Here is a 57,671-nt window from a genome sequence, read left to right as displayed (position 1 = left end):
GATCGAGCAATCAATGGCCTAAAAAGAAATAAAGAACGATTAGGTGCTAAGCAGTATGATGAATTGATGAATTTATTAACAGCAAATATGCTGACATTTAATCGCCTTATCCAAACGATGGTTCAGAAAGCTGATGATGTAGATTTCTTTGATAAATTGCTCCGGGATCATATCCTTTCCAATATGAGAAAGGATCGTCAGGAGGAAAGCGAATTTGCTAACACAATAAAGAGTATTCGTCAGGAGATTAATCAATATCTGCCTATTAATCAACTAGAATCTGCACTTTCGACGAATGATCCAATCATTGATGCGGCAAATTACAGTCTTGAAGGTGATGGAAAGAGGTTAAGGCCAATCGTGACCTGGATGATGGGAGTCAGGGAGTATGGGCTGGATTCTACAGCGATTGTGCCGCTTCTTAAATCCCTGGAATATATGCATACTGCATCTCTTATTCTCGATGATCTGCCATCTCAGGATAATGCGCCTATTCGAAGAGGCCGTGCTACCTTGCATACGGTCCATAATACAGGAATAGCAGAAATAACTTCAGTATATCTTATTCAGAATGCTATGAAGGAACAAGCGTCACTGAAACAATTTGATGCTGCGTCTGTTCTACAGTTAATTCGATATTCATCCCAGGTAGCTATGGATATGTGCAGAGGGCAGGCGATGGACTTGGAATCGAAAGGGAAAATGCTGACTTTAGAGGAATTAAACACTCTTTCCTTCTACAAAACAGGAATCGCATTTGAGGCATCACTCATTATGCCTGCGATTCTTGCTCAAGTAAGGGAATCCGAGATAGAGAAGTTAAAAAAATTCGCCCATCATGCCGGAATCGCATTTCAAATTAAAGATGACTTGCTTGATCTGGAGGGGGATGACCTTTTACTTGGAAAACCTGTCGGACAGGACAAAGAAAATAATAATTCTACGTTTGTATCAGTCCTCGGCAGGGAGGGTGCTCGTAAAGTAATGTGGGATCATTACTGCTATGCTATGGAAGCTATTGTACAGATTTCACCAAAGAGTTCATTTTTAAAGCACTTATTGAATTATATGGTGAACAGACAACGCTAAAGTGATTGTCTGTTCGCTGCCTTATAGTAAAAAACATCCAGAACATAAAAATGCCCCCGGTTGTAAAACCAGGGGCATTTTATTATTTTTATTTAACGCCTCTCATATATTTTTGGATGGTTGGTGAGATGAAGTAAATAATAATTGAACATAGAATTGCGAATCCACCGATTAATCCAAAATACAGGAGTTCCGTTTCCGTACTATAAAGTTTTACAAGCTGTGCATTTATGGCCTGTGCAACAGCACTTGCGAGGAACCATAGGCTCATCGTTTGAGCGGAGAATGCAGCAGGTGCCAATTTAGTTGTAGCAGATAAACCAACAGGAGATAGACAAAGCTCTCCAAGTGTGACGATTAGGTAGCTCAATATGAGCCAATAAGGACTAACAAGTGAGTCACCGCCACTTAGGTATCCTGGTACAAGCATCACAATAAATGATAGACCCGCTAATAGCAAGCCAATTGAAAATTTTCTGGAAGTTGAAGGCTGTCTATCCCCAAGCTTCATCCATAACCAAGCTGCAACTGGTGCAAAGATGATTACGAAGAGGGCAGGCATTGCCTGTAGCACACCAGGTGCGATTTTAAAACCTAACAAAGTTAAATTAGTTCTCTCTAAAGCATAAATATTCAGTAAATTAGAGCCTTGCTCATAAATAGCCCAGAATATAACTGCTGACAGGAATAATGGAATATAGGCAAGTAATCTTGACTGTTCTTCTGCAGTTGTTTTAGAGCTTTTGTACATCCATACAAAGTAAACGACTGGTATGATAACTGCCAAAATCGTTACGAGTAAAACAAATCGATCAATGGTTAACCAACCGATTGAAATCAGGGCATAGAAAAGGACAATTAATAGAGCGATTGTCACCCCAAAATAAAGAGCAAATTTCTTTTTGCCTTCAGGGCTTAATGGATTAGGTGGCTGTGTTCCAATGGTACCCAAATTTTTCTTTTTCGTAATAACAAATACGATTAATCCAAGAAACATACCTACAGCAGCAGCTGAAAAACCTGCATGGTAGCTATCGTAATGTCCGCGTAATCCTTCTACAACAAATGGAGCTATAAAAGCACCTAAATTAATTCCCATATAGAATATACTGAATCCGGAATCCCTGCGATTGTCGGCCTTTGTATATAAGTCACCAACAACACTGGAAATGTTCGGTTTTAGCAATCCGGTACCAATGATAATTAAGAACATACTGGCAAAAAAGGCTTCAGCCCCGAGCGGCAATGCGAGAACAACATGGCCCAGCATAATAAAAACTCCACCGTAGAATACGGTTCTGCTTGTCCCAAGTAAACGGTCCGCAACCCATCCACCGATAATACCTGATAGATAGACTAAAGATCCATAAATGGCAGCAATGGACATGGCTGTGGTTTGATCAAAGCCCAGTCCGCCCTGGCTAACTTCAGCGTATAAGTAGAGGACCAGGATGGCGCGCATTCCATAATAAGAAAAACGTTCCCAAAACTCAGTGAAAAATAATGTGAAAAGTCCTTTAGGGTGTCCGAAAAAACCTGTGTTCGGAATGCCTGGAACACCCGACTGTTTGTTTAATTTAACCAAAAATTCTCTCTCCTTTAGCATGATGTAGTACAATATACCATTTTATTTTAGATTAACTAAAAAATCAAAATTGAGAGACTATAATTTTGCTAATTTAATAGAAATATGTCGAAAACTGTAGATTACAGTGGAAATTAAAGGGGAATCAAAAAATAAATAGAAAATGCCCCCAAAGTTATGCTAACTTTAGGGGCATTCTTCTAGGCTTCTATTTGATTTTTTAGTCTTACATATTCTTCATCAGTGAATACTCGTGATTTCGTAATGAAATGACGATCTTCTATACTATCAAGTGAAAAGGCTGCTCCTCTTCCATCAGTAGCATCCAGGATTAATTGAGTATGTTTCCAGTACTCATATTGCATCTTATGGATATAAAACGGCGTTCCTCCAATGGAACCGAGGTATACATCAGAATCCCCCGTTTTAAAATCACCTTCCTTATAACACATGGGAGCAGATCCATCACAGCAGCCTCCGGATTGGTAAAACATAATAGAGCCGTGAGTCCTTTTTAATGAATCTATTAATTGAAGTGCCTCTTTGGTTGCTACGACACGTTCTACCATTTTTAGAGTCGACACTCCTTTTTTAGAAGAAACCTTGAGCATTTTTATCATAGCTTACTAACAAACATTTTGTTTGTTGGTAATGATCCAACATCATAGCATGGTTTTCACGGCCGATCCCGGATAATTTGTAACCGCCGAAAGCAGCACCAGCTGGATATTGATGATAGGTGTTTGTCCATACGCGACCAGCTTGAATCGCACGGCCGGCACGGTAAGCAAGATCTCCACTGCGGGACCATACACCGGCACCTAATCCGTACAAGGTATCATTTGCAATTTCCATTGCTTCGTCAAAATCTTTGAAAGTCGTTACACTAAGAACTGGGCCAAAGATTTCTTCCTGGAATATACGCATTTTGTTATGACCTTTGAAAACAGTTGGTTTAATATAGTTACCATTTTTAAGACCTTCACCAAGGTCATTTTCTTCTCCGCCAATTAAGCATTCAGCACCTTCTTCTTTGCCGAGTTTAATGTAGGATAAGATTTTTTCTTTCTGTTCATTAGAAGCCTGCGCACCCATCATAACTTCTGTATCTAGTGGGTTGCCAATCTTAATCGCTTTCACACGCTCTAATGCACGTTCCATAAATTTATCATAGATTGATTCCTGGATTAATGCACGGGAAGGGCATGTGCAAATTTCACCGGAGTTTAGAGCAAACATCACTAAGCCTTCGATTGCTTTATTTAAAAATTCATCATCTTTATCTAATACATCTTCAAAGAATACGTTAGGTGATTTACCGCCAAGCTCCAATGTAACAGGAATAATGTTTTCAGTAGCATATTGCATTATTTGGCGTCCCACTGCTGTAGAGCCAGTAAAGGCAATCTTCGCAATACGTGGATTTGTTGCAAGTGGTTTCCCTACCTCAATACCAAAACCATTTACGACGTTCAGAACACCCGCTGGGAGTATATCCTGAATTAACTCAACAAGAACCATAATGGATGCAGGAGTTTGTTCAGCTGGTTTTAATACGATGCAGTTACCCGCTGCCAATGCCGGGGCAATCTTCCAGACAGCCATTAGAATTGGGAAATTCCAAGGAATAATTTGACCAACAACTCCAAGCGGTTCTTGGAAGTGGTAAGCTACTGTATCATTATCTAATTGTGTAGTTCTTCCTTCTTGTGTACGAATGGCACTTGCGAAATAACGGAAGTGATCAATTGCCAAAGGAACATCAGCATTCAATGTTTCACGTACTGCTTTCCCATTATCCCAAGTCTCAGCTACTGCGAGCATTTCCAGGTTTTCTTCTAAACGATCTGCAATTTTATTTAAAATACGTGCACGTTCAGCAGTAGAAGTTTTCCCCCAAGCTTCTTTTGCTGCATGTGCTGCATCTAATGCTAATTCAATATCTTCAGCAGAAGAACGAGCAGCCTTTGTAAAAACTTCTCCAGTTACCGGAGATTTATTTTCAAAGTATTGACCTTTAACAGGTGCAACCCATTTTCCGCCAATAAAGTTATCGTATTTCTCTTTGAAATGCACAACTGCGCCTTCTGTATTTGGATTTGCATAAATCATGTTGATATCTCCCCTATGTTCGTATTGAAAACTCTTAAATATAAAGTTTTGATGCCACTTTGGAATAAAAATACACCAGTAAAGCGTTTTCTATACTATTATTTGTCTAATTTGATAAAATTTCAAATAATATGACTATGAATATAAGAGAAGAGAAAATTTTATTTTGGGGTAGGATGTTAGAATACATTTATTACAATCTTTCTTCCGAAAACGTCCTATCCTAGTATCAGTGCTAAAATAGTCTGTAGAATCTTCTCTTTGATGAGAAAAATAAGGAGGTAAAATACAATGGATATTGCGGTTATTGGATCGAATAATGTCGATCTTATTTCCTATATTGATAGAATGCCAGAACAGGGAGAAACGCTTGAGGCACCTAGCTTTTCAATGGGGTGCGGAGGAAAAGGGGCCAACCAGGCCGTGGCAGCTGCAAAACTGGGCTCAAAGGTAATGATGGTTACGAAGGTAGGCGATGATATTTTTGCCGATAACACCATCCAAAATCTTGAACGCTATGGAATTGATACAGAATTTACAAATAAGGTTCCCGGAAGCTCCAGTGGGGTTGCACCAATCTTCGTAGATCCAGATTCTCATAATCGCATTTTAATCATTAAAGGTGCAAATAAATATCTTTTACCAGAGGATGTAGATAAAGCAGCAGATAAGCTTAAGACATGCTCTTTAATTGTGCTTCAATTGGAAATTTCCCTTGAAACCGTTTATCGGGCGATAGAATTTGGAAACGAGCACGGGATTCCTGTTATCTTGAATCCAGCGCCTGCTGCGAAAAATTTAGATTTTAACTATGTATGTAAATGTGACTTTTTCGTTCCAAATGAAAGTGAACTGGAAATCTTGACCGGAATGCCTGTTTCAACGGTTGAGCAAATTAAAGCTGCAGCAGCCAGTCTGGTAGATAAAGGAGTTACAAATGTCATTGTAACGATGGGAAGCCGTGGAGTAATGTGGGTAACCAAAAGCGGTGCTCATACGGTAGATTCATTTAAGGTAGAAGCTGTTGATACGACTGGTGCAGGAGATGCGTTTATTGGCTGTTTTGCTCATTATTATGTACAGAATAAGGATGTATTACAATCGATTAATATGGCAACCGCCTTTGCAGCATTAAGTGTCACAAAACGAGGCACTCAAAATTCTTACCCAAGTGTCGAAGAAGTTAGCCTATTTTTAAATAAATAAATGTCATAAGCAAGTTTTTTATTGTAGTTTGATAAATGAGAGGAAGATTTCCTTTATAGAGATAAAAAGTTAATACATCATTATATTAAAGCACCTATTAGTTCGAATTGTATTTTTATGATTATAAAAATATAGAAAATTCCTCAATTTGTGTTGATTTTACGAGTTTACACATTTATACTAAGTATGTGAAATGTTGAGCAAGTTAAATATACATACGGAGGATTGATTGGAATGAAAGCTGCTGTAGTGAGTGCAAAGAACCCTGGCAAAGTGGAATTAGTTGAAAAGGAACTGCCAAAGTTAAAACCCGGTCAAGCTTTAGTTGATGTAGAATATTGCGGAGTGTGTCATACAGACTTGCACGTAGCAAAAGGCGATTTCGGCGCAGTTCCGGGAAGAATACCTGGACATGAAGGAATCGGCATTGTGAAAGAAATTGCAGACGATGTTACCAGTTTAAAGATAGGAGATCGTGTCAGCATTGCCTGGTTCTTTAAGGGATGCGGAACTTGCGAGTACTGTGTGACAGGAAATGAAACCTTCTGCCGCAGCGTACAAAATGCCGGTTTCACGGTTGATGGAGCAATGGCTGAACAATGTATCGTAGAAGCGGACTATGCAGTTAAAGTACCTGAAGGACTAGATCCAGCTCAAGCAAGCAGTATTACTTGCGCAGGTGTAACTTGCTACAAAGCAATCAAAGTTTCTGATATTAAACCTGGTCAATGGATTGCTATCTATGGCTGTGGTGGATTAGGTAACCTTGCGATCCAATATGCGAAAAATGTATTTAACGCAAAGGTAATTGCAGTGGATATTAATGATGATAAATTGGCATTGTCCAAAGAAGTAGGAGCAGACCTTGTATGTAATCCATTAACAGATGGAGATGCAGGTGAGTGGATTCAGGAGAAAGTTGGAGGAGCTCATGCTGCAGTTGTTACAGCTGTTTCCAAAGTTGCCTTTAACCAGGCTGTTAACTCTGTTCGTGCCACGGCTAAAGTTGTTGCAGTAGGGTTACCTCCTGAAACAATGGATTTGGCTATCGTGAAAACCGTATTGGATGGTATTCAAATCGTTGGTTCCTTAGTTGGTACACGTAAGGATTTAGAAGAAGCCTTCCAATTTGGAGCAGAGGGCAAAGTAGTGCCAATCGTTGAAACAAGATGCTTGCATGAAGTAAATGATATTTTTGAAGAAATGGAAGCGGGTAAAATCCAGGGCCGTATGGTCATCGATATGCACAAACACGAATAATTCCAATCAATATCCTTATAAAATAAACCTCAAGCAGTCTTGCATTCAATTATGGATGTAAGGCTGTTTTTTTGTACCTTTTTAGATATTTGGGAGCTTAGTACATTAAAATCATGGTTACTTTAGCAGGATTATTTTCCTAAAAAACAAAGGCGATGTGAAGCTGGTTGATGTACTGTAGAAATATATATAAATCTAAGTATGTGTTCAGTATCCTAAATAAATATAAAAAACTTCCAATATTTGAAACCTTTTTAGGGAAATTCATCACTAATAGACAGAAGGGGGCGAGAAAGTGGATTACAAGGAAGAGCAGAGGCTGGTCAAGAAAGCTATAAAGGGGAATAAAAAGAGCTTTGAACGATTAGTTAAGCAGCATTATGAAAGAATATATCGAACGGCTTATATATATGTTAACAATCAGGAGGATGCATTGGATGTGGTTCAGGATGCAACATATCAGGCCTTTATCTCAATTCATTCTTTGAAACATCCTGAGTACTTCATGACTTGGCTCACGAAAATTATCATTCGCTGTGCTGGACAAGTGGTCAAAAAGAGAGGAACTGTTATACCTTTCTCGGATGAAATATTAATAGGTATGATTCCGCAATCGGAGAAAAAGAAAGAAGTTGATTGTGGAGAATTAATGGATGCTTTGGTCCAAATTAAAGAGAATTATCGGACAAGCATTCTTTTGTTTTATTATCATGATTATTCTATTAAAACAATCAGCACTATTATGCAAATACCTGAAGGAACCGTTAAAACCAATTTAAGCAGAGGGAAAGAGGCACTAAAAAAAATCTTAAATGAGGAGGGATTCGACCATGGAAGAAAAGGATTTAAAGAAGGCATTTAACCAAATACCAGTACCTAAAGAAAGTGTGTTTAAGGCCATTGATGATGGGTTAAAGCAGGGACATGAAAAAAAGAGACCACAGACGATGAAAAGAAAATTTCTATACGGGGGAGTGGCTTCTATAGCAATTCTATCTTTGACAATCAGTTCAGGATTTATCCATCCTACGATGAACAAAGTACTCGCAAAAACTCCTTTAGTAGGTCAAATATTTAAAGATTTTGATGATCCACTTGGCATAGAATTAGCAAAACAAAACCTGGTTACCGAATTAAATGAGACCAGTACTAAAAAGGGAATTAATGTAACTCTGACTAATGCGTATTTTGATGGATATATTGTTTCGATTACGGGACATGTAGATGGCAATCTAAGAGAGCAAAATCCAGGAGAGAGCGATGAGTTAAGTATGGATGGAAATTTCGAGAATTATGAAGGGGATGCTGATCCCTGGCTTAATGGGCAATCAACTGCTTTTAAGAAAAAAGGAGATGGGTTTGATTTTCAAATGACTTTAAATTATCCATATGAGGAATTAAAGGAGAATTTTAATTTGCCAATCATGATCCATAGCATTAATGGGACTAAAGGAGAATGGAATTTCTCGGTTCCGATTAAACAAAAAAAGAATAAAGCTATCGCATTAGATTACACAAAAAACTATCCGAATGAAAATGTCCAAATTAAAGTTAATGAATTGCTTTATGGAAGCATTACATCGACTATTATGTTTGAAACAAAAACAGAGTATGAGAATGATGATATATTTTTAGGGAAGGCAACTGACAATAAGGGGAATCGGTTGGATATTGGAAATCCTGTAAAAGTTAATAAGAAAACAAATGGTAAAGTACGTGAATTTCGAACGATAGGGAATTTAGATCCAGATGCTAAATCCATCACTTTCTATCCACATTTAAGTCTATCAGAACCTTCAGCAGAAAAAAAACTAGCGGCAGGTACCTCCTTTACATTGAATAGTCAACGTTCTGATAAGTCGATCCGAGTTAATGGTATCAAACATGAAAAGGATCAATTGATTGTTGACTATAATTTATATGGATTTCCTAAGAGTCTTAAGGGAGAAAAATATGAGAATTTGCTCGATACTTTAGGGTATGTGTTTAATATAATTGATCAAAGGTTTGTGGATACAGACGAGGATTATACACCATATATAGATCGTAACCATGTTAAAGTCCTTGATAAAGATACAATGCATTTTCAATCAGTATTTGATTTAAGTGGAGAAGTTGTATATGAGGGGGATATCATTCAAAAAATCAACAATTTTGATATGGATCATGCTATTATGCAGTTTGATTTTTATCCATTTTTAGAGAGAGTTGAGCTTGATCCTTTCACAGTGAATATACCGCAGAATAAGGAGGAAATCGAGAATCATAAATAAAAATCGTTTTGAAACTATATTGGCTAAGTTCGGTATCGCTGGACTAAGTTTTCATTTAATACAGAAATGCTATGGATAAAAAATGCACTCCAATTGTTAAGTGTGATCTAACAACTGGAGTGCATTATTATTTTTAGTTTTGCTCTATTATCATAATCTCTTCTTTTTATGATAGTTATATATGATAATCAATAAGACAAACCATAATGGTGTAAGCAGCATTGCTAAGCGTGTTTCCGCAGCAATGAGCATTACAATGAGTATGAAAGCAAACATACCTAGGATTACATAATTTATAGTTGGTGTTAATGGAGCTTTGAATGTAGATTTAGCTCTTAAATCAGGTCTCGTTTTTACATATTTGATATGCGAGATTAAAATAATGCTCCATACCCAAATGAAACAGATGGCGCTGATTGTTGTAACGATTGTAAAGGCCTGCTCTGGTATCAGCTTGCTAAGCAGTGCTCCGACAGAAACTACAATAGTAGAAGTTACTAACGCATTGCTCGGTACATGATGTTTATTTAATTTGCCAAATTTTTTTGGTGCTTCATTATGATTGCTTAAGTTGTACATAATCCGGCTGGTTGAGAATAAACCGCTGTTTGCAGCAGAGGCTGCGGATGTTAATACAACAAAGTTGATAATACCTGCCGCCATTGGGATACCGATTAAGGCGAAGACACCTACAAATGGGCTGCTTGTTGCACTTAATTGATCCCAAGGATTGATGCATAAAATAACAAATAAGGCACCTACATAAAACAGCAAAATCCGTACCGGTATTTTGTTGATAGCAGATGGAATGTTTTTGCGCGGATTAGCTGTTTCAGCAGCAGATACACCAATAAGTTCTACTCCAACGAAGGAGAAGACAACCATTTGCAGTGATAGTAAGAACCCGGATATTCCATTCGGGAACATGCCGCCATGATTCCAAAGGTTAGAAACAGAAACAGTTCCGCTATCTGTTTCAAATCCAATCACAAGCAGTACGATTCCTACGACAATAAGTGCAACAATAGTGACGACTTTAATAATGGCAAACCAGAATTCTAACTCACCAAATAGTTTGACGGTTAATAGATTTAATCCTAATAGAATGACTAAACAAATGATAGCAGGCACCCACTGCGGGATATCAAACCAGTATTGTGTATATAAACCAACAGCAATAATATCGGCCATGGCCGTCATAATCCAGCAGAACCAATACGTCCAGCCAGTCACAAATCCAGCCCATGGACCCAAATAATCAGCTGCAAAATCGATAAATGATGTATGATTTGTATTGGATAAAAGTAATTCACCCAATGCTCTCATAACAAAAAATAGAGCTACTCCGATAATCAGATAAGAAAATAGGATGGATGGACCGGCTAAATGAATGGATTTGCCGGAGCCTAAAAATAAGCCGGTTCCAATTGTGCCCCCAATTGCAATTAATTGTACATGACGATTTTTTAAATCCCTTTTTAACTCTTGCTTAGCCAAGTTGCATGCCCCCGTTTAATCTTAGATGTCTAAAACAGGCACCTAGTAAAATAGATATTTATCATTTTTCTCGCTTTATTTAGATACTATGTCTCACCTCACTATTGATATTGGACAATAAAAAAAGAGATTGGTTGTCTCCAATCTCTAAAAGGGCAAGAATAACAAAAATCGTTACCATTCTGTCCTTTTGCCTGAGATTGTGAATCCTTCGGCGCTGTATAAATACAGTCTCTCCAGAAGCTGCTCCCGCCATAGTTTTATCCACAGCGATCAAAGCGTGCTATATTAAATTATCAATTCTCAGAGTATGTTAATTTATTAACATAATTCTGAAAAAATGTTATGAAAAAAATGCTATCACTAAATTATTATGTTGTCAAACTAAGTACATGTAATTAAATGATTTGTTGAAGCATATGGAAGAGCCCAAGATTTACTTGATATAAATATAACCCATATGCTTTTGAAATGATTAACAGCAAGGGAACATTACGATATTACCTTCACAACTATTGATATAGCTTTATCAAGCGGTGAACTAGAATTAGGTGGTGTGGTATCTGAAATACTTGCTTTTGAACAATCAATTAATGATACTAAACAAGCTTCAGTTCTGATAAACAATTACTATAAGTATTAAATAGTAAAGAAAGGTACTAGGTCTCTCTCTTTTTTGTTTACTATTTTAAACATCTTGAGGATCATTCCTTTAGAAATATAAGCATGGCAATGAGGTTAAGTGGAAGGCCAGAATCGAAAGCTCTCTTTTTCATGTTTATTTTAATAGTAGCGCAATTCTTTCTGAAAAAAGACCAAATCCAAAATGGATTTGGTCTTTAATCTACTTTATTAAAAGGCAAATTGAAATTTAGAGTTCATCCGCTATCCCCAGCAGGATAATACCGAAGATAACAACTGCGATGATCATGTATTGTTTTTTAGTCAGTTTCTCTTTTAGGAAGATTCGTGACAGGATAATTGAAAAGATACTGTAAGAAGCAATCAATGGTGCTGCAATAATTGCATAGCCTGATGCCATGGCAAATACGTAGAAAAATTGACCAATCGTTTCCAAAATAGCTGCTATCCCTTTATCGCGCTCTTTAAATACATGGAAGGATTCCTTCTTAATAAAGCGAAGATAGATAAAACATACGGCAGCGCATAGGAAAAAGGTATATTCATACGCAAGCAAAGCTGAATTTTCGCTGATTAAATTCAATTCATCCAGATAGATGGCATCCGCAAATGTAGCAAGTCCATCAATAATGCAATATAAAATTGGGAAGATAATAGCCAAGAAACCAATTTGGTATTTTTTATCGATATGCTCAGAATTCAGTCGACGAGCTTCATCTTCTGCTCTTTTTTCCAGAACGGCTATCCCCACAATCCCAAGAGTGATGATGATAATCCCAAGTACTTCAATGATACTTAGCTCATGAGTGAAAAAGATGAAGAGCAGAATGCTTGTTACGACACCTGAGGAATTCTGTATTGGTGAGGCGATAGACAATTCAATATAGCGCAAACCAATATACCCAAATGCCATGGAAAGGATGTATAAAGAAGATACTGGTAAATAATGAATCATCTCCATTGGGTTGAACTGTATATCTTTTATAATCATATAGGCTGTTGCATGAATTCCCATGACAAGACCAACCATGATGATAATTTTAATATGGCTGTACTTGTCATTGCTGTCTGATCCCTTTTTATAAAATAGGTCAGCACCACCCCATGCTAAAGCTGTTAGTAGTGAAAAAATAAACCACATAACGATTCTCCTTGTTGAAGTTTAATAAGCTTTCTGAACCCCGTATAACAAGACATACAAAATCGTTTACTCAAGTGAGAATACGTTACTGCTGCTATTGCTAAACGGAGAGCAGAGCTATGAATAAAAATGAATATTAATAGAGTCACAGAGTCAAGAATATAATTTCCTTGTAAACTGTGTCAAGGGATTTAAAGGATGAAACTATAATAGAAGTGTGCATTTAATATAACAATAGTAATGAAAGGGCTATCTTTTTGTTTTTCTTAATTTTTCAAATATAATAGCAGGAGAATTAACAAATATAGAAGAGGATGGAAAGTTCGCTAAACAGGGGAGTTGGCCATGTTAGATTTAGTCCCAATTATGCTTGAAAAGGTAGGCATTATTGTCATTGTAGCGTTTTTAATTTCTAAAATGAATTCCTTTCGCCAAATCATTCACCCAGACCATAATCTAAATGAGCAGTTGAAATTATTTCTATTATTCGGCATGTTTGGGGTTATTAGTAATTATACTGGAATAGAAGTTTATCTTTCTATGGTTGAGGAGAATAGATGGCTTTCAGCTATTGGAGAAGATAGTGCCATTGCTAATACAAGAGTGATGGGTGTTGTGATAGGTGGATTATTGGGAGGTCCCGTTGTTGGAGGAGGAGCTGGCCTGATAGCCGGTATACACCGGTATACATTGGGAGGGTTTACTGCCTTTTCCTGCGCCTTTTCTACCATCCTGGCCGGAATATTGGCAGGGTATATAGGCAACAGAAGAAAAAGGAGCGGGGGTCAGATAACGCCATTGTTTGCTGCAGGTATCGGGATGTCCCTCGAAGCTCTGCAAATGGTGATCATCCTAGCTACTGCCAAACCTCTTGAGCATGCATGGAGCCTCGTGCAGTTTATCGGTTTGCCGATGATCACCATGAATGGATTCGGAACACTGTTGTTCATGCTGATCGTTCAGTCTATAAAGCGTGATGGAGAGATAGCACGTGCGAATCAAACCAATCAGGCATTTTTAATTGCGGACCAGACTCTGCCACATTTTCGTCAGGGCTTGAACACCCAATCATGCAAAGAAATATCGAAAATTATGCTTAATTTAACCGATGCGGATGCTGTCTCTATCACGGATGAACATTTGGTTCTCGCTCATTTGGGGGCAGCCTCTGATCATCATAAACCTAGCGTAAAGCCGAGTACTGGGCTGACTAAGAAAGTACTTGAATCAGGATATGTATCAATAGCTAAATCGAAGGAGGAAATCGAGTGCAGGCATAAGGACTGTCCGCTCGTAGCTGCCATCGTTCTCCCTTTAAAAGTGAATGGGGAAATCTCAGGAACCTTAAAATTGTATTATACAAAGCCGGATAAATTAGACAGAGTTCAGCAGCAGTTAGCAGAGGGGCTGGCTAATTTATTTTCCACTCAGCTTGAGCTGGCGGAAGCGGAACGGCAGGCTAAGCTTTTAAAGGACGCTGAGATAAAAGCCTTGCAGGCTCAGATTCATCCACACTTCTTATTTAATAGTCTAAATACGATATCTGCCCTATGCCGGACTGATCCTGATAAAGCTCGTAAACTACTATTAGAATTAAGTTTATTTTTTCGAGGCAATTTACAGGGAGCCAGACAGTTGCAGATTCCGTTAGAAAAAGAGCTGGAAAATGTAAAAGCTTATTTATCTTTAGAGCAAACGCGTTTTCCTCACAAATATGAAGTTAATTTTGATATAGAGAAAGGATTAGAAAATGTATTGATTCCCCCATTTTTATTGCAGCCTTTGGTAGAGAATGCGATTCATTATGCATTTCCACAAAGAAAACAGGTTGGGAAAATTAATATACAAGTGTGCTCAAATGGCAATTATATGAGAATGATTGTTGCGGATAATGGTCAGGGGATTGTGGAAGAAAGATTGAAAAATCTGAGCAGGCAGGTTGTACCGTCAGCCGGTGGAAATGGTACAGCCATTTTTAATATTAGTGAACGCTTAAAAGGTATCTATAATAACCAAGCCCATTTTAAGGTTGATAGCAAGGTGGGTGAGGGCACCACTGTTAATATCTTAATCCCGCTGGAAAGTAAAGGAGGTGACGAGCAGGATGCTGCGAGCCTATGTAGTGGATGATGAACCATTAGCCAGGGACGAGTTGAAATATTTACTGGCACGAAGCAAAGAAGTGGATGTCTTGGGTGAGAGTGATTGTATAGAAGATGCATTACGTGATATTCCACTGTTAAAGCCGGATATTGTTTTCTTAGATATTGAATTAGCGGGAGAGAACGGATTACATTTAGCCGCTAAACTAGAAGGGTTAAACCCAGTTCCAGCAATCGTTTTTGCCACTGCCTATGACGAGTATGCTCTTCAGGCTTTTGACGTGAATGCGGTAGATTATCTTTTGAAGCCCTTCAGTGAAGAACGTATTCACAAAACGCTGGACAAAGTTAAAAAGCTTCATTTACACACAAAGGAGCCTGAAAAAGTGGATACCAGTAATCTCCAATGTAAGGGAAAAATAGCTGTTATGACAGAAGAAAAAATTATATTGCTTACATGCAATGATATCGTATTCTTAGAATCATACGAAGGAAAGTGTAAAATCCAGGCTGTTAATCATCTTTATAAAGTAAGTGAGGCACTGATTGGATTGGAAAAAAAACTGCCCAAAACACAGTTCTTTCGGGTACATCGAAGCTATCTTGTGAATATTGATCATATCGTGGAGATATTACCATGGTTTAATTCAACCTATAACTTACGTATGTCGGATGGTTCCGAGGTTCCGGTCAGTCGAACCTATGTAAAGGAGCTGAAACAATTAGTAGGAATATAGGATTGATTTGCTATTCAGTAGTTGTAAGTTGTAATTCATCCCATTTATTTTGCGGTTCATTTTGAAAATGAGGTGTAAGAGTTTTCATTTGATACTATGAGAGTATAATACGTATGCAAAAAAGGGGGAACATTGAAATGAATGCGATTACAATTGTTATTGGCTCGATTTGTATCCTTTTAATAGCCTATCGTTTGTACGGGACATTTATGGCGGCTAAGGTGTTGAAATTATCTAATGATAAACCAACACCAGCTGAAAAGCTTGAGGATGGTCAAGACTATGTGCCAACAAATAAATGGGTAGTATTTGGACACCATTTCGCAGCCATTGCTGCTGCAGGCCCATTGGTTGGGCCGATTCTGGCAGCTCAGTTTGGTTATTTACCCGGACTGATTTGGCTATTGGTTGGGGCAGTAATTGGAGGAGCAGTTCATGATACAGTTGTGCTCTTTGCCTCTATGCGCCGCGACGGTAAATCATTATCCGAGGTAGCAAAAGAAGAACTTGGACCTGTAGCAGGATTCTGTACAGGATTGGCCATGCTATTCATTATTACCATTACGATGGCAGGTTTGTCATTGGTTGTACTTGGAGCACTTGAAAGAAACCCATGGGGTACATTTGCGGTAGGAATTACAATTCCGATTGCGATGTTAGTGGGAATCTATCATAAAAAGACAGGGAATTTAAAAGTCCCGACGACCGTTGGATTTATCTTAATTATGCTAGCAATTTTCTTTGGTCCACAAATTCAGGGAACATGGTTAGGCGATTTCCTAACGCTTGAAAAGAGCACTCTTGCTATTATTTTACCAGTCTATGCCTTTTTCGCTGCTGCACTTCCTGTTTGGTTATTGCTTGCACCACGTGATTATTTAAGTACATTTATGAAAATAGGCGTTTTCGCAGCACTTATTATTGGTGTATTTATCGTTAACCCTTCAGTTGAGTTTCCTGCTATTATTCCAGATTTCATTAACGGTGGAGGTCCCATTGTGGCGGGCCCAGTATGGCCGTTTATTTCAATTACAATTGCCTGCGGTGCCATTTCAGGCTTCCATGCTTTTGTTGGATCAGGTACGACTCCGAAAATGGTCAGCCGTTGGAGTGATATTAAAGGCATAGCCTTTGGTGCGATGCTAGTAGAATGTTTAGTGGCTATTATGGCATTGATTGCTGCAGTTGCTCTTCAGCCTGGTGATTATTTTGCGATTAACTCATCACCTGAGGTCTATTCAACATTGGGAATGGAAACAGTCCATTTAGATAGATTGGAAGAAGCAGTAGATATGGACCTTGAGGGAAGAACAGGTGGAGCCGTAACACTTGCTGTCGGTATGACAGAAATCTTTACCAGTGTACCATTCTTCCAACACTTGGCCTCCTATTTCTATCAATTCGTAATTCTGTTTGAGGCGGTATTTATTTTAACAGCGATTGATTCAGGAACCAGGGTTGCCAGATATCTCATCCAGGACTTCTTTGGAGACTTTATTAAACCTTTGAAACGAACAGATTCTCTTGGAGCTAACATTTTTGCCAGTGCATTAGCCTGCTTTATTTGGGGATATCTATTATTCTCTGGAGATATCAGCTCCGTCTGGGCACTGTTTGGAGTATCCAACCAGTTGATGGCGTCAATCGGATTGATTGTTGGAGCTACCGTTGTCTTGAAAATTGCAGAGAAACGCTGGTATATGCTGACATGCTTAGTCCCATTGGCGTATCTATATGTTACGGTTAATGTAGGTGGATTCTGGATGATTAAGAATGTCTATCTGAATCCGGATGCAGGTGGATATAATGTATTGAACGGTGTTCTATCCATTATCATGCTTGCGTTAGGTGTCGTGATTATGGTGGCTTCCATCATGAAATGGATTAAGCTATCCAAACAGCCGCAAGCCCAATTGGTTATACAGTCTGAGAAAGAACTGACGAAAACGATGTAAATAATAAACAGGTAAAGGGTCCGAATAACTGGTCTCTTTACCTGTTTTTTTATGCTCAAATGAATTTTAATGAAGCTTAACGGAGAGGGATTTTAAGAAGGGAAGGCCCGATAATGTAAGAATCAGTTTTTCCTTTTTTCGTACATTTTTATGAATATAAAATAATACTTGATCGGATGTAATTTGATAATAATGATTCAGAGTTTTAGGTTTACCAGGCAATGCTACAAGTTCCTGAACACCGGGTCCACAGCAGGCTTTAACATCTAAGTTTTTAATGATTACTTGATTCCCTTTGGATGCAATCCACTTTTTTGATTCATCGTCCATTACAATAATCATTTTGGTGCCTCCTTCAAGTGAGGTATGTTCTTAACTATAATGGATGGGATTTTAGTTTCCTATAAAAATGCATTATAATAGAGTGATATAAGCTTTTTATAGATTGTTGAAGAGAATACAACAGAATGGGATTGGTGGAGCCAATTTTTATATACACATATGCATGCAGTTCAGAGGAAGAACCTTTATGCAAAATGGAATTCAGGGCGTTGTTTGATATGAATCCTGATGATTTTGTTTTTAAAAGTACAAGAAAAGTCGATCCAAGCCGAAGTCCCTTTATTAGGGAAAGAATAGAAGTCCTGACCGAAGGGGATAGTTTGGAGGCCCTTTATCACAAGGCAGGCAAACTTTCCTTCCCGGATCAGACATTCAAAACAATCTTTGTGAAAACGAATGATCTAGAGGATAAAGTTAGCTTTAGTCAACGAAGAAAGATTGAACGGGAAATCGGATTAAAAATCCAGGGTGAAGCTGATTTGGAGAAGCCGGATATCGTTCTTGGCATCATTACTTGCGGCGGTAAATGGTATGTAGGTATTTATGAAAAAAATGAAGCGGTCTGGTTGCATCATCAAAAGAAACCACGAGAGTATTCGACAGCTCTCAGTACTAGAATGGCAAGAGCAGTTGCTAATATCGCGGTTCCCAACCCTGTTGGTGTGAAAGCGATTGACCCATGCTGTGGAATTGGGAATGTACTGGTGGAAGCCTTGTCAATGGGGATTACGATATGTGGACGTGATATCAAGCCATTGCCAGCTATTGGTGCCAGAGAAAATGTAGCTCATTTTGGATATAGCTGTGATATTGCAATAGGGGCAATTGAGGAAGTTACCGACCATTATGATGCAGCTATCATTGATTTACCCTATAATTTATGCCATACAGCGAGCCCGCAAGAACAATTATCAATTTTAACGCATGCAAATCGCATTGCAGACAGAATTGTTGTTGTTACCGGGGAACGAATTGATGACATGATTAAGGAAGCTGGCTTAACTATACAGGATCGATGTGAAGCGAAGAAGATTGGGTTTACAAGAGAGATTTTGTTATGTTATTAGATTAATAAATAAAAATGAGGGTGGCATGATTTTTGCCACCCTCTTATTCTATATACTTTTAAACATCTACACGCTTAACGAAGAAAGAAACTACCAATCCGATTATGGAGGCAATCAAAGCAAATAGAAAGGCGTTTTGCACACCGGCTGTCAAAGCTTCAGAGGCAGCAAGCGGATTATTGGGATCAGCTGTAGCCAAATAGCTTGCCTGGCCAGCTGACATGATGCTAACAGCAACTGCTGTCCCAATCGCCCCTGCAATTTGCTGAAGTGTATTCATGACAGCAGCTCCATCAGGGTAATACTGTCTTGGCAACTGGTTTAACCCATTTGTTTGCGAAGGCATCATAATCATGGCAACCCCAATCAACATGCATGTGTGCAAGATGATAACCGTTAATTGGGTAGTTTCAGTTGTTATATTAGTAAATAAGTAGGTAAATATTGTTGTTAATATAAAACCGGGAATAACCAAGTATTTTGGCCCGAAGGTATCAAATAATTTCCCCGTAATTGGTGACATAATTCCATTCACAATACCGCCAGGCAATAAGACAAGGCCGGCTGCAAAAGCTGACAATAACATTCCGCCCTTTAAGTACATAGGCAATAGAATGGATGAGGATAAGATGATCATCATACCCAGGAATACCATTAAAAGTCCAATAGAGAACATAGGGAACTTAAATACGCGTAAATTAAGCATTGGCTGTTCCATTTTAAACTGGCGGAAAGAGAATAGGATAAGGCTGAGTGCCCCAACAATAATCGGTAAAAGAACAGCTGGGTCGCTCCATGAGCCAGCACCCTCCCCGGCACTGCTGAAACCAAAGACGATTCCTCCAAAACCAATGGATGAAAGAATAATAGACAGAATATCTATTTTTGGTTTTGTGATGGTTGATACATTTTGCATATAGATGAGACCATATACGAATGTAAAAATAAGCAAAGGTAAGCATAGCCAGAAAATCGATTGCCAGCCCAGACTGTCTACGATTAATCCTGATAGGGTTGGACCGACAGCAGGTGCAAACATAATGACAAGCCCCATCATCCCCATAATTGTTCCGCGTCTATGAGGTGGGTATATAACCATAATAACATTTGTCATTAACGGTAGTAATAGACCTGTTCCTATAGCCTGAATGACACGTGCTAGAAGGAGTATTTCAAAATTAGGTGCCAAAGCTCCTACTAATGTTCCTACAATAGAAAAAATGAGAGAGGCACTGAATAATTGTTTGGTAGTAAACCATTGAAGAAGCAATGCTGTTACAGGCACAAGAATACCAAGTACAAGTAAGTAACCGGTTGTTAACCATTGAACGACATGTGGTTCAATGCGAAAGTCCTCCATAATATTGGTGAATGCCATATTTAAGGCAGTTTCACTAAAGAGTCCGATAAAAGCACCAATCATTATAGCAATCACGATTGGAAGTGGCTTAATCTGCTTATTTTCTAAGTTTGTAGCATGATTATTACTCAAATAATATTCCCCTTTCATTATGTATAATTACTAGACCAGTCTATATAATATGCTGATTAAGGATATACATTTATGGTTGCTCATTTCTTTAATATATCGGGCAGACATTTAGAGATGTTTAGTAAAGGCTGTCCATTTAAATTGGTTAGCGAACGGGTGATGGCTCCTTCGATCATTGAATTAACCAATAGACTTAAACGGTACGCTTTTTCTGGTTCAAAGCCATCTTGAAGCATTTTATCATAATAAAGTGTTTCCCAACCTTCAAATGCTGCCTTGCACGCTTTGCGTAAAGGTTCGCTCATTAAGGAAGTTTCCGCTGCCAATAATCCAATTGGTAAACCTTCAAAAAGGTCATTTTTATTGAAATGTTGAGCGATTTTTTCAATATGATATTGGAATGCCTCTAAGGCATGATCATACTGATTCATGGCCAGCTTAATATCATTTTCAATTTGAACGGCCATTTTATTGACTGCTTCTACGGCCAGTTGTTCTTTACCATCAGGGAAGTGATAATATAAAGACCCTTTAGGGGCACCGCTTTCCTTCAGAATTTGATTTAAGCCTGTTGCATGATATCCCTGTATGTTGAAAAGGCGAGTAGCAGCCTCTAAAATTTTTTGACGCGAGTCCATTTTTGCACTCACATGAAATCCCTCTTTTCAAGTATAATGACTGGTCTATATAAATGAGTGACTGTTTCATTCTATAAGATGGCTGTATTTTATGTCAATCATTCGTTGCAGGTATATTTTTTCGAGAATAGGTGGATCAGAAAGGAGGGCGGTTATAAATTGCTTCCAATGAAAAGGGATGAGTGGAGGGGTTATAATAGAAATAGAGGCTGAGACATAACTTATAAACGCTCCTGAAAAGACGAACGATATAATATGTCGACTTTGTTACTTATTAAAGAGTTAAGTTGGAAGAAATCGTTTCATTGCGCTACAGCCACTCGCTTTCCGCGGGGAGGAAGCTGAGCCTCCTCGGCTGCGCCTGTGGGGTCTCAGCCTTTCCTCTATTTCCCGCAGGAGTCGGTGGCTTCCGCTCCATTCCACTAAGTTTAATAATGGCATACGGAAGTAACCAATCTATTGAAAATAAATAAAAATCCGAACTATTAGGCACCTAATAGTTCGGATATATCATTGATTTAAATAATTATGTCCTAGCCCCACCATCATTTTAAGCAGCTAACAGCTGTTTCTTGATTAATATTTCTCGATCGGCAGCATAAACAGGGCGATAGCCGTTTGTAAGTAGGTTTTTAATATAGATTTTATTATAGATAAAGGCGAAAACGCCGCTTGTTAGCAATGCGCCTAATCCAAATAGAAAAAGATTGATTGTGATGGATATACCAAGCATAATAATCGCCCAATTATAGTCTTTGCGAAATAAAGCAGGGAATATTCCAAAAAAGAGAGTAGTCCAACTGAAGCCAAGCTTGACCTCTTTTATAATGCCATCCTTGTTTATTAGAGATATTTTCATACAATCACTCCTGGTTCATATAGTTCCATCATAAAAGAATTTTTAAAATGAATACATGGTAGTTTATAGAAGCATGTGTATGGTATGCAGGTAATTTGAGTAATAGAGAAATATCTATTATATAGGATTAAGGGCCGAACAGAATGAGGGGAATGGTAGGTATAGGAGCTCTTACTTTGGCAAACTCATAATAAGAAAAACGGACAGCGACTAGAACTCGCTGTCCGTTTCGTATAGCTGTATCGATTTTTACCAATCCCAAAGCAAGACGAACATGGAACCGAAGATGGTAACTAGGGCTACAAATAATGCATAAAGGATATTGGTATAGAGTGTTCTTCTTTCCTTGGATTCATTAATATGCATGAACAGGAATATCTGCAAACTTGCTTGTAAGCCAGCTGTGATAAGCAAAATAGCCATTTTAAATCCAAATGATATCTCCAGGAAAAGAACTAATAATGCTGCCACTGTTAGAGCGATGGATGATAAAAATCCTATGATATGCTCTTTAGGGAATAACTTAGCCATTTTACATCAGTCCTTTCAGGTAGACGAAGCTGAAGATGAAAATCCAAACAACGTCCAGGAAGTGCCAGTACAGTGAAAAAATAAATGCTTTATTAGCAGTAAGGTGATTAATTCCGCGTCTGCTCACTTGAATCAGAATAGCGATTCCCCATAGAATTCCTCCGGTTACGTGGGCTCCGTGTGTTCCAAGCAATGTAAGTAATGCAGAAGTGAAGCCGCTTGTTTGGATGGAAGCTCCTTCGTGTACATAATGGAAGAACTCATAAATTTCAATGCCTAGGAAGGCTAATCCAAGGACAAGCGTAATCGAGAACATAACCATCATTGCTTTTTTCATGCCCATCCGCATAGCGTGAATCGCGATCCCAATCGTAAAACTACTTGCCAAAAGAATAAAGGTTTCAGCTAAAACCCCACCAAGAGCGAAGATATCGCGCCCGGAAGGCCCATCACCTGTACGATTTTCCAGTACAAAGTAGACAGTAAACAGTGTAGCGAATAATACGATCTCTGCTCCAAGGAAAATCCAGAAGCCCAGTATCTTAAGCTGATTTTGTTCAGTACTATATTCCAATGGTTGAGAGGCATCTAATTTCATTCTGTCTCACCTCGCAATTTTCTTTCTTCTTCTTCAATTTCTTTCACAGATATATGGAACCCATGATCATCATTGAAGGAACGTACAAACATCAAATAGATAATTGGAACCGCAGCGATAATGGCTGGAATCCACATACTAAATACCATAAAGAATCCCCAGAAGAAGAAGGCCACTGCCATTAGAAACGGTTTAAAGTCACTGCTAGGCATGTGTATTTCTTCGATTTTTCGTGTGAACAGATTATGTGTACCTTTTTTGTGATCCCACCAGGAATCTACAGAATCCACTTCAGGAGTAATGGCAAAGTTATAGGCTGGAACAGGTGTTTTTGTTGCCCATTCCAATGTACGGCCACCCCATGGATCTGAGTCTCCTTTTAGTCTTGGAGCATAACGGAAGCTCCAGTAGAAGCTATAAACGAGAACGATGAATCCAATTGCTAAACCTACAGCACCTAATGATGCGATAAGGTTCAATGGTCCATACCCAGTTTCTTCAGAGTACGTATACATTCTGCGGTTCATCCCTTTAAGTCCCAATGCGAATAGAGGCAGGAATGTGACATTGAATGAAATAGAAATAATCCAGAATGCGATTTTTCCTAATTTCTCGTCTAATTTGAATCCAAAGATTTTAGGGAACCAGAAATACATACCCGCCAGTACCCCAAACACTGTACCCGGTATTAAAACATAGTGGAAATGGGCTACCAAGAACATTGTATTATGATATTGATAATCCGCACTTGCCATCGCTAGCATAACCCCTGTGACTCCACCAAAGGTGAAGATTGGTATGAATGCCAGGGCATACAGCATTGGCGTGGTAATTTCAATTTTTCCTTTATACATCGTAAGGAGCCAGTTAAATATCTTAACTCCTGTAGGTACAGCGATTAACATCGTAGTAATCGAGAAGAAGCTGTTTGCCATGGCACCTTGACCCATCGTATAGAAATGGTGAACCCATACAGTAAAGGATAGGGCAGAGATGGCAAGCATACTGAATACCATTGATTTGTATCCATACAGATTTTTTCTTGCGAATGTTGAAATAACCTCACTGAATATACCAAAGGCAGGAAGAATAACGATATATACTTCAGGATGGCCCCATACCCAGAACAGGTTAGCCCAAAGCATATCCATTCCGCCATCTTGCATAGTGAAAAATTGTGTACCAAACAAACGGTCAAACATCATTAAGGCAAGAGCTACTGTTAAAACAGGGAAAGCAAAAACGATAATGATGCTAGTGATTAAAATAGACCATGTGAACATTGGCATTTTCCATAGAGTCATACCAGGTGCTCTCATTTTTAAAATTGTAACGATAAAATTAACACCCGTTAGCAGCGTCCCAATACCGGCAATCTGAATCGCAATACTGTAGTAGTTATTCCCCACAGTAGGGCTGAATTCTATACCTGCAAGCGGGAAGTAGGCTGACCATCCGGCATCCGGTGATCCACCAATAACGAACGAGATATTAAATAGCATTGCTCCGGCAAAGAATAACCAGAAGCTGATAGCATTTAAATAAGGGAAAGCAACGTCACGCGCCCCAATTTGAAGAGGCACAACAATATTCATTAATCCAATGATAAATGGCATTGCCATAAATAAAATCATAACCACGCCATGCGTTGTAAAGATTTCGTTATAATGCTGTGCATCAAGCAGTCCGTTTTCAGGCTTAGCCAACTGGCCACGCATTAATAAACCATCAACACCGCCGCGGAATAACATAACTAAAGCACAGAGAATATACATAACCCCAATACGTTTATGATCAACAGTGGTAAGCCATTCATCTTTAAGCCAACGCCATTTCTTAAAATAAGTCAGGCCGATAACGATAGCCATCGATACGGCAACAATACTTACCATTGCGCCATAGATTAACGGGCCACCATGTACTATAAATTTATCCCAATCCAAGGTTGTAACTCCTTTCTTATGAAAGCTTTAATTTTAATGATTTGAATGATCTTCGTGCTCGGAATTACCTTTTTCTGTATCTTCATCAAACGTGTTGTCTGCTTCATCGCTCTCGTTTGATGGAGATGGGTCAGAACCATGATGATGTCCTTCCGGTGGAGGGCTGAAATCCAAGTGAGTAGAAGAATATGATTGTCTGCCGACGTGTGCTGTATCAAGCAGTTTTTCAAATTTTTCTTCTGTTAACTTACCTTCATTTGCTTTCACATCATTAACCCATTCCTCGAAATCATCTGGAGTCATAGACAGTGCTTCAAAATCCATATGAGCGTAGCCTTCACCACTGAAGTTTGCATTTCTTCCCATCATGGAAGCTGGTGCTTCAGCTACAAAGTTTAATTTTGTTACCATGTCACTCATGGCGTATTTCTGACCGCCAAGCTGCGGAATCCAGAAGCTTGTAATTGGTCCGTAAGAATATAGACGGAATTCTACAACTCTATTAGTTGGAATGTTTACATAGTTAACCGTTTCAATACCTTGCTCTGGATAACTGAAATGCCATTTCCAGTTTGAAGAAGCTGCGTAGATAACCAATGGTTTTTGATCTTCATAGCCTTTTGGCTTTCCTTCTACTTCAAATGTAGTTTTAACTGTGACTACAGCTAAAACGGCTACAATAATAATTGGTATGACTGTCCATGTTATTTCAAGCGCTTTGCTGCCTTCCATATGTGGAGGCTCGTAATCTTTTGGAGCTTTGGATGCTCGGTATTTATATAAAATAACGATAAAAAGTACATATACTACAAGCACAACAGCTGCCATTAAAGCCATTGAGAAAAGAATGGCATTGGATTGTGTTTTTGCAACAGGACCATTTGTGTCGAATACTACCCAGTCACATCCCGCTAACATAAGAATAGACGCCATCATGGAACCCAAAAGTGCCCATTTTTTATTCATATTTTTCCCCTTCCTAATGTAATAAGTAAATTTAAGCTATGTAAGGGAAATTCATGTAAATCTGCACACCTTGATAGTTATAATTTCCCTTGCTTGCTGCTATTTAGGCATAATTCTTCCTTTTTCCATAGCCCCTGATTTTCAATATAATAACTGAATTTAAAAATTACAAATATATGAAACTAAAAGAAGACATGGAAATCTTTAATTTTGACAAAGTTGTGAACAAATTAACAATTAATTATATTCTTAGAATTTATTGTAAAATCGGCACTTTAAAGTAGCATTTTTATGTGAATACTAGGATGTGAAATCTGCAAACGACTATTATATAGAAAAAGGCTTTCGATCAGTATCAAAAAGGCTTAAACTTATGAATAATCTAGATAAGTGAAACGGAGTTATACAATGAAAGAAAAAGATTATGATGAGTTATTACATATAAAAACAGTCGGTAATCAAAATGGATTTTATAATTCTTTGCATTATCACCGGTATGAACCGACTCCATATTGGATTTTAGAAAGATTATTGGATGAGTATGACATTAATAGTGATGATCATGTTGTCGATTTTGGATGCGGAAAGGGGAGACTGAATTTCTTTCTTCATCACAAAACAGGCGCATATGTAAATGGGATAGAAATGAATGAACAATTTATTAATGAAGCTGAGGAAAATCTCAAGAACTATACTTACAAGGGGAAAGAGCGAATTCAATTTCACTGTTGTCTGGCAGAGGAGTTTGAGATTCGACCAACTGATAATAGGTTTTATTTCTTTAATCCTTTTACAATACAAATTTTCCGCCAGGTTCTAACGAACATCCTGTTATCCGTTGAAGAAACATATCGTGAGGTACACCTGATATTATATTATCCGTCTGAGGATTATATATATTTTCTTGAAAATCAATCCGTGTTTGAACTACACAAAGAGATTGTTCTAAATGAAACGAATCCGTTTGAGAGAATACTGATCTATCGGCTAGCTTATTAAATAGAAAAAGGCGTTCCAATTGGAATGCCTTTTTTCGTATAGGATATCAGAAGGTGTATGGAGGAGTGGTAGATTCAGTAATATAAACAACCAATTTGTAGCTCAGTAGGGCAACAGCCGGATACTTATCATTAAGTTGAACCTGGCTTTTTTTCGTCAAATGGTTCTACATGAACATGGACATGATATACTCCATGATCCTTCATTAAATCTTTTTCTACAAGAGTTGCAATATCATGGGCTTCTTTAATATTTAACGTGTTGTCTACCAAAATAATGATATCGATGACTTCATTATTTCCATAATTTCGTCCCATAATTTTTTTAATCCCTTTAACCCCTTCTATTTGGTCAATGGAATTTTGATAGAGTTTAATCTTAGATTCATCAAAGCCATCTGATAAGTAATGGGATGCTTCTCGAAATATATCCCAGGCAGTTTTGCAAATCAGTAACCCTACAAGTATGGCAGTAATTGTATCGAGGAAAGGCATATTTAGTTGGGAGCCGAATATACCAATTGCTGCTCCAATACTGACATACGCATCAGAAATATTGTCTTTGGCAGCCGCTTTAACGGAATGGCTGTTGATTCTTTTTGCTAGCTTTATATTATAGCGATAGACGAAGTACATGACGAGGGCAGAAAAAATCGCCGTGTATGCTGCTGTTATATCAGGTATATTTTTTTCCTTGCTTAAAATGGATTGGAATCCATCAGTTAGAACTTGGATACCTACTGTCATCATGATAAAAGAAGATAGGAGAGAGGCAATCGATTCACTTTTCCAGTGCCCATATGCATGATCGCTATCGGGAGGCCGTTGGGAAACTTTTAAACCTATTAATACAGCTACTGAGGCAATGATGTCAGTTATATTGTTAAGTCCATCTGCACGTAATGCTTCAGATTCACTTATATATCCAACAATCAGTTTTAATATGGAAAGAAATAAGTATGCAACAATACTTAGGATTGCTCCGCGTTCACCTAATTTAAGGTCCCTGTATTTTTGTTTCTCCAAAAAGGTCACCTCAAGTTCTTTATTGAATTCATCATTACTTATTAGTATAGAATAAATTCATAAAAAAAGAGCATCCAATTAATTAATCATTTGGAATAGTCTTATTTTTTTATTTCCCAATTAATTCACGCTGGTGCAATTCATTTAGGTTTTTTGATTTTCACTGACATTTTCAACCTATGAGGTAATTTAACTGTTTTTAATAATGATTCGACAACAACAAAAATGGCGTGATAAAGCAATTGAGGATTTTAAGCAAGGTCTAACAGGAATATTGACTAACCATCCAGTAATACAATAGATTGGAATTAGGAGACTACACCCAAGATACAGCATCCTGATGATAAATCCAATATCGGGGGTAATAAGGCGTATGAATCCATTTATGAAAGCCGCTGTTGAAGAAGCGTATGAAGGAATTAAACAAGGGCATGGCGGACCTTTCGGAGCTGTCATTGTCAAGGATGGGAAAATCATTGGAAAGGGCCATAATATGGTGGTTAAGGAGCTTGATCCAACCATGCATGGAGAAATAGTTGCGATTAAGGAAGCATGCCATCATGAAAATCATTTTGACCTATCCGGAGCAGAGCTTTATACAACGGCAGAGCCTTGTCCTATGTGCTTAGGGGCCATTCTTTGGGCAGGCATCACGACTGTTTATTATGGTTGTGATCGATTGGATACAGATAAAATAGGGTTTAGAGATGATGTCTTTTATAAAATGATTGACGGGAAGCTTTCATATGATTTACAGCGAGTTGATCATGAAGAATGTAAGGAATTATTCAAGGCCTATCAAGCAATCGAGAATAGAGTTATATATTAATAGCTAGACTAACTGATTAGGAAACTGAATAATTTTTTTAATCCAGGCTAGATGTTACCCTGCTATACATAACGACTAAGTCAGAAGAACAGAGATGGAGAAAACAATTCGTTTTCTCCATCTTTTTTACACAAGTACTATTTAAATTCCCCATACCATAACCTGCGATACCGGGTATACTCAACATTATTTAAAAATAACTGCAATGCTTGTAACATACCTGTAGTATCAGTAAAGAATCCTCAATTATTAAATACCTGTCAATAATGATTTTATAGGATAAAAGTGGGGATATTACAAAAAGAGGGACTTGATTTTCAGAATGTGGAAAAAAGAGAGATTTAAGCAGGACAGTTGATATATCAATATATTAAGTTAGGTGTACGCTATGTGCGAGGGATGTCTATTATCCTATCTCTAGTTGTCTGGTAGTTTATGGTTCAAATGTTACAAAAAACTCATGTTACGATGTCTTTGTCGATTAAACAAACATCATGACAGGAGGAGATTTACCGATGAAACGTAAACTTATCGTTACAGTTGCTGCAGCGGCGACGCTTTCCTTTACAGCTATGACAGGTGCGGAGGCAGCCTGTGTTACTTCTAAACCAAATACAACGACTTCATATAAAGTAATTGTTGGTGGAGGAATTATTAAATTACCAAGTGGATCTATTCAAATTCCGACTATCAATAAACCAAGTCAGGATACTAATTCCGGTTCAAATGATACAGTAGAACAAAATAAGCCAACTACAGATACTCCGACATTTGAAGAAGATAATTCAGATTCCAGTAATACAGAATCAAGCGATTATGAAGTAAGTGCATACGAGCAGGAAGTCCTTGATCTTACCAATGCGGAACGTGCTAAACAAGGATTAAAACCGCTAACCTTGGATACAGAGCTTAGCAAGGTGGCACGTATAAAATCAGAGGATATGCAAAAGAATAATTATTTCAGTCATACAAGCCCAACTTACGGATCTCCATTTGATATGATGAAACAATTTGGCATTTCTTATAGAGCGGCAGCTGAAAATATTGCTATGGGTCAACGCACACCAGAAGAAGTAGTAAATGCGTGGATGAATAGCGACGGTCATAGAAAAAATATCTTAAGCTCCAGCTATACACATATCGGAATTGGTTATGTGGAGAACGGCAACTACTGGACACAAATGTTTATTGGCAAATAAGAGAGTACTATAAATATAGATTTTATATAGACTGTCCCAAAAGGAAGTGAAAACTTATCTTTGGGACATTTTTTTTATTAAATTAATGTATCCAAGCTAGAAAGTTTTTTCGTGTGTTTTTTTCCTGGCAGCATAGTATGTTATACTGTGATTCAATATTCTGATATAACAATTTATGGATAAGGAAGGGAAGCTATGAAGTAGCTGATCATATCAAAAACATTGATATTTATCTTTGTTATCCTTTTTGTGACAGGCTTTGAGGCTGTGTTTGGGAAACATAATGTTTTGATTGGGGTCACGACTGTGGTGGCTCTGCTCATGTATTTAGAGAGGGATTTTACTGTATCCCCATGGAAGAGCTTAATGCTGATTTTGGCAGTCAATTTGTCCCAAGGAATATTTGGTCAACTGGCCTTGATCAATCCCTGGGTAGGACTTTTAGTAAACTTTATCGCTATGTTTATTGTAGGATACTTTTTCACATCTAACATAAAAGGACCTATCCATATTGCGGTTGGTTTGCAATATTTATTCATTTTGACCGATCCAGTTCCGTTGGAGGAATTCCCATTGAGACTACTATCTCTAGTTGCAGGGGCTTTGATTATCATGATGGTACAATGGGTATTTAATAGAAGGAAATTATCTAAAAGGGGCAATCATTATTTCTTGCAGGTATGTAGCCATTTGCAAGAAAAGTTAAATCGGATTCGAGATAACCAGCCTGATCAAGAGTTGGATTCCGTCATTCTGTCAGATATCAACGAGTTCAGGAAGGTGATTTATTTTCGGAAAGTCAAGGGTTACTATCTGACTCACGAAGGCAGAGTTCGTTTAAAGATTTCGGTCTGTCTTGAAAAGCTGCATTTGATGTTAAACCGCAAAACTGCAAGTGACTACCCAGAGGATGTCTTGGATGCTCTGAATTTTGAATTGAGACAGATGAGGGATTACGTCAATAAAGGGTCAAGCTTATCTGATGATTCATTGAATGGTCTAAATAAAGCGCTTAACAAATATGAATCCGCATACATAGCCGAAATCATTAGTACGTTGAAATTATTGCGTGAATTATTGAGGTACCTTCATACTAGTGAATCATCTGAACTGAACAAGGTTGAGGGTGTGGTAGAGATTCCTAAAGGCTACCGGAATACCTATCAATTTTTAAAGGACATTAATCGACATTCAGCTCGTTTCACATACGCACTGCGATTGGGTATCACTATTGCAGCTGTTGCTTTAATCGTTGATTATTTTAACATCAATGAAGGACGCTGGATTTTATTTACTATATTTTCTGTGACGCAACCCTATTATGAGACAGCTAAATATCGCTTCAAGGAACGCGTGATCGGCACTTTAATGGGAGCGGCTATCTTTGTACTATTATTTAGTATCTTTCATGAACCTACTATACGCTCCTTCTTGGTCTTTCTGGTTGGGTATTTGAAATGGCTATGCGGTGAAGTATAGAAATGTCGTATTGACTGTCACGATATCTGCTCTTGGAACAGCTGCTCTCACGGGCGACCCGACGCTCCTGTCACTGAGAAGAGTTATGCTTGTTCTGATAGGTATAGGTATTGGTATGCTTGCAAATCGTTTATTACTTCCACATACGCTGGAAAAGGGTACAAGAGATTTGATGAAAAGCTACAAACAAGTATCCAAGGAATTGCAGCGTGAAGTCTCCGCTTATTTAAACCAAAGAAATAATGCACATACAATCAATCATTTATTTGCCGTTTCCGCTTTAATGGAGGAAAGAATATTTTTAAATAATCAAATGCTGCAGCTTGAAGAAATGGAAAACTTTCTATCATCTCAGCGCCGTTTGAATCATGCCATTTATGATGTGTTCTTGCGGATGCAAAGGGAGGATGTAGATGTCCATCTGATGAGAGAAATATTCGTAAAGCTCGATTCGATTCTGGCTTTAGAAGGCGATTGTGTAAATGAGCAGGCTGGTCAATTATATGACAGACTTCAGCTTTCCAATTCCCTGGAAGAATACGTGTTGTTAAAGGACGCACTGCGAATATTTAAAGGATTTAGAAAGCAGGCTTGTTTCAAATAAAGCTTCTATATTAAATGTTAAGGTGCTAAAAAAATGGACATATGAAAGGGTATACATGCTCAACTTTTCTTGTTTAAATTGCTGAGGAACAAGAAGAAGCATGAGATGTATGCTCTTAAATGGTAGAGAAAAAGCTCTACTCTAACTAATGAAAAATAATTGAAAGATAAGCTTCACATAATTCATTTTATGAGGTGGGAGAGATGGACAAACAATGGTGGAAAGAAAGTGTCGTGTACCAGGTTTATTGGAGAAGCTTTTATGATAGTGATGGGGATGGGTATGGAGACTTAAGAGGGGTAACGAGGAAGCTGGATTATATAAAAGAATTGGGTGCAGATGTAATCTGGCTCAATCCTTTTTATCTTTCTCCTGATAAAGATAATGGATATGATATTTCCGACTATTATTCCATTATGCCGAAAGCGGGCAGTATGGAGGATTTCGAGGAATTAATGAAGGAAGCTCAAAAACGAAACTTAAAAATTATTATGGATTTAGTCGTAAACCATACCTCAAATGAACATAGTTGGTTTAAAGAATCGAGTTCCAGTAAAGATAATCCAAAAAGAGACTGGTATATTTGGAGAGATGGAGACCAGGAGAATCCTCCAAATAATTGGCGTTCTTACTTTTCACCGTCTGCATGGGAATATGATCAACGGACTGGTCAGTATTATTTTCATTCATTCGCAGCTGAACAGCCTGATTTAAATTGGGAGAATGAGGAAGTCCGTAAAGAAATATATCGCATCCTGCATTTTTGGTTAAAGAAAGGGATTAATGGATTTAGACTGGATGCAATTGCTCTGCTTGCGAAGCCGGAGGATTTTTCGGATGCAGACGATCCATATGATATTCGTTATTTGGCCAACCATCCTAAAGTTCATGATTATTTGCAGGAAATGAATGAACAGGTATTCCGTCATTATGATGTGTTGACCGTAGGGGAGGTAGCCTTCGTATCACCTGAGCAAGGACTATTATATGTGGATAAAAACCGTCATGAACTGAATAGCTTGTTTCATTTTGAAGTTTGTGATGAAATGCCAACCTGGGACTTAACGAAGTTTAAAGAGATTCAGGCCAGGTGGTATGAAGGTTTACATGGGAGAGGCTGGAACTCACAATTTATTAATAATCATGATCATACAAGAGTGGTAACCAGATACGGTAATGATAAAGAGTATCGTGTTCAATCAGCCAAACTATTTGCTGCGATGCTGCATTCCTTGCCGGGCATGCCTTATATTTATCAAGGCGAGGAAATAGGAATGACAGGGATTCGCCTTTCTTCTATTGACGAATATAACGATATTGCAATGAAAAATCAGTATGCTGAGTTGGTGTCAAAGGGAGCGGATCCGAATACGGTTCTTAGAGATTTGCAGCCATTAAGCAGAGACAATAGCCGTACACCGATGCAATGGACTAATGAAGAACATGCTGGATTTACAACAGGTACACCGTGGATTCAGGTTAATCCAAACTATAAATCAATTAATGTGAGCAATGAATTGCGTAATCCAGAATCCATCTTTTATTTTTATCAAAAATTGATCAAGCTCCGTAAACAGCACAAGGTCTTCGTATATGGGGATTATCAGGAATTATTTAAAGGACACCCTCATCTTTATGGATACAAAAGAAGCTACGCTGATGAGACGATTTACTTTGTCTCTAATGTTCAGCCCAACCCTATAAAAATTGAGCTGAACAATGAAATGGATATGCAGGGGACATCTATCCTGATTTCTAACTATAATGAAACGACAAGTAAAAAATTAAATGCCTATGAAGCACGTATTTATTTTAAAAAAGCCTAGTCGGATAATCGAAAGAAGAAGAGGGCGTTGATTTCAACGGCAACAATGTAGAGTAAAAAAGACGATAAATAAAATTAAGGTTCCGAATGGTTCAGAAGGTCGTTCGGAAAGTAAAAAATGTAGTTCCGAACCATTCAGAGGGGAGCTCCGAGAATCAAAAAGAAGATAAAGATGATGGAACCCAAAACCTATCTGGCGCTTCTTAGTCTACTCCTATTAGTTAGATGGTCAGGTATATTTTTGTTAGTTATACTGACTGAATTCGATACGGGTAAATAAAAAAGGAAATTAGAAGAGAGGCAGATTTCAAATCCTGCCTCTTTCTTTTAGGTAAATAGAATTAACTAGGGGTGTATGTACATAATACTTAGTATTATTGTGGCTACTTGGTATGAATTTAAGTAATGCCGTTATCTAACGGGGGATAAAGATGAAGAAAATCGTAAAAAGAATCATCATCACCATAATTTTGACTAGCGGATATTTTAATTTGGGAGCAGGGGTGGGTACAGCCGAAGACATTCAGGAAGAATTAACAGTGGCACTTTCTCCGGATGCGATTAAAGGATTCGATCCTTTTCTATATACACAAGCAAATGGTACTTCATTGATTCAAAGTACTTTATTATCCTTTGATAAAGATATGGGAATTACATATGATTTGGCTGATGAATATCAGGTCAGTGAAGATAAAATGACCTGGGAATTTAAAATTAGGGATGATGCTTATTTTTCGAATGGGGAACAAGTGAAAGCGAGTGATGTAGCTTTTACCTTCAATACTGCTAAGTACAATGGATGGGAGGATCTATCCTTGTTAAAAGAAGCCAAGGTGATAGATGAATACACGATCCATTTTCTATTGGAGAAACCCTTGTCAACCTTTAGTTATACAGCTGCTCAGCTCGGAATAGTCCCTGAGAATCACTATGATGAGTTATTCACGTTGAATCCTATTGGTTCAGGTCCTTATATTCTGGTGGAGTGGAATGTAGGAGAGCGGGCAGTTTTTGTCAGGAATGAGCAATATTATGGGAAAAAGCCTATTTTTAAAAGGGTTATCATTCTTTTCATGAATGAGGAAGAAGCCTATGCAGCGGCGCAAAAGGATCTGGTAGATGTCGCTCAAACATCTCCTGCCTTTGCAAATGTGGGCGTCATAGATGGAATGGATATCAATGCTTTTAAAGGTAGTGATCAGTATGGAATCGCCTTTACTACTGTCCCAACGAAATCAGATGTCTCTGCTAAAGAAACTGGAAATAAGGTAACAAGTGAATGGTCCATCCGCCAGGCAATTAATTTATCAGTTAATCGTGATTACCTCATAAATGAAGTTTTATATGGATATGGAGAAGCAGCCTATCGTGATGCTGATCGGCTTCCGTGGGGCTACAATGAAACAGAGGTTGAATATAATAATATCGACAAAGCGAAAGAAATTTTGAAAATTGCGGGATGGATTGATAACGATGAGGATGGTGTATTGGAAAAACAGGGAATAGAAGCGAAGTTTAATCTTTTGTTTCTGGAGTCTGACCCTATAGCGCAGTCCATGGCGACATTACTTATGCAACAATTAGCTGAAATTGGAATCTCAGTAGAAGTGGTTGGTCAAAATGAGAAGGAAATCAATTCAAATAAGTTTAATAATCCGTTAATTACGCGTGTGGGTAATCATAGTCCGATTGATTTGTATCATAGGTTCCATGAAGATAATACTAGGATGAATTTACATATATCTGCTGAAGTAAATCAGTTGGTTGAAGGAGCGCTTGCTAGTGGTGATTTTAAAATATGGCAATCAATTCTGAGACAGACCGCGAAGGATTTACCATGGATATGGTTGGTCCATCCAGATCATTTATACTATACAAAGAAAGAATTAAATTTAGGAGAGCTGGCATTTCAATCAAATGAACAGCCTCTATCTTTGTTAAATAATATAGAAGAATGGACTTGGGAATAATAAGGAAAACCTCTCCTGTTACTGGGAGAGGTCTTGTGTTTTTTGTAAGTTGATTTGTTCGTCTGCTCTCTTTGGTCGTTTAACAAAGAAGGCAAGGATAAGAGCCAATACAGCAATAAATGTCGCTATAAAGAATGCATCGTTAATCCCATCTACTGTTGCTTGAGTATAGATTTGTGCCTCCAATTGAGCTATTTCTTCTGGACTTGGTTGACCGGTAAGCTTACTCATTGCTTTTTCTGCCAATTCTTCCGCATGTATTTTCGTACGTGATGTCATAACGGAAACAAGTAAGGCGGAACCAATTGCACCGGATACTTGATTAAGTGTACTGTTCATAGCTGTACCATGTGGATTTAATCGGGCAGGCAATGAATTCATCCCGTTGGTCATAATCGGCATCATGACCATTGACATACCGAACATACGAACAGAGTACATCACAATTAATGTTCCATAAGTAGTTTCAGTTGTTAATTGACTGAAGAAATAAGTTGTAGCGACTGTGATGGTTAAACCGATTATGGCAAGAATCCGACCGCCAAATTTATCAAATAATTTACCTGTAATTGGTGACATAATTCCCATAATGATTGCACCTGGAAGCATTAATAAACCAGAATCTAATGGGGATATACCACGTATATTTTGCAGGTAAATTGGCATTAAAATCATGGCTGAAAACATCGCCATATTCAAAACAATCGATATAGCTGAAGATAAGGAGAACATTGGATATTTATAGACACGGAAATCGAGCATCGGCTTTTCCAGTTGAAATTGGCGAACAATCAACAATATCAAGCCAATTACACCTGCAATCAGTGTACCGAATACTTCAACATCATCCCAGCCTTTACTACCCGCCGAGCTGAATCCATATAATAACCCTCCGAATCCGACACTTGAAAAAATAACGGATAATACATCCAATGAAGCGTTACTTTTTTCTTTCTTATCTTTTAATTTAAAAATCGATAGTAGTAAAACAATAACGGCAAACGGGATGATCATATAGAACAGATATCTCCATTCATAATGTTCAATAATCCACCCTGATAATGTAGGACCAATTGCAGGGGCAAAAATCATAACAAGCCCTAAAATCCCCATCGCACCACCACGTTTTTCAATTGGGAAGCTCGTTAAAAGAACATTCATTAAGAGGGGCATCATAATGGCAGAGCCTGCTGCTTGAATCATTCTTCCAACCAATAATAATGCGAAGCTCGGTGCAAATCCGGAAAAGATTGTTCCGATTGTAAATAGAATCATCGCGGTTATAAATAAGTGTCTAACCGAGAACTTCTGAATTAAAAACGCTGTTGATGGAATGATAATTCCGTTTATCAGCATATAACCTGTTGCGAGCCACTGAATCGTTGTTGGCTCAACTTTAAAATCCGCCATCATGGACGGAAGGGCAACATTCAATAATGTTGAATTCAATATAGATACAAATGCACCGGCTAAAAGAATGGCTATAATCCCATAATTGGGACGCATTTGTTGTCTTTCTGTTGCTGTCATGTACTTCTCTCCTTTTGATTTATACTATATGTTTAATTATTAGACTCATAATTCATGTTGATTATATTACTCTCTTTCTTTTCGTTTAGCAATTAAAATAATTTAGAATATATAAATTTGTATTTACCCTAAAAATAAGCTAATATACACTCAAATAACTGAAGTCATAGGAATGGATTGAGTTGTTATGAACGTAAGAAAAAAGCAAGTTATCAGCCATGCAAAGAAACTTTTCATTGGAAAGGGATATAGAAATACGTCTATTCAAGAAATTATTGAAGATAGCGGGATCTCCAGAGGAACATTTTATAATTATTTTCCTTCTAAAAGTGAACTTTTCAAAGCTGTATACGATTCCTTCCTTGAAGAGTATCACCAACAGCGAGATGAATTAATTATTGGGAGGGATCTCAGTAATATAGACATCTTTATAGAGCAACTTTATGTACAAAGGAAATCACATTCGCATAATCAATTATTTGCCCTTATTGAAGATGTAATGGTATCTAATGATATTGAACTAAAAGATTATTTGAAACAAACGAGATGGTTATATTTAAATTGGATTCACAACCGCCTTGTCGATATTTTTGGGGTGGAGAAGAAACCGTATTTGTTAGATTGTGCAATTATTCTATCCGCCATGGTCCAACACCACATGCATTTTTATAGTATTGCAAAAGGAGATCTTGATGCGAAAAAAGCAATTCGTTATTATTTAGATCGCATAAAGGTGATTGTTGATGATGTAAGTAAGAATGATGTTGTTTTAATAGAACCGGAAGTGTTAACTATGTTTATTCCGGAGGGTCCAAAAGGAAACAGGGATTTTTGCTACGATTTAATCCAATCCGTTAACCAACTAAAGACTTACCTTGAACAAGAGGTTGTTGATGCTGAGTTTCGTGCGGAAAAGCTACAAATAATCGAATTCCTGCAAGATGAACTATTGCATAATAAAGAGCCGCGACATTACTTAGTTAAAAATATGATTGCTTCATTAAATCATGATTCTATCTTGAGGGGTACTTCCTGCTATGAGAAGTTTAGAGAAATCATCATGGAATGGTTGAACAAGTAATAGAAGAGCCAAGCTAAGCAAATTGTTTGCCATAGCATGGCTCGTTTTTTGTGTGTCCCTTCTATTTTGGGCTATTATGATACCAGTTTAAGGCCAATAGCAGAAATTAAAATGAGTAATATGAAAATAATTCGTTTTAAACTTTTCGCTTCTCCAAATAAAAGCATGCCAATTAATGCTCCCCCACTTGCACCGATACCAGTCCATACAGCATAGGCAGTACCCATGGGAAGTGTCTTCATTGCGAATGATAGACAGAAAAAGCTCCCTGAAAAACCGACAATCAAAAGAAGCAGGGATAAGAAATCCCTATTTTTATTCAATCTATTAATCATGCCGACCCCAAATATCTCTAAAAATCCAGCGATAACCAGTGCAAACCAGGCCATTATTGATTTGCCTCCTTTTTGGAGGTGTCTTCATCAGTCACTATTTTTAGACCAATCACACCTATTAATAAGAGAAGGATTAATGCTATTTTCTCTATTTTTAACGGTTCACCAAAGAAGAGAATCTCCGCAATAACCGTTCCAGCTGTTCCTAATCCAACAAAGACAGCGTATACCGTCCCAACCGGCAGGTGGCGGCTTGCATCAATCATCATATAAAAGCTGATACAGATTGCAGCTAGTGTAATCAGCCACATCCATATACTATCTGCATTTTTTAGACCGCTTACCCAGATGATCTCAAAGAAGGCCCCTACAATAACCTTTAACCAATGTCTGTTCATCAAAACAACTCCCTAGTGATATAACAATATAGCAGATTGTTTGTACTGTTGTTCATTTTAGCAATTATAAAAATGGTTTGCGAGTAGAAGAATTGAGAGAATGTTTGATAAACTACTTATATAAGAAAGGTACGGGGGTGAAATAAGATGGGCGATCCAACTATTTCGACCAAGGAATTAGTAAAAAAAATTCGCTATATAGGTGACACCTATCCGAAAGAGGAAATTGATCTCCTAATGATTCGTGAGGATGTTATTCCTGAGCTATTGGGTATAGTAGATTTTGTTCTCAAGGAACCAGAAATGTTTCTTAGTGAACCTGATCGAATTGACCATATTTATGCAGCTGTTTTGTTGGGACAGTTAAACGTCAGAGAAGCATTTTATCCATTTTTACAAACTTTAAAATTACCGGATGATATTGCTTTGGATTTATATGATGATTACCTGGTTACAACGGCTGGCCGTATACTTGCTGATACATATCCCGGTGAAATAGTTATGGATGGAAATATCCCTTCCATGCCGGATTTGGATGCATTATTTGATTTAATTGATGATCAATCTTTGGATGAGTGTATTCGTGCTACTGGGATTCAAGCAATTACATCCCTTGTCCTGCAAAAACGTATATCAAGGGAAATGGTTGAATATTACTATCATGATCTACTGCAGGGGGAGCTGGAAGATGAATCTGGTTATATGTATACTATTTTAATTGATTCCTGTATGGTATTAAATTTTCGGGATTTATATGATGATATCAAAGAGGTTTTTGCCCAAAAGAAAGTGAATGCCCTTCATATGTCGCTCGATGATGTGGAGGAGCAATTTAGGAACTATGATCCGATATATGCAAATGATTGCCGGCCCATTACAAACGTTCATGAAGAGTTCACGTGGTGGGCTGGTCATTATCAACCCGAAAATTCACAGGCTTCCAGAAGCATAAAAGTGGGCAGAAATGATCCATGCCCATGCGGAAGTAAAAAAGTATAAGAAATGCTGTGGAAAATCCTGAGTTATAGTTTTTATGGATTTGAGCCCCCATATGTTACAAGTTGGTTTTGTGTACATATGGGGTTATTTTGCATGTGATGAATAGGAACCTACTCTACGAAGGTGAAGTAGAGTAGAAGTGCCATTTACTATACTGCTTATGTATTCGAGCATTTATCGTGTATTAATCACTCAGAGTTTCAATACGTTCATCACACTGTTCTCCTGCATTAGGTTATAAGAAAATGGTGAGATTACTATTAAAAATAGTATAGTTAAACAATTATTTATATATTTTGAATTTTTTATAATATAATCAATTAAGGAAATAATTGTAAAAGAAAGTGGTGAGTGAAATAGAGTTGAAGAAGCCAAATCGATTAAGTAGTGGAGACCGAATTGCTACAGCCAGTTTTTCATGGGGTGGAGCAGGAGATCCTGATATTTATTGGCGTTATCAGATAGGAAAGAAACGGTTAGAGGAATTTGGCTTAGAAGTCGTTGAGCTGCCTCATACATTAAAGGGATCAGAGTATGTATATAATCATCCAGAAGAACGGGCACGTGATTTGATGAATGCCTTTCGGGATCCATCAATTAAGGGGATATTCTCTTGTATTGGCGGAGATGATAGCATTCGCATGCTGCCATACATTGATTATGAGGTAATCAAAAATAATCCAAAGATTTTTCTTGGGTATTCTGATTCTACCGTCGTTCATTTTATTTGTTATAAGGCAGGGGTAATGAGTTATTATGGACCCTCGATTCTGGCTGAATTTGCAGAGAATGTAGAGGCTTTTGATTATACGAATCATTGGGTGAAACGGGTTTTATTTTCAGGCGAACCTATTGGCCAAGTTGGACCGCCATCTGAATGGACAAGTGAATATATCCCTTGGGAAAAGCAAAACTGGACACGTAAAAGAAAAACATCTCCGCACAGCGGTTATGAGTTGTTACATGGAGAGGGAATACATAAGGGGAAATTATTAGGAGGATGCATGGATGTGCTGGAAATGCTTAAAGGGACTGTAGTGTGGCCTGCAATTGATGAATGGAAGGATAAACTGATATTTTTTGAGACATCAGAAGTAAAAGTGAGTCCGGATCTGTTTCTTGGATGGCTGCGAAATTACGCGGCGCAGGGAATTCTGCAAAATGCTAAGGGTTTATTATTTTCCAAGCCATATGATGATTGTTATTACGATGAGTATAAGGAAGCAATCCTTAGTGTGGTACGGGATGAGCTAAAGTTAACGGATTTGCCGATTCTTTATAATATGAGTTTTGGACATACGGCTCCAATGAGTATTATTCCTCTCGGAGCTATGGCTGAAATGGATTGTGAAAGAAAAACATTTAGCATACTTGAAGCGGGTGTGAATTAAGGTTTGAGGTTTACACACCCCGAAGCAGGGACTATGAAGGTAACTGAAATAGGAGTCTTAGAGGACAATCTTCTAAGAGGGGTAGGTTTGAGCAGCCTTCCTTTTAATATTCCGTTGCTCTGCATTGAAGGCAGATAAATAGACCACTAGAGGGTAGGTTGAGAATTTCATAGGGGGAGAGATGGATGGAATATAGGGGACCAAGTGTTTATGAACAGGAAGATTTTTTTTCGGAATTTATGAAAAGAAAAAGCAGGAAAGATAGTCCCAATAATGCTATTGAAACTCCAATTATGTATGAACTACTAAATGAATTTCAAAATAAAGATATATTAGATTTGGGCTGTGGTGATGCTTCCTTCGGCAAAGATTTAGTAGAACGCGGTGCAGCGTCCTACACTGGGATAGAGGGCTCTGAACAAATGGTGGAGGAAGCAAAGAGAAACCTATCAGGTGTGAATGGAAGCGTACATCATCATACAATGGAATCATATACATACGTAGAAGAAAAGTTTGACATTGTAACATCCAGATTTGCAATCCATTATGTCTCTGATATAGATTCTTTGTTTCGTAACATCCATTTGTCTTTAAAAGAAGCAGGTAAGTTTGTATTCAGTGTTCAGCATCCTCTTACGACAGCTTCTTTTACTAGTAAAAAAACAGGTGATAGACGTGAAAATTGGATTGTGGATGACTATTTCCTTGAGGGGGAAAGAAAAGAACCTTGGATTGAACAAATCGTGGTGAAATATCACCGAACTATCGAACAGTATTTTAGAGCACTAATCAGTTCTGGATTTTCAGTGATTGATTTACGAGAAGGTAAACCTGTACGTGACAACTTCACCGATGAGAAAGAATATAAAAGAAGGCTTAGAATTCCAGTTGTGCTGGCATTTTCTTGTATAAAAAAATAATGATTCATTAAATGGGATATGGAATACAGCTATTCACAGTATGAAATGAGGTTAAGAAAATTTTACATTTTATAGTGTTGTGTTTGTAAGAGTATTTCCAGCTAACAAATATGATTATGTAGTATTCAATATTCAATTAAAGAAAAAAGGGGATAATTATGTGGTTATCGTCAGGAAATGTTTCATTGAGCGAAAGTGAACTAAAGTCTATCTTGACTGAACTTAAAAATGGAAAATGTTATTGGCAAGACTTGGATGAAACTTCCTTATTAAACTCCATGTTAGAGCATATTGGTTCTACGGATAGTGAACTCCGAGACCAACTGATCTATACCTCCTTTTATAAATTAATTATTGAGAACAATCAAATTGAAACTGAACTTTTAATTGAGCTCTTAGATACTTGTATAAATGAATTAATGTTTAAGGGAATCGGTGAAAAGGAATCCGATACGGTGTTCACAAGAACGTTTACTACCCTGTTAATAGCATTAATACTGGGCAGAGATAATCAAGTAAATTTTTTATCGAAAGTCACTATTGATAACATTAAAGAAAAGCTAATACGGTACATTGATCTTGAAGAGGATTTAAGAGGATATATCGAGGGTAAGGGGTGGGCACATAGCGTCGCCCACGTAGCTGACACTTTTGACGAGTTGGTGATGAACCCAAAGCTAGATAAAGAAGATTACCCTGAAATATTAAGAGTGTTATGGAGTAAAGTTTTTATATCAAGTAGTGTATATATTCACGATGAAGATGAAAGGTTATTAATCCCTATTCTCAATATGCTAGAAAGAGGATTGAATGTAATAGAAATAGAAGAATTACTTCAACACTTACCGGATGAATTAAAAATTCAAAAGGAACTGATTGAAAAAGAAAAGTATTGGTTATTAGTATTTAATATCAAAACATTTTTAAAGAGTTTTTACATTAAAATTAACGGTAATCCTAGACTATTGCCACTTCAGAAGATGATTGAACATAGCCTGGTAAGAATCTATTGAAAGAGTAAATTTTTGTTCTGTAAATAATCTTCATACGTTTTTGTAGGGTTGAATATATAGCCTATTCTTATAGAATGGAGCTGTATTTTATGTATAAAAAGTTATTTCAAAAGGGCTATATAAAGGCAGAGGACCCTCATCTTTTCAGTATAGAGAGCAAATTCACGCTAAACTAAAATTTGATTAAACGGAAATTTAATTAGATTTAGAGAGAATGACTTGGTTTTACCGCTAATCAAGAGTAAAAACTCTTTTTCCAGTAGAAAAAGAGTTTTTATTTTACCAATCCATCTGCTTACTGAACTACTCGTTTTGCTCCTACATAACGTTTCTTCCAATAATCGAGATTCATATCTTGTGTTTTAACTCCTTTTGATGTAGCGCCAATAAATTTATTATTACCGATATAAATGGCAACAAATGATACCTTTTTCCCGTCCGTTTTATAAAATACTAGATCCCCGGCTTTCAATTTATTTTTAGCAACGGAAGTACCTGTTTTATGTTGATCGGCACTGGTGCGCGGTAATTTTTTTGCTACGCTTTTTGAAAATACATATTGTGTGAAACCGGAGGCATCGAACCCTTTTGGTGTTGTTCCGCCCCATTTATATGGACTGTTCGTTAATTTTTTTGAATAGGCAACAGCCTTTTGACTTTTAGATTGTGCTGCATCAGCATGTATTGGGCTGAAGAAGGTTGAAAAGAGTAGAAGAACAGCTGTTACGACGGCAAACAGAATAGAGGATTTTCTTGCATGTAAAGCTAACATTAACATCCCTGCTTTCAAAGAATTTTTTGACACAAGGATATCTTATTATTGAGCAGAGCACTTTATGATTCAAATATTACATTCTTACCTCCCTAATTTAACTTCCCCTTTTCTGTGAAAATCAAAGTATAATAGCACTGTAAACTATGAAATATATGAGGGAACAGCATGATTTTATTGAAAAATACGAGAGTTAAAGGAATTTTACTGGTATTAACTGCCGGTATTTTATGGGGAGTATGTGGAACAGTAGCGCAGTATTTATTTCATTATGCCGGATTTACCCCGGAATGGGTTGTGGGTATTCGCTTGCTTGTATCTGGAATGGTTCTCTTGTTCCTGGTCTCTTTAAAAGTAAAGAGTAGGATAGGTGCTATTTGGAAGGACAAGAAAGACGCAAGAAGTCTTTTATTGTTCAGCATTTTAGGTTTATTGGCTGTGCAATACACGTTTTTTATGGCTATCAATTATTCCAATGCGGCTACGGCCACCGTTTTACAGTACTTAACACCAGTTATCATTACCTGTTATTTTGCCTTGATTTCAAAAAGGCTGCCTACAAATAAAGAGATCCTTGTTGTAGGTTTGGCCATATTGGGGACATTTCTGATTGCAACTAGAGGAAATATACATAGTTTATCGATTTCGGTTAGTGCTTTGATGTGGGGAATTGGTTCGGCATTCGCTTTAGCATTTTATACTTTGCTTCCGCGTAAACTGCTTCCTAAATGGGGTTCAACTCTCGTTTTAGGGTGGGCAATGCTAATAGGAGGAGTTTGCTTTTCATTCTATAATCCTCCATGGGAGTTTAAGGGAGAATGGAGCTTTTATGCAGTACTTGCTGTTATTTTTGTAATTATATTTGGTACGATTGTACCGTTTATATGCTATTTGGAAAGTATGAAATATATTCGAGCTACAGAGGTAAGCGTGCTGGCATCTGTGGAACCGGTTGCTGCAGCGGTTGTATCCATACTTTGGCTGCATGTTACGTTTGGAATAGCTGAATGGCTTGGTACAATCTGTATTATCAGTACCGTCTTCATATTAGCTCTGTTTGATAAACCGACAGAAAAGAAATCCAGTGATACTCATTGAGTAAAACAAACAGGATCCCAATTTGTTTAAGAATTGGGATCCTGTTGCTGTTTATCGGTATGAATCATGGCTGGGATGAAATAAATGATCTTCCGCATTTCTTACAATAGAAAAATGTTCTATATTGTAGTGGCCATGAAGTGTTTTATTATGGTGGTTTATGATTTGTTCCGGGCTTAAAATATCATTGCCGATTGTGGAATGTCCATCACCAACTAAAGTGACATCGAAGCCATTAATAGTAGCTGTCCTGACTGCACTATCAATACAATGCTGTGTCTCGCAGCCCATTATAACAATATGATTAATTTCACTGGACTTTAAATAATTTAATAGTCCAGTTCCGTGAAAGGAATTCGTTGCTGCTTTGTCAAAGAATTTTGTTTCCGCAGGTAGATGAATTTCATCATGCACTTGAAATCCTTTTCCTTTTCCACCGGCTACATCAAGATCCCTTACACAAACTATCGAGGAATTTGCCTCTTTTGCTTTTTTAATTACTAAATTAATAGTTTGAATAAGCTGTTCTTTTTTGAAAACAGCCCTCATATCTTGATTCCCATCTATCAGTTCCTGTTGGGCATCAATAATTAATAATAGTTGATTCAACTAATTTTCCCCTTTCTAATTTGGGGAAGCGCTCTTTTATTTAGCCGTATTCCCCTTGATATTTTTTAAGTTGCGATATAGTCTCATATTCATATAATTAACCTCCCTGGTAATATACTGCCTAAAGACAAATGGACGCAATCTTCAGACGATTAAACCTTAACATAGCCTCTTTTAAAAAGATACATAAAAAAGCCACCGATCTAGTCGGCGGCTGCATTGTTGCAATGAACATTGATTAAATACTTTTATTTCGGTTAAATAGATAACTTTCGCCCTTTTCGTATAGAGCGATGGATTGTCTAATCCATTTTTGTTTAGGTATGATCTTGTGAACAATCAGAGCCGCACCAATTCCAAGAAGGGCACCTACTAAAATATCAACTGGGTAATGGACTCCTACATAGATGCGGGAAATAGAAAGAAGGAGTGCAAGAGCCGTCCATAAATACCAGAATCGTTTACGAAAGAGGGCAATGGTTATACAAACTGAGAAGAATACAATCGTATGATCACTCGGAAAAGAATTTCCAACCTCTTTTTCAATTAACTTGTTTACATCGGACCAAACGGCAAATGGCTGATGATGTGAATAAATCATACCAATTAACTTGCCAGTTACTTCGGCGATAAAAAAAGCAATAACAGCACTGACAACCATTAATTTATTTCTAGTATTACGAGTTAGCCAGTAAAACAATAGAACAAGTATTAAGCAGTATACTGTATATTCAGCAAAAAAAATAAATAGTGGATTGATGTCCGGATACTCTTTACCAATGTCATTAACTGCACGAAATAAGGTGATATTTGCTTCAGAATTAGTCATTTTTTCATTTCCTCCCAAGTTATTCTATTATGGATAATTTACTCAAATATTTCAAGAGATTCTATATAGTATTTATATCTTGGACGATATCATTTAGCTGTATGAAAGGATTATGATAAAATTTAACAAAACTAAGAATAAGAGGAGGCTAAATATGAAACTGCCTTTATCGGGGACGGAACGGAGTAATCTTCGTAAAAACAGGGTTCGAATAGACCAAATACCAACGAAAACAACAGAGGAATTAAAAACCATACTGAACTGTTCTGCAGACCGGGCTAAGGAGTTAAAAGGTCTGTTAGACTTTCAGCAAATCCCTTCAATCGGGTTGGGTGCATCTAAAATGATGGTACAAGTACTGGGATTCTATTCTGTAAACGACGTTAGAAATGAAAATCCAGCAGAATTATTCGACCGCTATGAAGAATTGGTTGGATGCCGGGTCGATCCCTGTGTGGAAGATCAACTCCGCTGTATTGTTTATCACGCCAATGAATTGAATAGTGTGTTAGTATGGTCTGATTTTACGGACGAGCGGAAGGCATATCGGAATACGCAGGGGTATCCTCCGACACGTCCTGAAAAGTAGTAATCGCTGTGTATGACCTCTATAGAAGAATCATCGAAAAAGCCCAATTATATAAATAGGAGGCCAATATGAAAAAAACATTTCGCTTGATACTCCCTTTTTTGATTGTTATGGCTCTGCTTGGTTGTTCAAAGGAAGAGGGAAATGACACGGTTGTCAAACAGCCTGAGACAGATGAAAAGCAGCCCTATGAGGTAGAAGTCGTTGCTGAGGGTCTCAATGTGCCATGGGAATTGGTTATAGCCGAGGATGGACGAATATTTTTTACGGAACGGCCTGGCCAAATAAGAGAAATCCGTAACGGGAAAGTAATGGAAGAACCTCTCCTGTCTTTGCCAGCGCCTTTTATCAGTGAAGGAGAGGGAGGATTACTTGGACTGGCGCTTGATCCTGATTTCCAAACGAATCATTTTATGTATACGTATCACTCCTACGAAGATAATGGTGAAATCAAAAACCGCGTTCTTCGTCTTGTAGTAGATGACAATCAAGCAAGAATTGAAAAAGTGATTCTTGATGGAATTGTTGGAGATACAAATCATAATGGTGGGAGAATAAAGATTGGGCCAGACGGGATGCTTTATATTACAGCAGGAGATCGATATGAACCTGACTTAGCTCAGGATAGGACAAGCATGGGCGGGAAAATCTTTAGAATCCATCCTGATGGTTCCATACCGGATGATAATCCAATTAAGGGATCGCCTGTCTATAGCTACGGGCATCGCAATCCGCAGGGACTTGCCTGGCATCCTGTTACTGGAGACCTATTCAGTTCGGAGCATGGTCAATCAGCACATGACGAAATTAATTTGATTGAGGCAGGGAAAAATTATGGATGGCCAATCATTCAGGGGGATGAAGCAAAAGAGGGAATGGAAACGCCGATTGCTCATAGCGCAACTGAAACATGGGCCCCGTCAGGAATGACATTTGTCTCGAAGGGTGAATATAAAAACCAATTGCTGATTGCTAATCTGCGTGGCGTGCAGGTTCTTAAGGTAGAGCTTGATGAGTCCGGAAAACAGGTGAAAAGCATAGAATCGCTCTTTAAAGATCAGTATGGGCGCATCAGAAATATCATCGAAGCGTCGGATGGAACCTTATATATGATGACGAATAATAGGGACGGCAGAGGGAATCCATCAGATAAAGACGACCGCATCATCAGGATGATTCCTAAAACGGATATTTGACTATTCTGCACGAATATGGAAAAAATGAAGATCCTAAGTCAGGAGACATTCTTTTTATAACACTTTACACACCTACGTGGAGATGGTAGGTATGTAAAGTAGTAAACTTAAGTTTTAGGGAACGTTTTTTAAGCATTTCTATCTTTTTAATGGAAGAGGATAGGAATGCTTTTTAGTTTGGGCTTTTTTAGATAGGGGGACTAGCATGTTAAACAGTAATTTGGGATATCCGAGAATCGGAGAGTCATAGAGCTTAAGATTAGCACTTCATATTTTATGCATTAAAATAGATACAAAGGAGAGAGGGTGAGGGAGTTGAGTACGTATATTCGTCTATTCCTTAGTCTATTACTGATATTTGTTTCTTTCGGAGCTTTTGGTGGTGGAATCGCCATGATGCTTGGTGCTGTGTACCCTGAAATGGATAAAAAACACTCAGCCTTTAATTTTAGCTGAGTGATTCAATATCTATAAGCATAAGTTCAACGCAATTTCTTCCTTTTGCTTTCGCCTTATATAACGCTTTATCTGCTTTATGAATAAGAGAAGTATAGGTATCCCCTTTTTCAAAGGTGGTTACACCAAAGCTCGCTCTGATTTGATATGTCTCAAGAGCTTCTTTTTCTATCGCTTTCCGTAAGCGCTCAGCGACCTTCAACGCACACAGATATTTAGTTTTCGGCAAAATTAGAATGAATTCCTCACCGCCAAAACGTGCAAGTACATCAAAGGTTTTGACATGTTTCTGCAAAACTGAAGCAACGTGTTTTAACGACCGATCTCCCTCCAAATGTCCGTATTTATCGTTGAAATCCTTGAAATGGTCGATATCTATTAATATGATACTTAAATCATTTTCCATAGGAGCTTTATTTATAAAATTTGTTAAATAGTAATCTGCCGTTCTCCTATTATTAATCCCTGTTAACCCATCTTTATAGGCGATAGATTCAAGTGTGAAAAATTTCTCCTTTAGTTCGGTACGCATATGTTCGATACCGGTGATCAATCGGCCCAATTCATCATCCTTATGATATTTCGGGACAGAAACCGAAAAGTCCTTCATGGAATAAGAAGTAACGCTATGTTCCAATTCAACAATCGGTTGAACCAAATTGGTTAAATGCCGGATGATATAGTAAACAGCCAGTACCAGCATAAGCAGAATTCCAAAACAAAAAATGGTTAGAATAATCATCACTCTGTTTTGTGAACGCTCCTCCAATTTTAATTTCAATTGCTTGATGTCATTCGTTGCTTCTTTGTAGTCGTGACGTATGGTATCGAAGGCAACTTTACTATCCGCAAGCTTATCATTGGAAATCTGTTTATTATTTTTAGTTATATTAATTTGAACATATCCATACTCCTTGTTCCAAACTTCTCCGCTGGCAATTAGGGTGCTGACAGATTCACTGACATCTGGAAAAATAGTGATATCCTGTTTGAGCTTTTCGGATGTTTGCTTGAAGGTTTCAGATCCCTCATAAAATGGTTCAAGAAAGGTAGCATTTTTAGATAAACTATATCCGCGCTGTCCGGTCTCTTGATCAATTAAAGATTGATAGAGTACGAGGACATGTTGATTCATAGAATCTAGCTGCTTCAGCACTTTGTTCGATGAAGCGAATTCACCTTTAACATAGAAAAGTGAACCTAAGTTTAAACATACCCAGATAAATCCGATTGATAATAAACTCCAGAAGAAACGATGGCCAATTTGCCACTTGAAGACTTTTTTATACAGAGTAACTCACTCTTTCTAATGGTATTAAAAGTTAATTCTACAATATTTTATGATGCATTTATAGGTTATTTTGTAAACTTTTGGATTTTATTTATATATCCTAAATGGAGTGCTGAATAGAGATTACGATATAGTACTCCTTAAATTTATGGGGAAAATTACGTTAATATTCGATATATCATTCTCTTTTTTGTACTAGGATGATTTGGAATTGATTGTTAATAGAATTCATTATCCAAGGTCAGTATAATAATAAGGTTGCGATTATTATCATATTATTACGGAGAGTAGAATCAGCATGCTTAAACAATATATTCACGATTTGCATAATGAATTTGCCGGCTATAATTCTGAAAAGCTACGTAAAGATATTATGGCTGGTATTACAGTAACCGCTGTTGCACTCCCTTTATCTCTAGCGTTTGGGGTGAGCAGTGGGGCGGATGCGGCTGCTGGATTAATTACGGCGATTCTTGCAGGATTAATTATCAGTATGCTATCAGGTGCGTCCTATCAAATATCAGGACCAACGGGAGCGATGTCAGCTATATTGATCGCTGTTGTTGCCCAGTATGGACTTGATGGAGTATTTATTGCCTGTTTGCTGGCGGGTATCCTATTGGTGATTGCCGGTCTATTAAAATTTGGCCGTGTCGTTTCTATCATACCGATGCCAGTTATAACGGGGTTTACATCAGGAATTGCTATCATTATAGCGATGGGACAAGTAGATAACTTTTTTGGAGTCGAATCGAGCGGGGAGAATCCAATTGCCCAAATCATGTCTTATATAGAGAATGGTTTTAATCCTGATTTTGCTACATTATTAATTGGTATTATAACAGTTGTCACGATGATTGTATGGCCGAAAAAATGGAACGCCATAATCCCATCATCCTTGGCAGCCTTACTGATTGTTTTAGTTATTAATGCCGTTTTAAAGTTACCGGTAGCTGTCGTGGGAGATATACCAAAAACATTTTTACCGGAAAATCGACTGGTATTTGGTGATTTATCCTTTGCTAAAATCGAAGCCTTGATATGGCCGGCAATCAGTATTGCGGCTTTAGGAATGATTGAAAGTTTATTATGCGGGGCATCTGCCGGTCGTATGGTTGGAGAAAAAATGAATGGGGATCGAGAACTGGTTGCACAGGGAATTGGGAACATAATTATCCCATTCTTTGGCGGTGTTCCGGCTACTGCTGCGATTGCCCGTACGAGTGTAGCGATTAAAGCTGGTATGGTAACAAGATTGACGGGGATTTTCCATGCGATTGGTTTGCTTTTGTCAATGTTTCTCCTCAGCCCGATTATGTCGAGTATACCGATGTCTGCATTAGCGGGTATTTTGATTGTGACGGCATGGCGGATGAATGAATGGGAAAGTATCCATTATATCTTTTCTCACAAATTCAAAGGCGCTATCTTTAAATTTTTGCTAACATTGTTAGCTACCGTTGTGTTTGATTTAACGGTTGCCATTGTTGCAGGAATTGCCCTTTCAGCCATATTGTTTGTTATTAACAGTGCCGACGTAGAAATGAATATCAGTAAAGTTGATATCGAAAAATTAGAAGGAAAAGGGATAAAATCAAATCAGACATACGAAGATATTCGGGTAGTTTATCTCACCGGTCCTATATTCTTTGCAACGGTGAGCTCGTTGACTGAGCGCCTTGAAGACATTAATCAAGGTGTTATGATCCTTTCCATGCGTGGAGTATCCTCCATTGACGGTTCAGGAGTACAAGCTATGGTAGAATTCTGTGAATTAAAGAAACAAGAAGGTGTAAAAATCATCTTTAGCGGAGTACAGCGGAGAGTTCTTAGCAGATTTGAAAGAGGTGGTATTCTGGAGGTTGTTGGAGAAGACAATATATTCTGGAGTACTGACCAGGCGCTTGCAAAAATCAATCAAATACAAGGTTAATATAAAGATAGAAGGAGAGTGCCGGTGTGGCTGCTCTCCTTATTTTTTTAATATAAGCTATGACAGCTTTTTGCCGAATATTAGATATCGTTCTTTTGTCTTTTCATTAGGGAAGAAGGAATCATTGATGACAGTCCATCCTTTTCTATCATATAGATTCCTTGCAGCCAGATTAGAGTGCTGAGTCGTTAATATAGTTGTATCAAAAGGTATGCCTTTCAATAGGGAATCATGTAATAGCGAACCAATTCCTTTTTGGCGCACGGATGGGTGTACGCATAATTCAACGAACTCAAAACAATTGGTTAGCCATGCATTGGATATATCGGATTTTAGATTGTTTGCTATTCGTTCACGATAATATTGACCCGGTAGAGAAGCGTAACCATAGGCGAATCCAACCGGAATCTCTTCTTCATTCAGATATATATATCCTCTAAAACCTTCGTAGTTCATATGTCGTTTGAATTGTTCTGTACAGTCAGTATCAATAGTCCATACTTGTTGATACAGAGAAACGATTGGCTTAAGTAAATCATCTGTTTGATTCCACTTCACAATATGTTTCATAGACTGCTTTTCCATTCTTATTCGAAAATTAAACTAATCTGTTGGATTTCTTCATGGGATAACATAACTTCCAGTGTTTTAAGATTATCAACGACTTGTTCCGGCTGTTTTGCGCCAGGGATAACAACATCAATTGAATCCTGCGCCAAGTACCATGCCAGGACAAGATGAGCGATTTCAACGTCTTTAGCTTTCGAAATCTTGCGTAGTTGTTCTACTTTTTTTAGGTTTTGCTCAAATAGTTCTCCCTGAAATAATGGATTACGAGAACGTCCGTCACTAAAAGTAGAATGCTTTGTGAATTTTCCAGTTAAAAGACCGGAAGCCAGCGGGAAGTACGGAACAAAGGATATATTGTGTTGGGCGGTATAGGGGAGAAGCTCTTTTTCAGCATCTCTTTTAAATAAATTGTATTCAGATTGGATTACATCAACGTATCCATCCTTATTGGCCTCTTTTAATTGCTCCAACGAAAAATTGGATACTCCGATTGCACGGATTTTCCCGGCATCTTTTAATTCCTTTAAGGCGCCGACTGCTTCATCCTTTGGTGTATTCTGATCTGGGAAATGGATGTAGAAGAGATCTATATAATCTGTACGTAAACGCATTAGGCTTTCTTCGACAGTTTTAATAAGGAATGCAGGGGAGTTATCAACTACCACATCATTTTCGATGAACTTATGAGCCCCCTTTGTAGCTATAACAAGGTTTTCACGATTGCCTTTTTCTTTAACAATTTCTCCGATTAATTCTTCTGACCGTTCCGGGCCATAAATATAGGCAGTATCAATAAAATTCACGCCATGATCGATGGCAGTCCGTACGATTTCACGTCCAGTTTCCTCATCGAGATTTGGGTAGATATTATGTCCTCCAACTGCATTAGTTCCAAGGCCTATCGGATTTACAAGTAAGTCTGTTTTACCTAGCTGAATTTTGTTATTCATAAAAAAACCCCCTTAACATGTAATGATTCAATCATAACAAAGGTAAGGAAGTATATGGAAATGATAGGATTTAGAATTTGATAAATAGATAAAGGCCCTAAGATACTACTCTTAGGGCCTTTATGCAAGAGGGGGGGATTTATGTTCTATGGCTTTTATGATGTGTTCTAAAAATAGTATACTGTAAATGATAACGATTATCAATATCATTTAGATGAAAATAATATTAAATTTATTACGAATAAGTAACTATATTTTCAGGGGGGAATTTTGTTGAATAAATAATGCGCAGATTACTAGAGAGTTATAAAAGAGAGTATAGCAAGAAAGATGATTGATTGGATTAACATGAATAACTTTTGTATCAATATAAAAACAATAAATTTTGACGAATTCATAATCTGAAATCATTAACTACTGAATCCAGAAAACCAATAATGAGCTTCTTCTGTACAAGATTGTTACAAATAATAACTAACTTACGAATGAGCATTTTGTTTGCTACCCTTTTTGTAACTCACTAGAATAAAGGTCATACAAAGGAGGAATAGCTCATGAATGAAAAATACGCATCTCTTTTTGAAAGCTTTACACTGCCAAATGGCGTTGCGCTGAAAAACCGGTTCGTACTCGCTCCAATGACACATTACTCTTCCAATCCTGATGGTACGATTTCTGATCAGGAGCTTCCATATATTGCGCAGCGTTCCAAGGATATAGGCTTGGTCATTACTGCTGCAACAAATGTATCCGATAACGGAAAGGCGTTCCCAGGACAGCCATCCATTGTACGCGATACATATATAGCAGGCCTGAAAACTCAGGCAGATACAATAAAAGCCGAGGGAGCTAAAGCAATCATACAGCTTCACCACGGCGGACGGGAAGCTGGGGCAGATCTAGTGCCAAATGGGGATGTAGTTGCTCCAAGTGCTGTAGAAAAGAAAGGTACAGCTACACCACGTGCATTGGAAACTGAAGAAATACAGCAAATCGTTGCTGATTTCGGCGAAGCAACTCGCCGAGCTATCGAAGCTGGTTTTGATGGCGTCGAAATTCACGGTGCAAATGGATATATTATTCAACAATTCTACTCTCCATTTTCCAATCGCCGTGAAGATGAATGGGGCGAGCGCTTGCGTTTCCCATTGGCTGTCATCGACTCAGTCAGAAGTGCTGTTGATAAACACGGCTCCAAAGACTTTATTGTTGGTTATCGTTTCTCTCCTGAGGAACCGGAAACTCCTGGATTAACGATGAAAGAAACACTTGAGCTGATTGATGCTCTAGTGGAAAAGCCATTGGATTACCTGCATGTATCTTTAATGGACTTCCATTCCACAGCACGCCGCGGTGCGGTTGCGAGTGTCAAACGCATTGATCTAATCCAGGAACGCATCAATAATAGAATGCCTCTAATTGGCGTCGGATCCTTATACTCTGCCGAAGACGTGGCTGCAGCCAAAGATACAGGAGTACCATTGATTGGCATGGGACGTGAAATGTTAATCGACCCGGAATTCGTTACAAAGATCAAAGAAGGACGCGAAGACGAAATTACCAGCTTGATTGATCCTGCTCGTGAAGATCGTCATGGCCTTCCAGAACCGCTTTGGAACATCATCCTGCAGACAAAAGGCTGGGTTCCGACAAAAGTATAGCAGGAGATAGCCAATAAAGGGAAAATTCAGCATTGGTACTTACGTTAGAAAGAGACTTTTGAGTATAAACAGATAGAAGGATTGCTTTTAAAAACCTCTCGTATGAGAGGTTTTTTGCTAGTTCATGATTGATTTTATTGCTTTGGTGAGATGCAACTAGTCTATCACTTCTAAAAATCCAAAGTAAGTCTATCTCCATCATTATGGTCCGTCTAAGAATGTTCAGGTTATTTTTACTGTGTCACATTCGATAATCATACTGAGAAAAGGTCGATTATGCTATGGTATATTGTAGTTAAATGAAGAAAAGGATGTTCGGTGTATATGCATATAACAATAATCGGATCAGGTATAGCAGGGTCGGTTACCGCATATAAGCTTGCCAAGGCGGGCTTACAGGTAACTGTGATCGATCGTTTTGATAAAGGACAAGCGACAGATGCTGCAGCAGGGATTGTTTGTCCATGGTTATCTCAGCGTCGAAATAAAGATTGGTACCAGCTGGCCAAAGGTGGTGCTCGCTTTTATCCGGAAATAATTGAAGAACTTCGTCAAGATGGAGAAACTGAAACGGGTTATGCCCGTGTAGGTGCATTGAGCCTGCATGAGGATCCTAAAAAACTGGATGCGATGCTTCAACGTGCTGAAATGCGCAAAACGGATGCACCGGAGATGGGCAAGATAACCCTTCTGAACGAAAACGAAGCAAAACGGTTATTTCCTATGCTTACTGAAGGATATGGAGCGGTACATGTCAGCGGTGCTGCTCGCGTTGATGGCCGGGCTTTGCGAAATGCCTTACAGCGGGCAGCCAGGAAGTACAATGCACGATTCGTATCAGCCGAAGCACAGCTTTCTATGAAAGCAGAACGAATCGTTGTGACAGCTGGCAATGAAGAATGGATGCCTGATCAGGTCGTAGTTACTGCTGGTGCTTGGGCCGGTCAATTATTAGAACCCTTAGGATATCAGATGCAAGTCAGTTTTCAGAAAGCACAGATTTGTCATTTAAAGCTGACCCATGCCGAAACACATGATTGGCCAGTAATTATTCCGCCCAACGATCAATATCTGCTTGCTTTTCCAGATGGACGGATAATAGCTGGTGCTACGCACGAAAATGATGAAGAGATGAATACCGGGGTAACGGCAGGCGGTGTACTGGAAGTACTAACGAAAGCAACTAAGCTTGCTCCCGGTCTTGCAAATGCAGGTTTGACCGAAACAAGGGTTGGCTTCAGGCCTTTTACTCCTGGATTCCTTCCCGTATTCGGCCGTATGCCGCATCACTCTAATCTTTATGTCATAAATGGCCTAGGGGCATCAGGACTGACGATGGGTCCATTTATCGCGTCACAGCTCTCAAAGTTAATAGTCGGGCAAGAAACGGATATCGATATATCCGCCTATAATCCAGACGGTGCTCTTGCGTAACAAAGGGTCCATGTTTATCATGGACCCTTTGTCATACTCAAATAGAAAACCATTCGACTCTCAGGTGAAACATCATTTTCTGAAACTGGAATTTTTATATCGAATTGTACGTTCATTAAAAGGCCGCTATAATCCTGGCTTTTACATGCTATTTTAAAACGTCGTACATAAGTATTTATCATTCCAAACGACTCTAATAGTAATGTAGTCTTAGTATGTATAATTGTTATAAAATGGTAAAATAAGATTGGATGATAAATTTAGAGAGGCAGGAAAAAGTAGTGGAAACTATTTATAGCCATGAAGATTTGCTGAAGATGATGGATCAATTATTAAAAGAGCAAACCAGGTTTGACTGGGATCAATTTTATTTGAATCGTGATCGGAATGTACCTTTTTTTTCTAATCAGCCTGATGAAAACTTGGTAGATTATTTCGACAAGGGCTTGTTTGTTCCTGGGAGTAAAGTATTGGAAATAGGATGTGGTCCCGGGCGAAATGCAATCTTTTTTGCTGAAAAAGGTTGTCATGTTGATGCCGTAGATTCATCTGAAGAAAGTTTGAGATGGGGGAGAGAGCGGGCTAAAGAGAGTGGATTAACAATTAACTTTATACATAAAAATATATTTGATTTAGCTATTGATGAAGGAA

The 57,671-nt window shown here is 38.0% G+C and carries 52 protein-coding genes and 1 riboswitch (1 of these 53 running past the window's edge); of the genes, 29 read left to right on the top strand and 23 right to left on the bottom strand.

The features are described 5' to 3' along the window. A protein-coding gene (locus AC4D4A_RS15585; protein ID WP_490996727.1) for a polyprenyl synthetase family protein crosses the window boundary here: on the top strand, positions 1-1,089 show its 3' portion. 1,293 nt of this gene lie to the left of the window's left edge; the window shows 1,089 of its 2,382 coding nt (coding positions 1,294-2,382); its start codon lies beyond the left edge, outside the window; it ends in the stop codon at positions 1,087-1,089. A gap of 88 nt (positions 1,090-1,177) precedes the next feature. Here the strand turns inward: AC4D4A_RS15585 and AC4D4A_RS15580 are convergent, their stop codons facing one another. The 3 genes from AC4D4A_RS15580 to exaC form a co-directional block, all read right to left on the bottom strand. Continuing rightward, positions 1,178-2,674: a peptide MFS transporter gene (locus AC4D4A_RS15580; RefSeq protein WP_490996726.1), complete on the bottom strand. Its 1,497-nt coding sequence runs from the start codon at positions 2,672-2,674 to the stop codon at positions 1,178-1,180. A 200-nt stretch (positions 2,675-2,874) separates the two neighbouring features. Continuing rightward, positions 2,875-3,243, bottom strand: coding sequence for a DUF779 domain-containing protein (locus AC4D4A_RS15575; RefSeq protein ID WP_490996725.1), 369 nt, complete (start codon positions 3,241-3,243; stop codon positions 2,875-2,877). Between the two features lie 22 nt (positions 3,244-3,265). Further along, positions 3,266-4,786 carry an acetaldehyde dehydrogenase ExaC gene (gene exaC / locus AC4D4A_RS15570; RefSeq protein ID WP_490996724.1) on the bottom strand — a complete coding sequence of 507 codons (1,521 nt, stop codon included), beginning with the start codon at positions 4,784-4,786 and terminating at the stop codon, positions 3,266-3,268. A 291-nt stretch (positions 4,787-5,077) separates the two neighbouring features. Between exaC and rbsK the strand changes: the two genes are divergently transcribed. The 4 genes from rbsK (at position 5,078) to AC4D4A_RS15550 (ending at position 9,525) form a co-directional block, all read left to right on the top strand. After that, positions 5,078-5,992: a ribokinase gene (rbsK, locus tag AC4D4A_RS15565; protein ID WP_490996723.1), complete on the top strand. Its 915-nt coding sequence runs from the start codon at positions 5,078-5,080 to the stop codon at positions 5,990-5,992. 234 nt (positions 5,993-6,226) lie between these two features. Then, positions 6,227-7,252: an alcohol dehydrogenase AdhP gene (adhP, locus tag AC4D4A_RS15560; protein ID WP_490996722.1), complete on the top strand. Its 1,026-nt coding sequence runs from the start codon at positions 6,227-6,229 to the stop codon at positions 7,250-7,252. 295 nt (positions 7,253-7,547) lie between these two features. Next, positions 7,548-8,114: a sigma-70 family RNA polymerase sigma factor gene (locus AC4D4A_RS15555; protein ID WP_490996721.1), complete on the top strand. Its 567-nt coding sequence runs from the start codon at positions 7,548-7,550 to the stop codon at positions 8,112-8,114. Beyond that, the gene (locus AC4D4A_RS15550) at positions 8,083-9,525 is read left to right on the top strand and encodes a DUF4179 domain-containing protein (RefSeq protein ID WP_490996720.1); all 1,443 of its coding nucleotides are present in this window, start codon (positions 8,083-8,085) and stop codon (positions 9,523-9,525) included. The genes AC4D4A_RS15555 and AC4D4A_RS15550 overlap by 32 nt, the downstream gene beginning before the upstream one ends. Positions 9,526-9,675: 150 nt before the next feature. On the opposite strand, the gene AC4D4A_RS15545 is transcribed toward AC4D4A_RS15550, so the two are convergent. Both AC4D4A_RS15545 and AC4D4A_RS15540 read right to left on the bottom strand, forming a co-directional pair. Then, positions 9,676-11,022, bottom strand: a complete 1,347-nt coding sequence (locus tag AC4D4A_RS15545; protein WP_490996719.1) for an amino acid permease — start codon at positions 11,020-11,022, stop codon at positions 9,676-9,678. A gap of 172 nt (positions 11,023-11,194) precedes the next feature. After that, positions 11,195-11,272, bottom strand: a riboswitch (glycine riboswitch). Between the two features lie 621 nt (positions 11,273-11,893). After that, positions 11,894-12,805, bottom strand: a complete 912-nt coding sequence (locus AC4D4A_RS15540; RefSeq protein WP_066108178.1) for a DMT family transporter — start codon at positions 12,803-12,805, stop codon at positions 11,894-11,896. Between the two features lie 345 nt (positions 12,806-13,150). Between AC4D4A_RS15540 and AC4D4A_RS15535 the strand changes: the two genes are divergently transcribed. The 3 genes from AC4D4A_RS15535 (at position 13,151) to AC4D4A_RS15525 (ending at position 17,599) form a co-directional block, all read left to right on the top strand. Then, positions 13,151-14,935, top strand: coding sequence for a LytS/YhcK type 5TM receptor domain-containing protein (locus AC4D4A_RS15535; RefSeq protein ID WP_490996718.1), 1,785 nt, complete (start codon positions 13,151-13,153; stop codon positions 14,933-14,935). Next, a complete protein-coding gene (locus AC4D4A_RS15530; RefSeq protein WP_490996717.1) occupies positions 14,910-15,644 on the top strand; it encodes a LytR/AlgR family response regulator transcription factor in 735 nt (244 codons plus the stop codon). Before AC4D4A_RS15535 ends, AC4D4A_RS15530 begins: the two co-directional genes overlap by 26 nt. Before the next feature lie 137 nt (positions 15,645-15,781). Then, complete coding sequence (locus AC4D4A_RS15525; protein ID WP_490996716.1) at positions 15,782-17,599, top strand: carbon starvation CstA family protein; 1,818 nt, start codon at positions 15,782-15,784, stop codon at positions 17,597-17,599. Between the two features lie 66 nt (positions 17,600-17,665). Here AC4D4A_RS15525 and AC4D4A_RS15520 read toward each other — a convergent pair whose 3' ends face one another. Further along, on the bottom strand, positions 17,666-17,941 hold the full coding sequence (locus AC4D4A_RS15520; RefSeq protein WP_490996715.1) for a CC/Se motif family (seleno)protein: 276 nt from the start codon (positions 17,939-17,941) through the stop codon (positions 17,666-17,668). Positions 17,942-18,066: 125 nt separating this feature from the next. Between AC4D4A_RS15520 and AC4D4A_RS15515 the strand changes: the two genes are divergently transcribed. Further along, positions 18,067-19,008, top strand: a complete 942-nt coding sequence (locus AC4D4A_RS15515; RefSeq protein WP_490996714.1) for a TRM11 family SAM-dependent methyltransferase — start codon at positions 18,067-18,069, stop codon at positions 19,006-19,008. A 58-nt stretch (positions 19,009-19,066) separates the two neighbouring features. On the opposite strand, the gene AC4D4A_RS15510 is transcribed toward AC4D4A_RS15515, so the two are convergent. The 7 genes from AC4D4A_RS15510 to qoxA all read right to left on the bottom strand — a co-directional run bounded on the left by AC4D4A_RS15510 (position 19,067) and on the right by qoxA (position 26,035). Beyond that, entirely contained in the window at positions 19,067-20,461 is a 1,395-nt protein-coding gene (locus tag AC4D4A_RS15510; RefSeq protein ID WP_490996789.1) for a DHA2 family efflux MFS transporter permease subunit, read from the bottom strand. A 119-nt stretch (positions 20,462-20,580) separates the two neighbouring features. Beyond that, positions 20,581-21,138 carry a TetR/AcrR family transcriptional regulator gene (locus tag AC4D4A_RS15505; protein WP_490996788.1) on the bottom strand — a complete coding sequence of 186 codons (558 nt, stop codon included), beginning with the start codon at positions 21,136-21,138 and terminating at the stop codon, positions 20,581-20,583. 550 nt (positions 21,139-21,688) lie between these two features. Continuing rightward, positions 21,689-21,997 carry a DUF2628 domain-containing protein gene (locus AC4D4A_RS15500; protein WP_490996713.1) on the bottom strand — a complete coding sequence of 103 codons (309 nt, stop codon included), beginning with the start codon at positions 21,995-21,997 and terminating at the stop codon, positions 21,689-21,691. A gap of 249 nt (positions 21,998-22,246) precedes the next feature. Then, positions 22,247-22,528: a cytochrome aa3 quinol oxidase subunit IV gene (qoxD, locus tag AC4D4A_RS15495; protein WP_066108151.1), complete on the bottom strand. Its 282-nt coding sequence runs from the start codon at positions 22,526-22,528 to the stop codon at positions 22,247-22,249. Position 22,529: 1 nt separating this feature from the next. Beyond that, the gene (gene qoxC, locus AC4D4A_RS15490; RefSeq protein WP_490996712.1) at positions 22,530-23,126 is read right to left on the bottom strand and encodes a cytochrome aa3 quinol oxidase subunit III; all 597 of its coding nucleotides are present in this window, start codon (positions 23,124-23,126) and stop codon (positions 22,530-22,532) included. Beyond that, positions 23,123-25,069, bottom strand: a complete 1,947-nt coding sequence (gene qoxB, locus AC4D4A_RS15485; protein ID WP_490996711.1) for a cytochrome aa3 quinol oxidase subunit I — start codon at positions 25,067-25,069, stop codon at positions 23,123-23,125. The genes qoxC and qoxB overlap by 4 nt, the downstream gene beginning before the upstream one ends. Positions 25,070-25,102: 33 nt before the next feature. Beyond that, the gene (gene qoxA / locus AC4D4A_RS15480) at positions 25,103-26,035 is read right to left on the bottom strand and encodes a cytochrome aa3 quinol oxidase subunit II (protein ID WP_490996710.1); all 933 of its coding nucleotides are present in this window, start codon (positions 26,033-26,035) and stop codon (positions 25,103-25,105) included. 408 nt (positions 26,036-26,443) lie between these two features. Here qoxA and AC4D4A_RS15475 point away from each other — a divergent pair, with 408 nt between their 5' ends. Beyond that, on the top strand, positions 26,444-27,034 hold the full coding sequence (locus AC4D4A_RS15475; protein ID WP_490996709.1) for a methyltransferase domain-containing protein: 591 nt from the start codon (positions 26,444-26,446) through the stop codon (positions 27,032-27,034). Positions 27,035-27,165: 131 nt separating this feature from the next. Here the strand turns inward: AC4D4A_RS15475 and AC4D4A_RS15470 are convergent, their stop codons facing one another. After that, entirely contained in the window at positions 27,166-28,059 is an 894-nt protein-coding gene (locus AC4D4A_RS15470) for a cation diffusion facilitator family transporter (RefSeq protein WP_490996708.1), read from the bottom strand. A gap of 373 nt (positions 28,060-28,432) precedes the next feature. Here AC4D4A_RS15470 and AC4D4A_RS15465 point away from each other — a divergent pair, with 373 nt between their 5' ends. From AC4D4A_RS15465 to AC4D4A_RS15440, 6 genes are all read left to right on the top strand, one after another. Further along, positions 28,433-28,888: a nucleoside deaminase gene (locus AC4D4A_RS15465; protein ID WP_490996707.1), complete on the top strand. Its 456-nt coding sequence runs from the start codon at positions 28,433-28,435 to the stop codon at positions 28,886-28,888. 515 nt (positions 28,889-29,403) lie between these two features. Further along, positions 29,404-30,087: a CAP domain-containing protein gene (locus AC4D4A_RS15460; protein ID WP_490996706.1), complete on the top strand. Its 684-nt coding sequence runs from the start codon at positions 29,404-29,406 to the stop codon at positions 30,085-30,087. A gap of 321 nt (positions 30,088-30,408) precedes the next feature. Further along, positions 30,409-31,566 carry an FUSC family protein gene (locus AC4D4A_RS15455; protein WP_490996705.1) on the top strand — a complete coding sequence of 386 codons (1,158 nt, stop codon included), beginning with the start codon at positions 30,409-30,411 and terminating at the stop codon, positions 31,564-31,566. Beyond that, entirely contained in the window at positions 31,556-32,170 is a 615-nt protein-coding gene (locus AC4D4A_RS15450; protein ID WP_490996704.1) for an aromatic acid exporter family protein, read from the top strand. Before AC4D4A_RS15455 ends, AC4D4A_RS15450 begins: the two co-directional genes overlap by 11 nt. Before the next feature lie 203 nt (positions 32,171-32,373). Then, the gene (locus tag AC4D4A_RS15445) at positions 32,374-33,996 is read left to right on the top strand and encodes a glycoside hydrolase family 13 protein (protein WP_490996703.1); all 1,623 of its coding nucleotides are present in this window, start codon (positions 32,374-32,376) and stop codon (positions 33,994-33,996) included. A 430-nt stretch (positions 33,997-34,426) separates the two neighbouring features. Continuing rightward, positions 34,427-35,965 carry an ABC transporter substrate-binding protein gene (locus AC4D4A_RS15440; protein WP_490996702.1) on the top strand — a complete coding sequence of 513 codons (1,539 nt, stop codon included), beginning with the start codon at positions 34,427-34,429 and terminating at the stop codon, positions 35,963-35,965. 18 nt (positions 35,966-35,983) lie between these two features. Here the strand turns inward: AC4D4A_RS15440 and AC4D4A_RS15435 are convergent, their stop codons facing one another. After that, complete coding sequence (locus AC4D4A_RS15435) at positions 35,984-37,495, bottom strand: DHA2 family efflux MFS transporter permease subunit (protein ID WP_066108113.1); 1,512 nt, start codon at positions 37,493-37,495, stop codon at positions 35,984-35,986. Positions 37,496-37,682: 187 nt separating this feature from the next. Here AC4D4A_RS15435 and AC4D4A_RS15430 point away from each other — a divergent pair, with 187 nt between their 5' ends. Further along, entirely contained in the window at positions 37,683-38,576 is an 894-nt protein-coding gene (locus tag AC4D4A_RS15430; RefSeq protein ID WP_490996701.1) for a TetR/AcrR family transcriptional regulator, read from the top strand. A gap of 74 nt (positions 38,577-38,650) precedes the next feature. Here AC4D4A_RS15430 and AC4D4A_RS15425 read toward each other — a convergent pair whose 3' ends face one another. Both AC4D4A_RS15425 and AC4D4A_RS15420 read right to left on the bottom strand, forming a co-directional pair. Beyond that, positions 38,651-38,965 (bottom strand): DMT family transporter, encoded by a 315-nt coding sequence (locus AC4D4A_RS15425; protein ID WP_490996700.1) that lies wholly within the window; start codon positions 38,963-38,965, stop codon positions 38,651-38,653. Beyond that, positions 38,965-39,309, bottom strand: a complete 345-nt coding sequence (locus AC4D4A_RS15420; RefSeq protein WP_490996699.1) for a DMT family transporter — start codon at positions 39,307-39,309, stop codon at positions 38,965-38,967. Before AC4D4A_RS15420 ends, AC4D4A_RS15425 begins: the two co-directional genes overlap by 1 nt. Before the next feature lie 147 nt (positions 39,310-39,456). On the opposite strand from AC4D4A_RS15420, the gene AC4D4A_RS15415 reads away from it, so the two are divergent. From AC4D4A_RS15415 to AC4D4A_RS15400, 4 genes are all read left to right on the top strand, one after another. Further along, positions 39,457-40,308, top strand: a complete 852-nt coding sequence (locus AC4D4A_RS15415) for a DUF1186 domain-containing protein (protein ID WP_490996698.1) — start codon at positions 39,457-39,459, stop codon at positions 40,306-40,308. 362 nt (positions 40,309-40,670) lie between these two features. Beyond that, the gene (locus tag AC4D4A_RS15410; RefSeq protein ID WP_490996697.1) at positions 40,671-41,699 is read left to right on the top strand and encodes a S66 family peptidase; all 1,029 of its coding nucleotides are present in this window, start codon (positions 40,671-40,673) and stop codon (positions 41,697-41,699) included. A gap of 185 nt (positions 41,700-41,884) precedes the next feature. After that, positions 41,885-42,619, top strand: a complete 735-nt coding sequence (locus AC4D4A_RS15405) for a class I SAM-dependent methyltransferase (protein WP_490996696.1) — start codon at positions 41,885-41,887, stop codon at positions 42,617-42,619. Between the two features lie 158 nt (positions 42,620-42,777). Then, positions 42,778-43,632, top strand: coding sequence for a DUF2785 domain-containing protein (locus AC4D4A_RS15400; protein WP_490996695.1), 855 nt, complete (start codon positions 42,778-42,780; stop codon positions 43,630-43,632). Positions 43,633-43,927: 295 nt separating this feature from the next. Here the strand turns inward: AC4D4A_RS15400 and AC4D4A_RS15395 are convergent, their stop codons facing one another. Then, a complete protein-coding gene (locus tag AC4D4A_RS15395) occupies positions 43,928-44,404 on the bottom strand; it encodes a C40 family peptidase (protein ID WP_490996694.1) in 477 nt (158 codons plus the stop codon). Positions 44,405-44,572: 168 nt separating this feature from the next. Here AC4D4A_RS15395 and AC4D4A_RS15390 point away from each other — a divergent pair, with 168 nt between their 5' ends. Continuing rightward, entirely contained in the window at positions 44,573-45,502 is a 930-nt protein-coding gene (locus tag AC4D4A_RS15390; RefSeq protein ID WP_490996693.1) for an EamA family transporter, read from the top strand. Between the two features lie 51 nt (positions 45,503-45,553). On the opposite strand, the gene AC4D4A_RS15385 is transcribed toward AC4D4A_RS15390, so the two are convergent. Together AC4D4A_RS15385 and AC4D4A_RS15380 are read right to left on the bottom strand one after the other, a co-directional pair. Beyond that, the gene (locus AC4D4A_RS15385; protein ID WP_490996692.1) at positions 45,554-46,111 is read right to left on the bottom strand and encodes an isochorismatase family protein; all 558 of its coding nucleotides are present in this window, start codon (positions 46,109-46,111) and stop codon (positions 45,554-45,556) included. Between the two features lie 238 nt (positions 46,112-46,349). Further along, positions 46,350-46,940 (bottom strand): undecaprenyl-diphosphatase, encoded by a 591-nt coding sequence (locus AC4D4A_RS15380; protein ID WP_490996691.1) that lies wholly within the window; start codon positions 46,938-46,940, stop codon positions 46,350-46,352. A gap of 154 nt (positions 46,941-47,094) precedes the next feature. Between AC4D4A_RS15380 and AC4D4A_RS15375 the strand changes: the two genes are divergently transcribed. The 3 genes from AC4D4A_RS15375 to AC4D4A_RS15365 all read left to right on the top strand — a co-directional run bounded on the left by AC4D4A_RS15375 (position 47,095) and on the right by AC4D4A_RS15365 (position 49,181). Continuing rightward, positions 47,095-47,529, top strand: a complete 435-nt coding sequence (locus tag AC4D4A_RS15375; protein ID WP_490996690.1) for a helix-hairpin-helix domain-containing protein — start codon at positions 47,095-47,097, stop codon at positions 47,527-47,529. Positions 47,530-47,597: 68 nt separating this feature from the next. Beyond that, the gene (locus AC4D4A_RS15370; RefSeq protein WP_490996689.1) at positions 47,598-48,725 is read left to right on the top strand and encodes a PQQ-dependent sugar dehydrogenase; all 1,128 of its coding nucleotides are present in this window, start codon (positions 47,598-47,600) and stop codon (positions 48,723-48,725) included. Positions 48,726-49,040: 315 nt separating this feature from the next. Next, complete coding sequence (locus tag AC4D4A_RS15365) at positions 49,041-49,181, top strand: hypothetical protein (RefSeq protein ID WP_490996688.1); 141 nt, start codon at positions 49,041-49,043, stop codon at positions 49,179-49,181. Here the strand turns inward: AC4D4A_RS15365 and AC4D4A_RS15360 are convergent. Beyond that, the gene (locus AC4D4A_RS15360; protein ID WP_490996687.1) at positions 49,174-50,316 is read right to left on the bottom strand and encodes a sensor domain-containing diguanylate cyclase; all 1,143 of its coding nucleotides are present in this window, start codon (positions 50,314-50,316) and stop codon (positions 49,174-49,176) included. The genes AC4D4A_RS15365 and AC4D4A_RS15360 overlap by 8 nt on opposite strands. A gap of 454 nt (positions 50,317-50,770) precedes the next feature. Between AC4D4A_RS15360 and AC4D4A_RS15355 the strand changes: the two genes are divergently transcribed. After that, a complete protein-coding gene (locus tag AC4D4A_RS15355) occupies positions 50,771-52,405 on the top strand; it encodes a SulP family inorganic anion transporter (RefSeq protein WP_490996686.1) in 1,635 nt (544 codons plus the stop codon). A 57-nt stretch (positions 52,406-52,462) separates the two neighbouring features. On the opposite strand, the gene AC4D4A_RS15350 is transcribed toward AC4D4A_RS15355, so the two are convergent. Both AC4D4A_RS15350 and AC4D4A_RS15345 read right to left on the bottom strand, forming a co-directional pair. Continuing rightward, complete coding sequence (locus AC4D4A_RS15350; protein WP_490996685.1) at positions 52,463-52,975, bottom strand: GNAT family N-acetyltransferase; 513 nt, start codon at positions 52,973-52,975, stop codon at positions 52,463-52,465. A 17-nt stretch (positions 52,976-52,992) separates the two neighbouring features. Then, the gene (locus tag AC4D4A_RS15345; RefSeq protein WP_490996684.1) at positions 52,993-53,925 is read right to left on the bottom strand and encodes an aldo/keto reductase; all 933 of its coding nucleotides are present in this window, start codon (positions 53,923-53,925) and stop codon (positions 52,993-52,995) included. A gap of 554 nt (positions 53,926-54,479) precedes the next feature. On the opposite strand from AC4D4A_RS15345, the gene AC4D4A_RS15340 reads away from it, so the two are divergent. The 3 genes from AC4D4A_RS15340 to AC4D4A_RS15330 form a co-directional block, all read left to right on the top strand. Then, positions 54,480-55,586 carry an NADH-dependent flavin oxidoreductase gene (locus AC4D4A_RS15340; protein WP_490996683.1) on the top strand — a complete coding sequence of 369 codons (1,107 nt, stop codon included), beginning with the start codon at positions 54,480-54,482 and terminating at the stop codon, positions 55,584-55,586. A 324-nt stretch (positions 55,587-55,910) separates the two neighbouring features. Beyond that, positions 55,911-57,020: an NAD(P)/FAD-dependent oxidoreductase gene (locus AC4D4A_RS15335; RefSeq protein WP_490996682.1), complete on the top strand. Its 1,110-nt coding sequence runs from the start codon at positions 55,911-55,913 to the stop codon at positions 57,018-57,020. 317 nt (positions 57,021-57,337) lie between these two features. Then, on the top strand, positions 57,338-57,671 hold a 334-nt coding region (locus tag AC4D4A_RS15330), incomplete at its 3' end, for a class I SAM-dependent methyltransferase (protein WP_490996787.1).

It is taken from the genome of Pradoshia sp. Z5_111 (genome assembly GCF_058267535.1).
Note: the sequence above shows the minus strand (reverse complement) of the source record. Positions and strands in the feature narration are given on the sequence as shown.

Bases quoted from the DNA above. Each gene is read 5' to 3' on its own strand.
- AC4D4A_RS15575 (WP_490996725.1), bottom strand. From the start codon at position 3,243: ATGGTAGAACGTGTCGTAGCAACCAAAGAGGCACTTCAATTAATAGAT.
- exaC (WP_490996724.1), bottom strand. From the start codon at position 4,786: ATGATTTATGCAAATCCAAATACAGAAGGCGCAGTTGTGCATTTCAAA.
- rbsK (WP_490996723.1), top strand. From the start codon at position 5,078: ATGGATATTGCGGTTATTGGATCGAATAATGTCGATCTTATTTCCTAT.
- adhP (WP_490996722.1), top strand. From the start codon at position 6,227: ATGAAAGCTGCTGTAGTGAGTGCAAAGAACCCTGGCAAAGTGGAATTA.
- AC4D4A_RS15550 (WP_490996720.1), top strand. From the start codon at position 8,083: ATGGAAGAAAAGGATTTAAAGAAGGCATTTAACCAAATACCAGTACCT.
- AC4D4A_RS15540 (WP_066108178.1), bottom strand. From the start codon at position 12,805: ATGTGGTTTATTTTTTCACTACTAACAGCTTTAGCATGGGGTGGTGCT.
- AC4D4A_RS15535 (WP_490996718.1), top strand. From the start codon at position 13,151: ATGTTAGATTTAGTCCCAATTATGCTTGAAAAGGTAGGCATTATTGTC.
- AC4D4A_RS15530 (WP_490996717.1), top strand. From the start codon at position 14,910: ATGCTGCGAGCCTATGTAGTGGATGATGAACCATTAGCCAGGGACGAG.
- AC4D4A_RS15525 (WP_490996716.1), top strand. From the start codon at position 15,782: ATGAATGCGATTACAATTGTTATTGGCTCGATTTGTATCCTTTTAATA.
- AC4D4A_RS15520 (WP_490996715.1), bottom strand. From the start codon at position 17,941: ATGATTATTGTAATGGACGATGAATCAAAAAAGTGGATTGCATCCAAA.
- AC4D4A_RS15515 (WP_490996714.1), top strand. From the start codon at position 18,067: ATGGGATTGGTGGAGCCAATTTTTATATACACATATGCATGCAGTTCA.
- AC4D4A_RS15505 (WP_490996788.1), bottom strand. From the start codon at position 21,138: ATGGACTCGCGTCAAAAAATTTTAGAGGCTGCTACTCGCCTTTTCAAC.
- AC4D4A_RS15500 (WP_490996713.1), bottom strand. From the start codon at position 21,997: ATGAAAATATCTCTAATAAACAAGGATGGCATTATAAAAGAGGTCAAG.
- qoxD (WP_066108151.1), bottom strand. From the start codon at position 22,528: ATGGCTAAGTTATTCCCTAAAGAGCATATCATAGGATTTTTATCATCC.
- qoxC (WP_490996712.1), bottom strand. From the start codon at position 23,126: ATGAAATTAGATGCCTCTCAACCATTGGAATATAGTACTGAACAAAAT.
- qoxA (WP_490996710.1), bottom strand. From the start codon at position 26,035: ATGAATAAAAAATGGGCACTTTTGGGTTCCATGATGGCGTCTATTCTT.
- AC4D4A_RS15475 (WP_490996709.1), top strand. From the start codon at position 26,444: ATGAAAGAAAAAGATTATGATGAGTTATTACATATAAAAACAGTCGGT.
- AC4D4A_RS15465 (WP_490996707.1), top strand. From the start codon at position 28,433: ATGAATCCATTTATGAAAGCCGCTGTTGAAGAAGCGTATGAAGGAATT.
- AC4D4A_RS15460 (WP_490996706.1), top strand. From the start codon at position 29,404: ATGAAACGTAAACTTATCGTTACAGTTGCTGCAGCGGCGACGCTTTCC.
- AC4D4A_RS15455 (WP_490996705.1), top strand. From the start codon at position 30,409: ATGTATTTAGAGAGGGATTTTACTGTATCCCCATGGAAGAGCTTAATG.
- AC4D4A_RS15445 (WP_490996703.1), top strand. From the start codon at position 32,374: ATGGACAAACAATGGTGGAAAGAAAGTGTCGTGTACCAGGTTTATTGG.
- AC4D4A_RS15440 (WP_490996702.1), top strand. From the start codon at position 34,427: ATGAAGAAAATCGTAAAAAGAATCATCATCACCATAATTTTGACTAGC.
- AC4D4A_RS15435 (WP_066108113.1), bottom strand. From the start codon at position 37,495: ATGACAGCAACAGAAAGACAACAAATGCGTCCCAATTATGGGATTATA.
- AC4D4A_RS15430 (WP_490996701.1), top strand. From the start codon at position 37,683: ATGAACGTAAGAAAAAAGCAAGTTATCAGCCATGCAAAGAAACTTTTC.
- AC4D4A_RS15425 (WP_490996700.1), bottom strand. From the start codon at position 38,965: ATGGCCTGGTTTGCACTGGTTATCGCTGGATTTTTAGAGATATTTGGG.
- AC4D4A_RS15420 (WP_490996699.1), bottom strand. From the start codon at position 39,309: ATGAACAGACATTGGTTAAAGGTTATTGTAGGGGCCTTCTTTGAGATC.
- AC4D4A_RS15415 (WP_490996698.1), top strand. From the start codon at position 39,457: ATGGGCGATCCAACTATTTCGACCAAGGAATTAGTAAAAAAAATTCGC.
- AC4D4A_RS15405 (WP_490996696.1), top strand. From the start codon at position 41,885: ATGGAATATAGGGGACCAAGTGTTTATGAACAGGAAGATTTTTTTTCG.
- AC4D4A_RS15400 (WP_490996695.1), top strand. From the start codon at position 42,778: ATGTGGTTATCGTCAGGAAATGTTTCATTGAGCGAAAGTGAACTAAAG.
- AC4D4A_RS15395 (WP_490996694.1), bottom strand. From the start codon at position 44,404: ATGTTAGCTTTACATGCAAGAAAATCCTCTATTCTGTTTGCCGTCGTA.
- AC4D4A_RS15390 (WP_490996693.1), top strand. From the start codon at position 44,573: ATGATTTTATTGAAAAATACGAGAGTTAAAGGAATTTTACTGGTATTA.
- AC4D4A_RS15380 (WP_490996691.1), bottom strand. From the start codon at position 46,940: ATGACTAATTCTGAAGCAAATATCACCTTATTTCGTGCAGTTAATGAC.
- AC4D4A_RS15375 (WP_490996690.1), top strand. From the start codon at position 47,095: ATGAAACTGCCTTTATCGGGGACGGAACGGAGTAATCTTCGTAAAAAC.
- AC4D4A_RS15370 (WP_490996689.1), top strand. From the start codon at position 47,598: ATGAAAAAAACATTTCGCTTGATACTCCCTTTTTTGATTGTTATGGCT.
- AC4D4A_RS15360 (WP_490996687.1), bottom strand. From the start codon at position 50,316: ATGAATCAACATGTCCTCGTACTCTATCAATCTTTAATTGATCAAGAG.
- AC4D4A_RS15355 (WP_490996686.1), top strand. From the start codon at position 50,771: ATGCTTAAACAATATATTCACGATTTGCATAATGAATTTGCCGGCTAT.
- AC4D4A_RS15350 (WP_490996685.1), bottom strand. From the start codon at position 52,975: ATGAAACATATTGTGAAGTGGAATCAAACAGATGATTTACTTAAGCCA.
- AC4D4A_RS15345 (WP_490996684.1), bottom strand. From the start codon at position 53,925: ATGAATAACAAAATTCAGCTAGGTAAAACAGACTTACTTGTAAATCCG.
- AC4D4A_RS15340 (WP_490996683.1), top strand. From the start codon at position 54,480: ATGAATGAAAAATACGCATCTCTTTTTGAAAGCTTTACACTGCCAAAT.
- AC4D4A_RS15335 (WP_490996682.1), top strand. From the start codon at position 55,911: ATGCATATAACAATAATCGGATCAGGTATAGCAGGGTCGGTTACCGCA.